This is a genomic window from Candidatus Zixiibacteriota bacterium (assembly GCA_034003725.1).
In the GTDB taxonomy this organism is placed as follows: Bacteria; Zixibacteria; MSB-5A5; order GN15; family FEB-12; genus WJMS01.
In genome coordinates this window covers 57,402-115,072 of sequence record JAVEYB010000008.1, presented here as the reverse complement: position 1 = coordinate 115,072, position 57,671 = coordinate 57,402, and the positions used below count along the sequence as shown (strand labels likewise).

Sequence of the window (57,671 nt, the reverse complement as noted above, 5' to 3'; positions counted from 1 at the left end):
AAAAATGATCTCCATCCCGACATCCTGTTCGGACGGCCGCGAGACCATGCGCATGCGCGACACCGACGCTATCGACGGCAGCGCCTCCCCGCGAAATCCGTAAGTCGTCACCCGGTCCAGATCGTGAAATTCGGATATCTTGGACGTCGCGTGACGGGAGAACGCAATCTCCATCTGGTCGGCCGCGATACCGCAGCCGTTGTCGATAATCCTGATCAGCTTCAGACCGGAATGCTCGATGACGATGTCGATCCGGTCCGCGCCGGCATCGAGCGCATTCTCCACCAGTTCCTTCACGACGGCGGCCGGGCGCTCGACCACTTCACCGGCGGCGATCTTGTTGATCAGTCGCTCCGGAAGCGGACGAATGAACGGTCGCGGCGTCGAGGAGGCCATCTCAGGTCAAATCCTTCTTGAGATCGTGGAGAAACCGCAGGGCATCCATCGGCGTCATGTTCTCGAGATCGGCCTCCTTCAGGCGCGACTCGGTTTCCGATACGGGCGGATCAAACAGGCTCGGCTGCATCCGCTGCTTGTACACCCCCTGGCCCAACTCGCTCTGGTTGAACTTCCCCGACTCGAGCAATTTCAGAATCTGCCGGGCGCGCGTGATGGTCGGCCGCGGAACGCCGGCCAGCCTCGCCACCTCGATACCGTACGAGTCGTCGCAGCCGCCCGGGATGATCTTGTGCATGAAAATGACCTTGTTCTCCCACTTCTTGACGGCCACCTGAAAGTTGGCAATGTGGTCGTAGATCGCCGCCATTCCCGTCAGTTCATGGTAGTGTGTGGCGAAAACCGTCCGCGCGCTTTTCTCTTCGTTGATGAACTCGACCACCGACCACGCCACCGACAAACCGTCAAACGTCGATGTCCCCCGGCCGACTTCGTCCAGCAGCACCAGCGACCGGTCCGTGGCGTTGTGCAGAATGTTCGCCGTTTCGATCATCTCCACGAGAAACGTCGATTGTCCCCGCGCCAGATTGTCCAGCGCACCCACGCGGGTGAAGACACGATCGACCAACCCGATTTCGGCAGCATCCGCCGGTACCCACGAACCGATCTGGGCGAGTATAACGATCAATCCGATCTGGCGAAGGTACGTCGACTTGCCGGACATATTCGGCCCGGTCAGAATCACGATCCGACCGGCCTCATCCAGTTCGACATCGTTGGCCACGAACGAGCCCGGCGGCAGCACGGACTCGATTACCGGGTGCCGCCCGTTCTTGATGATCAGCCGCCGATCCTCGAAAATCCCGGGACGGCAATATCCGCGCGCGACCGCCAGCTCCGCGAGCCCCGAGACCAGATCGATTTCGCCGAGCAGGTCGGCCGTCGATACGATGTCGGCAATCCGCCGGTTGAGCGTCTCAACCAGTTCCTGGTACAGCTGAAGTTCGAGTCGAACGATCTTCTCCTCGGCGGCGAGAATCAGTTCCTCTTTCTCTTTCAGTTCCGGCGTTATGTAGCGCTCGGCGTTGACCAGGGTCTGCTTGCGGATATACTCCGCCGGGACCGCCCCGCTGTTGGCGCGGGTGACTTCGATATAGTACCCGAACACTTTGTTGAAGCCGACTTTCAGCGTCGCAATCCCCGTACGCTCGCGCTCCACCTTCTGCAGCGACGCGATATACGTGCGCGCGTCCCGAATGGAGTCGTTGAGCGTATCCAGCTTGTCCGAAAAGCCGCGCCGCAGCATTCCGCCTTTTGCCGCCACGATCGGCGGCTCATCCACCAGCGCCTTCTCTATCACCTCCACCAGATCACCACACTCCGGCAGCGCACGGAACAGCTGGGACAAATGCTCGGACCGGCAGTCGGCAAGAATCCGTTTCAGCCGGAGCGCGCCGGCCAGACCGTCCTTGATGCCCGCCATCTGTCGGGGCGACAGCTTGCCGATCCCCAGCCTGCCCGCAAACCGCTCGATATCCGGCAACTGCCGCGTCTCCTCCCGAATCCGGTAGCACAGGTCGCGCTCCTTGACCAGTTCGCTGACCCCGGTCAATCGCCGCTCGATTGGAATGCGCGTTTTGAACGGATGCAGCAAGGCGCGCTGAAGACGGCGCGCACCAAACGGCGTGTGACACCTGTTCACGACCGAAAACAGCGAATTCTCTTCGGTGTTGTCCGCGATGTTGCGAATCAGCTCGAGATTGCGTACGCTCGAGTAGTCCAGCGTCATCACTTCGGCGTCGTCGAATCTGCTGATCCGCGTGATATGCGACAGCCGCTCCCGGTAGTTCTCCTGCAGGTAACGGAAAATAGCGCCCGCGGCGATTATCGCGTGCCGCGACTGCCCCACACCGAACCCGTCCAGCGTGCTCACCTCGAAATGCTTCGTGAGATCGCGCACGGCCGCGCGGTAATCGAAATTGAAATCTTCGTATTTGGTGATGCGACGGTCCGACGGCGCCAGGCCGTACTGCTGTTCGAACTCGGCGGAATCAACCAGCGTCACGGGACACAGAATCTCCGACGGTTCCAAAAGGCGCATGCGTTCCACTACTCGCTCGGACAGTCCTTCGTCGACCAGGAACAGCCCCGACGACAAATCAAGCGCAGCCATCCCCGCCGTTCGGCCGTTCCCGGCTACCAGAGCCGTGAGATACGTGGCCCGCGTCTGTTCCTCCACACCGTCGACCGTCGCCGTCCCCGGGGTGAGGATCTCCACGATATCACGCTTGACCAGGCCCTTGGCCGTTTTGGGATCTTCGACCTGCTCGACCACCACCACCTTGAATCCCCGGGACAACAGCCGGGCGAGGTAGCGGTCGGCGGAATGATACGGAACGCCCGCGAGCGGGATCTTTTCGGTGGCTCCGTGCGAACGCGAAGTCAGCGCGATACCCAGCACCGGGGCGGCGCGAACCGCATCGTCGCCGAACATCTCGTAGAAGTCCCCCATGCGAAAGAAAAGGATCTTGTCGGGATGCTGTGTTTTGATGGCGTGATACTGACGCATCAGCGGCGTCATCGCCGAACCGTCGGACTTACTGCTCATCGAGCGACAACCTGGTACACTTCGCCGTGATTCTGCTCCAGTGTCGTTTTGAACTGAAGGGCGTCGTTGTAGTCCGTGAACCGCCCTACGTAGACAACGTGGTAGGAACGACCCGAAACCGTCTTGCTCGCGATGTCCACCTTTTTGCCGTAGCTCCGGAATTGATCGCGCTGACGGTCGGCGTTGGCCTTCTCGGAGAAAACCCCGACCTGAACCGAGTAGTACGTCCCGGTGATTTTCTCGGCGGTGTTGTCGGACTTGACCTTGTCCGGAATCGCGCCGAGTCGCTCGATGAGAGCGTCGAGCCCCACCGAGCCGGGATACGCCTCGCGCAGGATGTTGTAGTAGAAGACCGCGTCGTCATACTGCCTGCGATTGTAAGCGTCAAAAGCCAGCAGATACAGCGCCTGCGGCACACCCGGGCCGCGCGGCTCCCGTGAGAGAGCGCGAAGCATTTCGACCGCGCCGATACGCTTCTGCTGCGCCAGCATCAGGCGCGCCTTGTCGATACTCCCCCACTGCGCGACCTCGCTGCCCTTGTAGCGGACGAGATAGCGGTCCGCCTGACGAAGCGCGCTTTCGTATCGGCCCGCTTTCTCATCGAGCAGTATCGACAGCCGAAGCATCTCGCGGTCAAACTCCCCTTCCTCGAAATACGTCCGGTACTCATTGACGATTCGGGCAAGGTCCTGAAACTGGTTCGTCACGAGGTAGTACTGCGCGAGACGATAGAACAGCTCCTGCCGGTGACGGTGAGAGACCGACGCCTGCAGCGCTGCCTCCATCAGGCGGGCCGACTCCGCGGCGTTCGACTCGATCAGCGCCCGGTAAAAGAGGATGTTGCCGTCGCGGGTGGCCGCCGTGGCATAATGAGACAATGAATCAGCAGCCTCGGCAAGCCGGCCCGATGCAATCAACTCGTAGATTCCGGCCGACGCAGGCTGCGCCAGCAGCAAGCCGATCACCAGAAATGTCATGACGCGAGTCATGTTCCAACAGCGCTCCATCGCCAATCAGATTCGTTCGCGGGAATAATCAGGTGCGCACGGGAGTTGTATCCGGAGCGGCCGGCGACATACCGGTCGACGCGGCGTTGCGCTTCTCGCGGTTCCGCTCCAGTGTCTGCAGCAGGTCCTGCAGTTTGCGTCGCTCCCCGCGATCGAGATACAGCCGGATTATCTCGATCAGCACCGTCAAATCTTCCGGGTAGTCCTCGACCAGCCCCTCCAGCACTTCGCACGCCAAATCACCGTCGCCTTTCTTCTCGTGAAACTCCGCGAGCGTCAGGCGGGCCTGGAGGTTTTTCGGGTCGTGTTCGAGAATGTTTTCGCAGATTTCCACCATGTCGCCGTAGCGGCCCAGATCAAACAGGGTCTTCTTGAGCCGGTCGATGACCAGGTGCCCCTTCTGCGGAACCGCCGAAATGAGCTTGCGCCAGAAATTCACGGCGTCCTCGAGCCGATTCTCGAGCTGGTACGAGTCGCCGATCGCGAGGTACGCGTCCACCAGCGTCGGGTCGAGCCCGATCGCTTCCTTGTACACGATACGGGCCTTGTGGTACTCGCGCTTGCGGTACAACTGCGACGCCATGTGAACCTTGAACCGGGCCAGCGGTTTTTTCGATTTGTTCCCCTCGAGCTTGAGCAGCTCGACCGCCGTGTCGTAGGCCGCTTCCCACTGCTGGCGCTTCTCCCGGACCGACAGCTGCGTGCGATGTGCCCAGCGGCTGCGCGGATCGAGCGATATCAGTTCATTCAGCGCCTTTTCCGCCGTCTCGAAATCGTTCAGCGCAAGGTAATCCTCCACCAGTTGCGTCAGGATTGCGGCTTTTTGGTCCCGTTCGAGTCCGGAGCGGAGGGTGAGATCCTTGTGCACCTGCAGCGCGCGTTCGGGCTTGTTATGCTCGCGGAGTATCCGGCCCAGCCGAAGGTAGGCGTCGATATTGTTGGTATTTTCCGCGACGACCTGGCGGAGCTTGGTAAACGCGGACTCGGTACGGCCGTCCAGCAAATCGCCAAGCGCCCGGACGTACAACTCGGGCTCCGTTTCCCGCGTGCGCCGGAAGAACCGCTCGTAGCCGAGGTACAGCGACGTGGCCCCGAGAAGAATGACAAGAACGATCAGGACGTTTTGAAACATGCGTACTAACTTTCGCTAAAGGCCGAACGCTGGTCCGCGGATTCGCCGTCGGCCCCCTTGAGCAGGTCGGCCGACTCTTCGATCGGCCGATTGCGAAGGATGGCCACCTCCGTCTCCAGCGCCTTGATGCGCTTGCGCGCAGCCCGGACCTGCATGGACAGCTTGATGTACGTACTGATGAACAACAACAGGGACAAAAACAGGCCGATTCCGAGCGACCAGCCAACCACCGTTATCAACGGGACAGCGGTAAGATCGCTGTACACCGGCTGCAGGTTGACGTCAACGACGATGCCGACGTTGCTGTATGCGAAGGCGACCGCGGCCACGAACACCAGCGCGATCAGAAGCGCCCGCAATGCCCACATATACCATTCCCTTCAGGATATGAACCGTGCCCCCGGGGCCCGGTCCGTTCTATCGCGTCTGTCGCGACCCACCCTCATCCGAGAGCATGCGAACTCAGCTCTCGGCTTCGTCATCGCCGCCCGCTTCCGGCTCCGGCGCCTCGTCAGTCGCACCGGCCTCACCCCACTTCAGCGACTTGATCATCCCCATCGCCTCGGCCAGCACGCTGTCATAATATTCCTTCTCCGCCATCACCTGGAACACGAGCATCTTATCGCCGTTCTTGACAGCCACGATCGTGCCGCCGTACGAGCTGTTGACTCGTTTGCCGCCGAGGGCCGATGCCGAGGTCTGCACGTTTTTGGCGTACTTGGCCTCGCCTTCCCAGATGTCCGCCAGATTCTTGCCGATCTCCAGCCGGTTGCGACCCTTGGGGACGATATCCTGTTCGTTCAGGAAATCAAACTCCTTGCGGATCTCGCTGCGCAGGTCCGAATCCCACGTCCGGCTGAACATGGAGTCGACAAATTCGCCGGGGCGCATATTCGTCTCCGCCATGTACACCACCACACGCGGCACCAGCGTATACACTTCGGCGTTTTGATAATGCGGCGGTATGCCGTAGTTCTTCTGCACCAGAACGATACGGTAGTTCTCTTTATTCTTGCGAATCCGGTCGGACCAGTTGCTGTTGACCGTAAACGAGTAATCGTACTTCACGTCGTAAAACACGCCGTCTTTGACGTACCCGGCGCCGGGCGACTTGCGACGGGCCTCGGCTGTCGCCGCAGCGAGCAGCGCGACACATGCAAAAATCAAAACCTTCTTCATTGTGACGTTTCTCCTCCAGCTGGTGGCAATAGCATAACATGTATTTTCATTCTTATACACCCAAAAGTCAACCATTTTCGAAGAAATCACACCCCGATCGCCGCAGTATCCGACTATCGGTCAGTTAGTTAACGGTGGCGATGGAGAATCAGGCGCCCGCTGTGCCCACGGCGCGGCCCGCCCGCTCGTCGATGTAGTCGCTGATTGTGGTGAAACGGAAATCGGTCAGCAGGCGGTTTATCTTGTACGAAAAAATCTCTGTCGATCCGTACGTCCTGAACCACTGCACGGCCGACAACCCGTCGATCTGCGGCGGCTTCGGATCAAGCTCCCAGGGATGCACGTACATCATCGCCGGGCGCCCCTCCGCGTTCAGCTTCCGAATCATCTGGCGGCTGTACCAGTAGGGCGAGTGGCGAAGGTACCCGCCGCCTGACACCGGCACGTTGCGCCCCAGAAGACGGTACGTGGAGTTCGGGAACTCATACAGAAGCTTTCCCGATGACGTCTCCATCCGGAACAGCTCCCGAGGGCCGGTCGGCATGCCATACAAATCGTGTTTGATGGGAAATATCGAGCTGTCGTAATCAAAGCCCATATCGGCCAGAACATCGAATGCCCACGCCACCTTGTTATGGATCGACCAGCTCGGCGCGCGGTATCCACGCGGCATCACGCCGGTGGCGTTGATGATCGCGTCTATTGCCCGCCGCGTGTCCTCGCGGAACTCCTCCGGCGTCATGGAATCGACCCGGCGATGCCAGTACGAGTGACAGGCAATCTCATGACCCAGCGCGGCGATCTCTTCGATTATTCCCGGATGATGCTCCGCGCACCACCCGAGGATGAACCAGGTGGCTTTTACGTTCTTCTCGTGAAACAGCGCCAGAAGCCGCCGAACGTTCGCCGTCAGAGTCGACGGCAGCGACGCCCAGGTCGGCTGGGGGTATCGGTCGCGCAATACCTCGACGACAAACCATTCCTCGAGATCGACCGTGAGGAGATTGACCGAAGCCTGCATGTTCACCCTGACCGCGGGTTAACCGCTGATCGAGTTGCCCTCGACCTTGGGATTGCGTGCCACCTTCGACAGGCGGTCCGACTCTTTGTCGGGCGGCGCCTCGCCGTTTTCGCCCTTGTCGCGGCGGGCTCGATGCGCGGCGCGCTGATCCGGGCGTGATGGCGTGTAGTCGTACCCGTAGTACTTGTAATCGTAGTAATAAGGAAGCGAATTGTCGGCGTTGTTGAGAATGACGCCCAGTATCTCCGTCTTGTTCGCCCGCATGATTTCGACCGCCCGCACCGCCACGTCACGAGCCGTCTGCCCGGCGCGAACCACCATCAGCACGGCGTCCACTTCCGGCGCCAATAGCATCGGGTCCGACACCGGAATGATGGGCGGACAGTCGACAAGGATCAGATCGTAGTAAAACTTCATCTCCGTGAGCAGCCGTCCGATCGCAGGCGCATCAAACACCTCCGCGGGTTCCGCCGTCACGCGACCGGCCGTAATCAGGTCGAGATTCTCCAGCGGCGTTTTGCGGATCACGTTCTTTCCGGGCAGCCCCTGCTCGAGCACGCCCGTCAATCCCGGTTCGCGATCTAGATTGAACAACTTGTGAATCGCCGGCCGACGAACGTCCGTATCCACCAGAAGCGTCTTCACGCCCTTCTTGGCGGCCGTGATCGCCAGCAGCGAACAGACGGTCGACTTGCCCTCAGAAAGGTTCGCCGACGTGATCATCAGCACTTTCAACTCGCGCCCCGCCTCGTGCCGTTTCAATCGCTGGAGCAGGCGACGGAACTCCGTGGCAAATGGACTTTCAAGACTGTAGTAGTCGATTATCGACAGGGAGCCCTGTTTCATCCGGCGTCTCAGCCTTTCTCCGTGATCCGACCCAGCGCCGTACACATCTTCTCGTACACGGCTTCGGTCTCGTCCAGCGCGATCTGCGCCCGCCGCAGCGACGGGTTTATTTCGGTGGTCTTGCGATAGTTGTCGATCGCCTTCTGCCACGCCATCTTGGACTGCTCCAGGTAACACTGCGACAGCTCGGCGTACAAATCGACGTAGGTGGGGTTCTTCTGCAGCTCCGCCTTGAGAAACGCAATCCGGTCGGCCACCACCTTCTCCGACATCCACCCCGGCACCAGCAGAAACCGGGTGTGAAACGCGGCATACTCCCGGCGTCCCGCTTCGCGCTTGGCCTCACGAACCGCCTTCAATGCGGTCAGCGCCTCGCGCAGCTCGCCGCGCTGAAGCAGCGCGACCGCCTGCTCCGTCCGGGGGTTTCGATAAATCTCATAAATCAGCCCCGCCTTCTTGAGGCAGTCGCCGATCCTCCCCAGCCGCGCTCCCCATCGCTCCCGGTCGGGCTGGCGAACGGCTTCCACGATATGCGCAATCGCCAGATTGAAGTAGGCGTCGCCGTAATACATGTTTATCTCGGTCGCCTGCTCGAACTGCTCGATCGCCCCCTTGTAGTCGTCCACCGCCAGCAGCGCCTCGCCGTAGTTGTTCCGGTAGTCGGCGAATCGCGGCCGCATGGCCACCGCCCGCGCGCCGTTCTGCACCGCCTCCTGCGCGTTGTTGAGCGCCAGCTCGGTTACGGCGAGGAAATTGTAGGCCTGGTGATACTCGGTCCCCGAAGCCGCCGTCTGGTAAAACAGCTCGCGCGCCTCCGCATAAAAACCCTTGAAATAAAACGCGGTCCCCAGATGGTACATCGTGTCCGGCTCCGCCTGGGAGATCGCCTGGCGGTACGCGCTCAGCAGCGACTCGATTTCCTTCTTCTTCTCCCCGTGACTCGACTTCACCAGCGCCAGCACGTCCTGCGGATCAACTTGCTCCGGATGCGCCTGGGTCGTCCGCTCCGCCAGTATGCCGTTGATAAAAATCGACGTCGACACGGCCCCGACAGTGGAGTCGTTGGAAGTCTGGATCAGGTACTCGCTGTCTTTTTCGCGAAGCTTGCTGCTCAGTCGGTACGTTTCCATGACGTCTATGCCCTGTTATCGCCAACGCCCCGAATCACCCGGAACGTCATCACCGTGTCCCCTCGTCGCCGTTGATCTGGTTATACACGAGGATAAAGGTCGTCACAAGACCCGCCACACCACCCACGATCGGCAGCGTCGTGGTCAGGAAACTCGAGCCCCGTTCCGGGATGTATATCGCATCTTCCTTACGCATGATATACCGGTTCGGAAACCCGGAAGTTGTATATTTTTCGAGATTGAAATGAAGCGACTGCCCGTAGTAGCTGTCCTTCGTGATCACTTTCGTCTTTTTGATGTCGGCGGTTGCCGTCGGCCCTCCGGCCAGCGCGATGGCCTCGAGAATGTCCAGGTCCTCTTCGAACTGGATCGGACCCGGCGTGTTCACCGACCCCATCACGTAGATGATATTGCGCTGCTCCGTCGTGCGCCCGAGTTCCCGCGTGGGCAGCCCCAGTATCGTCTGCGGAACCTCGATCCGGTCCTGGCGCTGCAATTCCGGCAGCCTGCTCAAATCGCCTGATGCGATCGCCTGAGCCACATTCACCACTTCGACCTTGCCCGCGTCCGAACCGCCGCCGCGAATGATCGTTACCTGTGTCAGGTCGGCGCTCGGACCCGGCCCCCCGGCCTCGTTGATGACCGACCACAGGTCCGGTATCGTCTCAAACGAATACTTGCCCGGAGTCCCAACCTGCCCCGTGACATACACGAACTGGTAGTTGTATGCCGTCACCCGCACCACAACCTGCGAGATATTGCGGTTGAGACTGGACATCCGACGCACGATATCCGACTGCGCTTCCTCGGTCGTCTTGCCGCCTACATGAACCTGCCCGATAATATCGAGCGTGATCGTCCCGTCCAGCGCCACCCGAACCTCCGCATTCAGGTTGGGATCCTGCCAGAACCGGATTTCAAGAACGTCGGTCGGACCAATTCGGTACTGGTCCTGAGCCTGGCAGACTCCGGCCAACACCAGCCAGACCACCGACAACATCACCGTCCGGACCAGTGCCCGGTAAGAGCTTTTCGTACTGCTTTTCATGGCTAAGACCATCTGTAATAAGAGAATCGGCAATTTCATGGGCTTCCTTAAACTGATCAATATAGACGCACCCCTAGTCAGTGTAAACAAAAAACACCGTTGCAGTACGGGGAGTTCTGCCTATTTGGCGGCCATTTCGGAGTTGTACACCAAAAAGCCGTTTCGGCCCGCATCCTTGGCCCGCAACAGGGCCATGTCAGCGGCAAAAAGGAGGGAGTTCTGGTCGTCGGCGTGATCCGGAAACACCGCGGCGCCCTGGGAGATCGTACACACGATTTCTTCCTCCCCATCAGGTAACCGGAATGTCGACTCGGCAATCTTCTCCCGCAGACGCGACATGAACCGGACCGCGGTCGCCTGATCCGCCTCCGGCATCACAACACAAAATTCGTCGCCGCCGTAGCGGGCCACGACATCGATCGCGCGGATCGAATTTCGCAGAATCTGACCCAGCCGGCGAAGCACCTGGTCGCCCGCCAGATGTCCGTGCTGATCGTTTATCCCCTTCAAATCGTCCATGTCAAACATGATCAGCGCCAGCGACCGCCGGTATCGCTGCGCCCGGTTGATTTCCTCCTGCATCCGCTTCATCAAATACCGCTGATTGGCGACGCCCGTCAGGTTATCCGTGTACGACATCGCCTGCATCCGCTCGTACGACTCGGCATTGCTGACCAGCTCCATCGCCGTCGGCGCCAGCTCCTCGATCCGGCGCGCCAGTGTTTCCTGAGTGAGATTCCCCTGCAGCAACAGCAGCCCGTTCCTTCCGGCCGCGACCGGAAACGACGCCACATAGTTGACTCCCGCCGAACGCAGATCGCCGGCCCAGCCCGAAAGCGGTTCGCCTCCGCCGACAAGATCGGCGACCGAACGAACGCCCGCGTCGGCCAGCCGGGATACCGCCGATGCAAACACGTCGCGCGACGGCGGTCCGGACAATGCGGCCCCATCGGGATCGTAATGACGGATCGGCTCACCCTTCTCGCGCGGCTCGTAGAGGTAAGTCACTCTGCTCAGTCCCAGCTCGGAACGCAGACCGTCGATTATCCGGGGAACGAGCGTGGCGGTGTTGCGGTGCCGCACCAGGCGGAGAATCCCGAGGTCGACCCGGCCCGTTGACTCCCGCCGTCCCGCCGTCGGCTCCTCGCGCAGCGAATCAAGCTTCTTGGCGATCCGCTCGTACCGCGTCTCATGCCACTTGATGTGATACGCGGCCGAGAGACTGTGGGCAATCGCGGCACAGAAGTCGGCCATGACCGGCTCGATCAGCGCCGCCTTCCCCGCCACAAAATACACGCCGTACAGATTGGCCCGCCAGTACACGGGGAAACAAAGATCGATTCCTTCCTCGACCAGCCGCTGATACATCCGCTCCGGCAAAAGCGTCCGCAAATCGGCCGCCGGACGCGGTTCAAACCGCTGGCGCAATACATCGCTCAACTCGTCGGAATATCGCAGACGGAATTCCGTGCGCTGAAACCGTCGGATTCCGTGATAGTAGTTCAACTCGAGAAATCCGCGCTGCTTGCGCAGAAAAAGGATCTTCTCGCAGCCGCACGGGCCCTTCAGCAGGTTTGACACCCGTCCTGCGACCGTCTGTATGCTGCCGTCAGCCGCATTCTCGGCCAGTAACGCCTGGAACCCGGCCCGGTCTGTTTTTTGAGCATCAGCCGCCGACGCTGCATGCCTCAGCGACATTCGAACTACTATGACTGTGAGGACGATGACGAGCGCCGACAACAGGATGATGACGGCGGTAGTTATCTCCATGCGACGCATTCTCCCGCGGAGAAGGTTTCACACATAAGGTACGAAACCGTCGCACAGTGTCAATAAAAACAATGACTTACGGTCGGTGACGGGCAAACCGAAAGCGCGCGCGCCGCGATACCAGCGAGTTCCGCCGAAGAATACGATACACCTGCCACCACCCGACCGTCACACGCGACGAACGACTGTTGATCTCCCGCTTCATTTCGCCGATCGACGCAAACGGATCGTAGCGCACCATCTGGAGCACGAGCACTTCGGGATCATCACTGGAGAAATCGTCGTCGCGTGCGGGAGTGCTGATGTGGTGCCCGGACGTACCGGCGGAGGACGGTGAGACTCTATTGATGACCGTTACCGTTTCCGCGACCCGGCCTTTTTTTTTCCACCGTCCGCGGATGCGGAGACTCGAAAGGTATCGCGCGCGTCGTCAACCGTACGATATGCCTTCAAGACGTTGTCGAACTCGAGCAGCTCATATATCTCGTAGACATTCGGAATCATGCCGGCCAGTTTGATATCGCCGTGGTTGGCGCGAACGTCGCGGATATGCGAGATAAATATCCCCCAGCCCGCGGACGAGATATAGTCGACTCCGGCGAGGTCGATGACGATTTTGTAGCGCTGACGCTTGATAAGCGAGTCGATGACCTCTTCCAGTTCCGAGGCGGTCAGCGTATCGATCACGCCGTCGATCCGAACCTCGGATACGGACTTGTCCTGCCCCGCTTCCGACAACGATATGCTGATATTATCCATGACGCGTCTACGAGTTACCGGCTTCGAAGTACGGTTCCATTTAACAGTATCGGTCGGAATCTGGCAAGAACTTTATTTCTCGGTTCCCTGCCGGGGGGCCGACTGGTCGCCATCCCCTGCCGTCCACGTCCGAGTATCGACACGTTCCGGCACGGCCCCCGAACCGGCCCTGCCGTTTCGGGCGCTGGCGGTAACCACACGAGCCATAATGAAGGTGATGTCGTCGTTTTGCTTGGCAAAACCGGCAAACGCGTCAATCTCTTCGACAATGCCACCCACCAGCTTCGGCAAATCGGCACGATCGTCGGCTTCCAGGCGTTTCTGAAGGTACTCCACCAGACGGGCTAACCCGTATTGTTTGCCCTCGCGGTCGGTCGCCTCGGTTATCCCGTCGGTGTATACGAAAAACAGGTCGTTCTCGTCGAGATCCAGCGTCACCTCTTCGAGTCCGTCGCCAAACCCGCGCTCGAGCGTCACCGGGACTCCCAGCGGCATGCCCATCGGATTCAGTGTCTGAAGCTGCGAGCTTTTGGCGCGGTAGTATATCATCGGGTTGTGTCCGGCCGATACGAAATTGATCCGATGCGACGCCGAGTCGTATATCGCCAGCAGAACGGTAATGAACATGCCGGGTGGGATGTTGGCCCGAAGGTACTCATTCACCGCCATCAGCGTCTCCTTGGACGAGCACGATCCCACCGCGTGAATCTGGATCACGGTACGCAGCATGGACATCACCAGCGACGCCGGTACGCCCTTGCCCGATACGTCCGCCACCACCAGGCAGAACCGGCCCGGACCGATCTCAAAGACGTCGTACAGATCGCCGCCGACAACCGAGGCCGCCCGGTAGTACGCGTCGAGCTGCAGGCCCGCGATTGACGGCAACTCCGCCGGCAGCAGCGTCTTCTGAATCTGCGACGCAACCTCGATCTCCTTGGCCATCTTCTCGCGTTCGATGATATTGCGGCGGTCCTTGCTGAGTCGCGTCATCATGTCGTTCAGGGCGCGCGATATCTCGAAAAACTCATCCGCGCCCTCGAGCGGAAGCTCCGTCTCCAGATCACCGGAGGTGAACCGCCTCACACGCTGCGTGATCCGGGCGATCGGCTTTACGAAATAATTGGAAAGCAGGTAGATCCCCAGGATACCAACCAGCAGCAACAAGCCCGTGAAAAGCAGGATGCGCAGACGAATGGCCGCCAGTTTCGCCTCTACCGGCCCGGCCGTATATACCGCGTACACGCGCCCGAAGTACCGGGGACCGGCACGAATCTCCAGCGGCAGGTAGTACAGCCGCGTATCGCCCGTCTTGAATGCCTGGTGCACGCCGATTCGATCCGGATTGACTCCTGAGGGCGGAACATACGGCTTGCGGATGTTGCTGATATCGCCCGAGTGCGCCCGGATAAGACCCGTGCTGTCGGTGAGCACCACCAGGCGAAGAGTCGGGTTCGCCCGCGTATAGCTCACGATCAGCTCGTCGAACTCTACGTCGGAACGGGAATTGATGTAGTACCCCGCAGCCTGGTCGGCAATCGTCGAACCCAGCGCCAGGACCATGTCTTCGAGATGCCCCCGTACTTCGACCTTGGTCCGACGATCGACAAAGTAAAACGCCGCGGCAATGATCACGCTGACAATCAGAAACGTGAAGAAGGAGAACTTCGCGCGAAGCGTAAACAGCCGCCGCAGCAGCGGCGGCGTATCCGCGATATCGACTCCGCGAATGCGCTTGATCATGCGCAATTCGTTGAACCCGGCCGCCGAGATGTACTCCACCGAATCCATGATCTTGCTGATCATGTAAAAGCCCAGCCCGCCCTTCCGACCGGATTCCACCAGCTTCTCGAGATCGATCTTGCCGGACTCTTCCGGATGGAATGAACGCCCGCTGTCTATCAGGGAAAACGCGACGAGCTTTTTGTAGATGACGATCCGCAGACGGAGCGTGCCCTTTTCGTACAGGTAGGCGTGCCTGATGATGTTGGTGGCCCCCTCTTCGATCGCCAGCAGCACCGCGGTTACGTCGCGCCGTGACAGGCCGGCGGCCGCGCACGCTTCCTTCACGATTCGCTGGATCGAATCGAGATAGCGCTCCTCGGCCACGAATTCGGCATTGATCTCTTTGATGGGACGACGAAACATAACGCGGGCCGTACTTCTGCTCGGGGCGCCGCCGGCCGGGCGCCGCTCTGGTGGTGGACTACTCGGTTCGCTGGGACTTCAATCGCAGGCGGGCCTGCTCGATGTTGTTCTTCGTATCCTCGTTGTTCGGGAACACCTCGAGCACTTTCTCCCACGCATCGATCGCCTTCTGGTACTCCTGGTTGCGCATGTGCCGGATACCTTCGAGGTACAACGGCCAGATGTCCGGATTGGCCTGAAGGTCTTCCAGCGTCGACGGTTTCGAAAGGGCCGTGGCAATTCGATTGAGGTAATCCTGCGCGACCGTGTTGGTGCTGTCGCTGCGAAGCACGCTGCGGAACCGCTGCCGTGCCTGCTGATAACGGCCCCGCTGGAAGAGGTCGACCCCGAGCTGAAGCTGCGCGGCCGCATCCAGTCCGCTCTGCGCCTGCTGCCGCGCCGCGACCGCCTCCGCGTTGCCCGGCTGAAGCTCCAGCACGCGGTTGTACGCGTTGATCGCGTCCACCGTACGGCCGTCGCGCTCGGCCGCGCGCGCCTCGCTCATCTTCGCCGCGACCTCGTTCCGCACGATATCCCGTATCTCGCGCCGCATCGCCAGCGCCTCGGCATTCTCCGGATCGATATCGAGCACCAGCTGTACCATGTCCTCGGCGGCGGCGTAGTACTTCTTCTCCTTGAACGAACGCGCCTGCGCCAGGTACCGCTGCGCGAACTGCTCGATTTCCTTCTCCGCCATCTGCAGCTGCCGCGCCTGCTGTTCCTTGTTCTTCAACTCCTGTTCGATCGAGGCAATGGTCCGAGCGATCTCCCGGTTCTCCGGATCGACCACGAGCATCTCACGATAATAGTGCAGCGCGGAATCAAGCTCGAGCACGTGGAAGAACTCGCTGGCCTTCTCGCGCAACGCCATGAGCTTCAATTCCTTTTCGGTCGGAGGAGGTGGCGGCAGGGGCAACGGCTTTTCGGCGAACCGCTCCGCACTGGGCGCTCCGAGCAGAAACGTCAGTGAAAACCGGTGCGAGTCGTCAACGTAATCCATCAGCTTGTACGCGTAATCGATTTTGATCGGTCCGGCGCGCAGTCCAGCCCCGAACGACAGATTGTCCCGGTCATACCCCGCCCGAAGCGCGTAGCGATCGGATACCACCACTTCGCCCCCGCCGTGAATCTTCATGTCGCGATCGGCGTACTTCTCCAGATCGATACCGGCGCTCACCGCAACGTCGCCCACCACCGTCACGTCATGGAGCGCCATGCCCCCGACATACGCCCGCGGGATCTCCTCGGCGGCCGCCTCGAGCTTCGGCCCGGGCCGAATGAAGTTGCGCGTGATGAACCCGATCGACAGATGGCGATGCATGTCGAACGCCACACCCACGTCGGCGCCGATCGCCCAGTCCGACAAATTGTCGAGCGACTGATTGACCGCCTTGAAACTCAAGCCGACCGCAATCCCGTTCGTCAGCCGTCGACCATATGAAAACATCGCCTGGGACGTCGAATAACCGAATTCACCGACCGTCGCCCCGTCCACCCGTTTGACGATATCGTCGGTCCCCACCCGCATAAAGGCGAAACCGATCCCGTCATTCCGGGAAATCGGATACGCCCACACGGCGGAGTTATACAGCGTACCCTCGAACAACGTCGTGTGCAACAGGCTGATCTCGTGAAAATCCAGCCGGGCCAGCCCTGCCGGATTGTAGTAGACGGTCGACGCATCATCGGCAAATCCCGTGAACGTTCCTCCCATGCCGAGCCCCCGGGCGCCCGTCCCGAGTGAGAACAACTCCTCCCGCCCCGCGTCGTCCTCCGCCGCGACCGCTCCCGCCAGCAGCGCCACCAGCATCCATGTCAACAGGCGTGCCGTCATTTGACCACCGCCACTTTCAACAGCTTCCGCCCGCCGTCCGACCGGGTTTCGAGTATCGCCACATAGACGCCGTTCAATACCATCTCTCCGCTGCCGTTGCGGCCGTCCCACTCCAGCACGTGCGTACCGGTCTCGGTCCCGGGATCACCCGGCGACAATATGCGACTGTACACCGATTCCCCGGTCAACGTCAAAATTCGAAATTCAATTCCACCCGGCTCCGCCAACTCATATGAGAACTCCGCCGGCCCGAGCATGGGATTGAACGGATTGTCGCGAATCGTCAAAGACTGCGCCCCGGCGGTAACCGCCGTCACCCCATCGGAGACAATCAACGAATCGCCGCCCGGCGTCGATACCCCGGTCGGCTCGCCGGCGAACGGCCCCGACGTGTAAATCGACGTGATATCGGACTGGGCGAGCCTGATACGGAAATCCTCGGGCGCATCGGTCCGCACGAACGCGCGGAAAACCAGATACCGCTGCACTCCCGGCTCGATCACGTAATCGGCGAAATTGAGCAGCAGGCGTTCGCCGCCGGCCGTCGCACCCGTCACCAGCAAACCACCGTCGTAAAAGCCGGTAGTCGGCGTCTCGACGATCGCGCGAACATTCAGCGGTGCGCCCAGCCGATCCAGAAACGACATACCGATCTGTTCAATCCTGATCGGCGATCGCGCCGACAGGCCGCGATTGGTCAGATACAACGTAAATACGGCGGCATCAATCCCCCTGGGAACGATATGCCCCGGCTCAAAAACGGCCTCGACCACCAGATCAGGCTGCATCGACGACACCACCACCTGCAGCGTGCACGTCGAAACGTTGATCGCCGCCGGCACACCGGTATTACGCTCGATCGGGACCTCGTCCAGCGAAAAAACCATCGTGGCGACCGTATCGAAATCGGGCGCGGTCAGCACGAAACTCACCGTGCTGTCCGCCCTGATCGTGCCGGTAGCCGGGTCGGGGATTCCGAGATTCAATCCGTAACTTGTCATGGAATAGCTGGTCGGCTCGACCAGCGCCTGCCCGCTGTTGGCCAGTGCCACTACCAGCGCGAACCGCTCCCCGACCCCCACATACCCGTCCGTCACGCCAACGAATTCGCACGTCAATTCGAGCTGCGCAGGACGCTGCACGGTCACCACCACCTCGTTATCGAGCGGCGGAAGAACCTCCGCCCCCGTCGCCGATACCGTCAACGTGAACGTCTCGGCGAAGTTGGACTCCGCGGCAGCCGTCACGTCGAATCGGACCTCAGCCGTATCAAACGCCGGAACCGTCGCCAATATCTCGGTCGTATCCAGCAGCGCGGACTGGCCGTTCGTCGCGATTCGAACCGTCACGTTGGTCGCATCGCGCTCCGACGGGTTGACTACCTGCCCCACTATCTCGAATGACTGCCCCGTGTTCACATACGGTGCGTTTGGCGCACCCGCAATGTCCGTCGACACTAACAGAATCGTGATCGGTGTCAGAACCGCGATCTCGCGCCCGCCGAACGATGTCTCCACGCGAACCGAATTCCCGATCCCCGTCTCCCGATAGGCTACTGCGGCGTCGGCCGTCAACGTGCCCGGCGCAAGGCTGAGCGGAACCGTGATCGGGTCGGCCGTCAGATGATTGACTCCGGGCTGCAACGGACCGTTGGTTGATCGAAGACTGACCGTGGTCGAAAACTCGCCGCCCGACACGCTGAATGTCGTCCGCGATCCCACCAAATCGACCGGCTGCGTGCCCTCCAGAAACACGTCAAAACCGAACGAGACCGTGGCCCCGCCGATAATCTCTATCGGAGCGATCGTAGAATCCAGAGCGCGCATCACCGGCGGCCGCTTCAACAGCATCGAATCCGCCACCACGTTCCGGATGATCGTGGGTGGCGCGCCGGAATACACGGCATAGTCGAATTCCACGCGATAAATGCCCGAATCGACCGCCACCGCCGCGCCCGGAATGCTGATGTTGCGATACTGCAGCAGGTCCGGCTGCGGCTGCGTGTAACTCGGCGACCCCGTGAAAAGCGTCGTCACCACCGTCCCGGCAGGATCGCGGACCAGCCGTATCGTCACGGGCGTGCTGTCGATATCGGTCACGACCGACTCGGCCCGCACATCAAACCCCAGAAGGAAATCCTGGCCGGTGTAAATGCTGTCCGGCGTGACGCTGCCCGACACGATCGTCAGCGACGGCGTCGGCAGGATCTGCACCGGGATCAAGAGCGTGTCGGCCGTATAGTAAACGGTGGTGTCCAGTCCGTAGCCTGCCATCAGCTCGACCAGCAGCGTATCGTTGCGCGGCGAACCGACCACATCAGGCAGCAGCACGGATACCGTGTCGATCGTCCCGTTATTGGCTCCGTCGAAAAACACCTTCACCGATCCTCCGCCCGACATGAAATACGTCCGCACCCACGGATCCTCCGCTGGAAGCAGCGAACCGTTATTGCGCACCGGGACCGAAATCGACGTCGGTACCCCCTCAAAAATCTGCGTGATCGGACTGCCGTCGGTAAACGACGCCCCGAGGATATCGTACCCGTTGAACGATACGACGACCGTGTTCGACGCAATCAGCCCCGCAAACGCGGTGATATCGATAACCGCCGACGGTCCCTCGTAACGAATGCCGAGCGGGAGCAGGCTGATCAGTCCGTTGTTGAACAGCGACTGGTCGTTCACCGTGTCCGGCGTCAGCGTACCCGATTCGGGCACCAGCACCAACGGCGAATCAACGAGACTGTACGATGTGACCGGATTGTTGTTTTCGTCGAAAAGACGGATACGGGCGTCCCCCCGCAATGGATGACCGACCACCTGGTTGGAATTGATAATCAAATCCACGGTGGTCAGATCTTCGGCGCCCAGCGGAAGCGTCGAGTCAGCCTGCGCCAACACGCTCCCATATCCGAAGATTATCAGCAGTATACAGAACGTAACGTTACGTTTAAATCGCACGAGGTATCTCAATCTCAACGATAGCCAATCCCAAATTGCCGCAATACCTCTAGATCAAGCAAACCCTATGCCCTGTATCCTAATGAGCCCCAAACAAATACGGAAAAAATTTCCGCTCCGGCCGTTCTGCCGGCCGGCTGTCTAAGTAGTTTAAACAAAAAGCCTTATTGACAAAAGTGAAAGTAAAAAAAAGATCAATGTCTGCCGACCTCCCCCTTTCACCGGTATCGGTGCGACAGATTTCGTCTGAAAATGTGTAAGGCCTTGCAGATATGCGGCAGGAACCTTGCTACCGGCCCGATCGATTGCCCTCAGTCAACTTAACGCCTGCCGACCGGCAATCATCCTGGCAGCTTCGACCGTGTTGGACATCAGCATCGCGATCGTCATCGGCCCGACCCCTCCCGGTACCGGAGTGATGGCCGATGTTTTCGGCGCGACGGCGTCGTAATCAACATCTCCGACCAGACGGTAACCTTTTTCTTCTGACGGATCGTCAACCCGGTTTACGCCGACATCGATCACCACCGCCCCCGGCTTCACCATGTCGGCCAGAATCGTCCTGGGGCGACCGATAGCGGCAATCAGGATATCCGCTCGCCGGGTGATCTCCGCCAGGTTCGGTGTCCGTGAATGAGCCACCGTCACGGTCGCGTTTGCCATCGGCGCTTTTTGCATCAGGATCGCTGCCACCGGCTTGCCCACGATGTTCGAGCGCCCGACCACCACGACCTCACGTCCCGCCGGGTCAATCTTGTAGTACTCGAGCAGCTTGATAATACCGTGCGGCGTGCACGGCAGCAGACCAGGGCGGCCAAGCAACATCATCCCGACATTGTGCGGATGAAACCCGTCTACGTCCTTCGCCGGGTCGATCGTCAGAGTCACGCCCAGTTCATCCATGTGCTTCGGCAACGGCGATTGGACCAGGATGCCGTGGATTCTCGAATTCCCGTTCAGCCCCCGCACGATCTCCAGAAGTTCCTCCTGCGCGATAGTGGCCGGTCGACGGATCACCTCGGAGTACAACCCGAGCTTCTCGCATGCCTTCGCCTTCGAGGAAACGTACGTCTGGGAAGCGGGATCGTCTCCGACCAGGACGGCCGCGAGACCCGGCGTCACACCCGCCGTCTTCAACGCTTCGATCTTCCCCTTCAGTTCTCCCCGCACCGCCTTGGCGACTTCTTTGCCGTCGATTATCACCGTCTCCACTGCTCCGGTCTCCCTCAGTCCCCGACTTCAATCTGCTTGCTGTGCTGATACTCGTCGATATTGAACGGCAGGACAAACCGCTCCATCTCCACCGCCCGGCCCGTGGCCGCCTCGATCCGCACCACGACCCCCGCCAGCCGCACGTCGTCCGTCGCGGTCGTGAAACGCTTCGGCATCCCGGTCAGAAACCTGCCGAGCGACGGTCCTTTTTCCATGCCGATGATCGAGTCGTAGGGCCCGGTCATGCCGGCGTCCGTGATATATGCCGTCCCGCGTGCGCTGACCTGCTCGTCGGCGGTCTGCACGTGCGTATGCGTACCGACCACCGCCGACACGCGGCCGTCCAGATAAAACGCCATCGCCTGCTTTTCGCTGGTCGCCTCGGCATGGAAATCGACAAAAATGATCTCCGTCTGGGCCTGGATCCGCTTGACCTCCCTCATGGCAACCTGGAACGGGCAGTCCAGATTCGGCATGTACACCCTGCCCATGAGGTTGATCACCCCCACCTTGACCGATCCGACGGTGTCGATATAGGACCCGGCGCCGGGCGCGCTCGACGGATAGTTGGCCGGCCGAATCAACCGGGGGCTGTCGTTGAAATAATCGAGGATGTCGACCCGGTCCCAGATGTGGTTGCCGGATGTCTGCAGGTTGATGCCGTAGCTGAACATCTTCCGCGACATCTCCGGCGTCACGCCAAACCCGCCCGCGGCGTTTTCGACATTCGCCACGACATAATCGATTTGGTATTTCTCCCGCAACGGCTTGATCATGTGCGCCGCCGCCTGACGACCCGGCTTGCCGCAGATATCGGCGACAAATAACAAGTTGAACGTGGACATGATGACTACTTTCTACGACGGATCAAAAAGCAAAAGGCCGGAGCTGGTCCGTCGTCACCCCGGCTTCCCGTCCGAAAACAGATGTGACGGGAGACTACCACATCTCCCGTCACATAGCAACCGATATCTGTCGGCCAGGTTCCCGCGCGCCGGGAACTACCACTTACTTCGCGAACTCGGTGTACCGGCTCTCCCGGATCACCGTCACCTTCACCTGCCCCGGGTACTGCATCTCCGCTTCGATCCGCGACGCGATATCGCCCGCGAGCACCGAGGTCGCCAAATCGTCGATAGACTCGTTTTCCACGATCACCCGCACCTCGCGACCGGCCTGGATCGCGTACGCCTTCGATACGCCTTTAAAACTGTCGGCCAGCTCCTCGAGCTGCTGCAAACGCTTGACGTACGCCTCCAGCGGCTCGCGCCGGGCGCCCGGACGAGCGCCCGATACCGCGTCGGCCGTCTGCACCAGCACCGGATACGGCGAGAGCATCGGCACATCGCCATGGTGCGACTCTATCGCGTTGACGACCGCATCGTGCTCGCGGAACCGCCGCATGAAGTCTGCGCCGATCTGTGTATGCGTCCCTTCCGTCTCCCGATCGATCGCCTTGCCGATATCGTGCAGCAGGCCGCAGCGCTTCGCCAGCGCCGCGTCGAGTTCCAGCTCGGCGGCCATCAAACCGCACAGCATCGCCACTTCTTTGGAGTGAGCCAGCACGTTCTGGCCATAGGACGTCCTATAATTGAGCTTGCCCAACAGCCTGATGATTTCCGGATGCAGCCCGTGAATGCCCAGCTCAAAACAGGCCTGCTCGCCGGCCTCCCGGACAATCACCTCCATCTCGGTCTGGCACTTCGCCACTACCTCTTCGATCCGCGTCGGATGAATCCGACCGTCGGAGATCAGCCGCTCTAACGCCATGCGGGCAATCTCCCGCCGCACCGGGTCATAGCCGGACAAGATCACCGCCTCGGGCGTGTCGTCGACAATCACGTCGATCCCCGTGCAGGTCTCAAACGCCCGAATATTGCGCCCCTCGCGCCCGATAATGCGACCCTTCATTTCATCCGACGGCAGGTTGACGACCGAAACCGTCGTCTCCACCGTGTGGTCGGCGGCGCAGCGGTAGATGGCGGACAAAATGATCTCCCGCGACTCCTTCTCGGCGTCTCGTTCCGCCTTCTCGCGAATCTCCTTGATATGGGCCGCGGCTTCCATCTTGGCCTCGTTGATCATGTTGTCCATCAACTGGCGTTTGGCCTCTTCCGGCGTCATCTGCGCGATTTTCTGGAGCCGCTCGTTCTGCGAGGCGATTATCGTTTCAATCTCGACTTCCCGGATCTCTATGCCCTTCTGACGCTGGGCCAGATTTTTCTCCCGGGAGGCGAGTTCCCTGTCTCGGTTTTCAAAACTCTCGATTCTTTTATCGAGAGCATTCTGGCGATCCTCCTGCGCGCGCTCGGCTTTCTCAACCTCCCGGCGCCGCTGCTCCATCTCCTTGTCGAACCCCGACTTCTCCTTCAGCCAGGTTTCGCGGGCCTCCAGGATCGCCTCTTTTTTGACTATCTCCGCTTCCTTGTGCGCCTCATTGAGGATGCGCCGCGACTCGTTGCCGGCCGAATCAAGTTTCTTCTTGTCGGCCCGACGCGCCAGCACTGTCGCCAGCACGAATCCGAGTATCCCGACGCCTAGCGCGATGAGCAAGGCGGTCAGCACGTTCATCGTGTCCTCCCGTCCGGTCAACGACCGAACGAACATGGTCTATATGGAAAAGGGTGCGTAGGAAGAAGAGGCTTTGGAATGGACGGTGACAGTGTCCTCAGCCGACCGCTGAGTCCTGCTGCAGGGCCTCATCCAGTCTGCCGAGTAGGGTATCAAGACGAGTCTGAAAGCCCGCCTCCATCACCTGGAGGGCGCTGCCTTTCTCGTGAAGTTCCGACGCGATCGACATGGCCGCGAGAATCGCTACCTTGTCCCGTGCGTGTGAACGGGAGAGTTTTGATACCTCTTTCATCCTGGAATCAACCAGATCAGCGATCCGGGAAATATATTTGGGATCATTTTCCCCGGTTATTGGATAATCTTCGCCAAATATCCTGACGACTACTCGATTCTCAACCGTCAGATCAGACATACTGTCCCGATTATATACCAATTCCGTATATTCTTCGTCCTATCCCACTATCTAACAAAATCTTATACCGGATTATAAGAATCTTGTCAAGAAAAAACTTAAAGCCCTATGGCTTCCAGCTCTTCTAATCGATTAAGAACCGACGTCAGCCTGGTCTTCACCGCCCCCGCCTGATCATTGTACGTCAGCTCGAGAGCGTCGAACTCGCGACGGAGCTCCGCCATCTCCGACTTCAGCGACCGGTTCTGGTCGCGCAAAGCGCGGTTTTCCCCCCGAAGCCGTTCAACCAGCTGCAGGACTCTCTCGACCCGGTCCTCGATCTGAGCAAGTTTGTCACTCATGATTACTTATCCCTGATCTCGGCATTAAACTTCTGCTTCAGGGCCGCTATCACAGCTTGTTGCCGGGATTCGACTTCCTCACTCGAGAGGCTCCGGTCACGCAATCGATACACCAGCGCAATCGCGATCGACTTCTTCCCCGCCGGAATCTGCTTGCCGGTATACAGATCGAACAACTCGACCGACTCCGCCAAATCCCCGGCCACCGCCTTGATTTCTCCCACGATCCGCCCGACCTGCACCCCCTCGTCCACAATCATTGCGATATCGCGAGGTGCCGCCGGAAATGTCGGCAGCGGCTCAAATGTGGCCTGTCCGCCACTAACCGAAAGTAATGCCGCAAGGTCCAGCTCGGCAAGAAAGACTCGCTGCTTGACGTCAAAATACCGGGTAACCGCGTCGCTCAAAGCGCCCACTTCCCCCGCCTCGACCTTCCCGACTGTCACCGCAAAACCATGCCCGGTCTCAAAGTAAGACTTCTCCACGGGACGGTAACTGATTGCCGGCCAACGGAAATGACGCCCCAACGTTTCCAGGGCGCCGGTCAGATCATAAAAATCGTACGGCCGCGCCTTCGCCCGCCAGTTGCCGGGCGTCTGCCCTGTCACCATCAAACACAAACGCTCCGCCTCTACCCACCGACCGCTGCCGTCGGGAGGGAAATAGGCCTTACCGATCTCAAACATCTGCAAATCGACATTCCGGTGCGCGATATTATGCGCCGCCACCGGCAACGCCGACAACATCAGCGAGTTTCGCATGATGTCCAGATCTTCTGACACCGGATTGATAATGCGAAGCTGCGGAATGTCCGGATGCAGCCGCGCCGCGGCCTTGCTGTCCGCCAAACCGTGACCGATCATCTCGTCGAACCCCGCCCCCGTCATCAGCCCCCGAATTTCCTCCACGAACCGGTCACCCGCATGCGTCGGCGTAAACAACGGACCGATATTCGTCACGGCATCCGGTATCGCGTTATACCCCTCGATCCGGGCGATCTCCTCTATAAGGTCAATCTCCCGAGTGATGTCATGACGAAACGTCGGAACGGTTGCCGTAATGGGCTCATCCCCGGTCACTTCTATCTCGAGATGGGTCAGTATCTCCTTCATACGCTTGGTCGAGAAGTCCGCCCCGGTGATCTGACGACACCTCGACGGACGCAGCGTCACCTCGACCGGAGCCACCGGCCGCGGGTAACTGTCCACCACACCGCCCAGGACCTTCCCGCCGCACAACTCCTGAAACAGGTAAGCGGCACGATTGCCCGCATAGATCACGTTGTTGGGATCAACACCCTTCTCGAACCGCTGCGAGGCTTCCGTCACCAGACCGAGATGGCGGCGGCTGCGGCGGATGATCGAGGGTTCGAAATAGGCCACTTCCAGCATAATCGTCGACGTGTCGTCGCTGACCTCGGAATTCAGTCCGCCCATCACGCCGCCCACGCCCGTGCTCTCCGAGCCGTTCGTGATCATCAGGTTGTCCGATATCAGCTCGTGCTTCTTTCCGTCAAGCGTCACGAACGACTCGCCGTCGCGGGCCCGGCGCACCACCACCGTCTTTGATCCGAACCGGTCGTAGTCAAACGCATGCATCGGATTGCCGGTCTCGAGCATGACGAAATTGGTGATATCGACGATGTTGGAGATCGGACGCATCCCGGCCGCAATCAGTCGCTTCTGCATCCACCACGGCGAGGGTCCCACCGTCACCCCTTGAATAATTCGAGCGGTGAACCGACCGCACGCATCCGGCGCGTCAATTTGAACGCCGATATAATCCGACGATTTCCCGCCGCCCTCACGGATTTCAAAGGTCGGATATTTGATCTTCACCCCGGCCAGCGCGGCAAGATCACGCGCAATACCGATTGCCGACATCGAATCGGCGCGATTGGGGGTCAGTTCGAAATCCAGAGTGTAGTCGTCGAAATCCAGCGCCTCGGCCAGCGGCCGACCAACCGCCAGATCGGGCTCCAGCACCCAGATACCGGAATGATCGTCGGATATTCCCAGTTCGGCCTGCGAACAGATCATGGCCGATGATTCGATTCCGCGAATGGTCGCTTTCTTGATTACCAGGCCGCCGGATAACTCCGCCCCCAGCGTCGCCACCGGTACCTTCTGCCCGACCGCCACGTTGGGCGCCCCGCAGACGAGACTTAACGTCTCTTTCCCGGTAGTGACCGTAGCCCGGCGAATCTTGTCCGCCCCCGGCACCGCCTGCACGTCGAGCACCTCGCCCACCACCACCCCTTTCATGAAGCGCGCGGTCGGGGTGATGTCCTCGCAGGCCGTTCCGCACAGCGTGAGCCGGTCGGCAACCTGTTCCACCGGCCAGTCCAGACCGGTGAGCTCCAGCAACCATCGATACGATATCTTCATGATTTATAAAAACTGCCTGAGAAAACGAACGTTGTTGTTGAACACGAGTCGAATGTCGTTGATGCGATACTTCAGCATCGCGATACGTTCCACCCCCATCCCGAACGCATAGCCCGTGTACTTCTCCGAATCGTAGCCTGCCGTCTCGAGTACGTTCGGGTGAATCATGCCGCAGCCCAGTATCTCCAGCCAGCCTGTATACTTGCACAACTGGCAGCCCGCACCGCGACACAAAAAACACTGCACGTCGACTTCCGCCGACGGCTCCGTGAAGGGGAAAAACGATGGACGGAACTTGAGTTTCAATTCTTCGCCGAAAAACGCCCTGCAGAAAGCGACCAGCGCCCCCTTGAGATCCGCCATCGACACGCCCTCGTCGACCAAAAATCCGTCGACCTGGTGAAACGATACGTGCGACCGCGTCGTAATCACCTCGTTGCGGAACGTCTTGCCGGGAGTGATTATCTTGATCGGCGGCGTCCGTTTCTCCAGCTCGCGCGCCTGCACCGGCGTCGTGTGCGTCCGCAGCAGGCGATCACCCTCGACAAAAAACGTGTCCTGCATGTCGCGCGCGGGATGATCCGGCGGAAAATTCAACGCCTCGAAATTGTAATGGTCGGTCTCCACGTGCGGGCCGTGAGCGATCTCGAAACCCATGCCGTAAAACGTCCGACAGATCTCGCTCATCACCCGGTTGACGATATGGACCGCGCCGATCCGCTGCCCGGTCCCCGGAAGGGTCGGATCCAGCGCGGCCGCGCCGGCCGTCGATTCAAACGCCGCCGCCGCCCGCTCGAGCCGCTCCTCCAGCCGCTGCTTCAACGCGTTCGCTTTCGCCCCGATCACCTTGCGCTGCTCGGCATCCAGCGAGCCCAGCGACTTGAGAATCGCCAGCACCGGCCCTTTTCGCCCGAGATAACGGACACGAAGTTCCGTAAGCGAATCGAGCGAATCGGCCTGGCCGATTCGCTCGAGTGCTTCGCGTTCTAATTGAGCTATCTCTTCGGTAAGAGACATGATCGACGTCTACCGCGTTACTTCCCGGTCGCCATGCCGGCGAGCGTGCTGAACGTGGCCATGTCGCGGGCGGCGATATCGGCAAGCATCTTGCGATCCATCTCAACCCCCGCTTTCTTCAAACCGCTCATCAGGGTCGAGTAGTTCGTCCCGCACAGCTTGGCCGCCGCCGATATCCGTGCGATCCAGAGGGCGCGGAACTCGCGCTTGCGGTTGCGACGGTCCCGGTAAGCGTATTTCAGACCCTTGTTGACCGTCTCCAGCGCGGACCGGTAAAGCTTCCGCCGACCCTGAAAATTGCCCTTGGCCTTCTCCAGCACCTTGCGGTGGCGCTGATGGGCGGCAACACTATTTTTTGCGCGTGGCATTCTTCTCTCCTGTCAATTCACCCTGCAGCTAGTACGGCAGCAGCTTGTTTATGCGCTTGGCGTCGGACTCGCTGATCAGCCCGGACTTCCGCAGCTGACGGCGACGTTTCGGGCTCATCTTCGTCAAGATGTGCGTCTTGTACGCTTTGTGCCTTTTCAGCTTGCCCGTTCCGGTCCGCTTGAACCGTTTGGCCGCCGACTTGTTGGTCTTCATCTTCGGCATCGTTTCCTCGTCAATCTATGGATACTCGCTCTTTTCTTCTATTCGCGGCCGCCCTGAATGCGCCGTTACTCCTGCACGCTGTCGGCGTCGGCTTCGTCGCCGTCACCGCCGGCCTCGACAACCACCTCTTCCTCTTCCCCGGCCGACGCTTTCGACTGGTCTTTCGACGGTCCTTTCGCCTGCGCCTTCTTCAAAACCTCCGGCCGAGGAGACAAAATCATGCTCATCCGGTTGCCTTCCAGGCTCGGCGCCACATCGACGGTCGCGACATCCGCAATGTCTTCCGACAGACGACTCAGTATCTGCCGGCCAAACTCCACGTGGGCCATTTCCCGGCCGCGAAACATGACAAAGGCCTTCACCTTGTTGCCGGCCTCGAGAAACGAGCGGACATGCTTCGTCTTGAACGAATAGTCGTGCTCGTCGATTTTCGGCCGGTACCGCATCTCCTTCAGCTGCGTCGACTGCTGCTTCTTTTTCGCGGCCCGATCTTTCTTGGAAAGCTCGTACTTATACTTTCCGAAATCCATTATCCGGCACACCGGCGGACGACTGTTGGGAGATACCTCCACCAGGTCCAGTTCCAACTCGCGGGCGCGCTGCAACGCCTCGCTGGTCGGCACTATCCCGACCTGCTCACCGTCGACCCCGATCAACCGAACCGGTGAAATCCGAATGCGATCGTTCACGCGGACGTCTTGTTTAGCTATTGAACCCTCCTGAGTCCTTGAAATCCTATTGCTCGCGTTCCAATGCCTTGCTGTCGATCTCACGATGTACCAAAGCCATCGCATCTTCGAGCGACATCGCCCCCCGGTCGCCGACTCCGTGCCGACGCACCGACACGGTGCCCTGGTCCGCTTCCTTGCCGCCAACAATAAACATATATGGCACTTTTAGCAACTCTGCATCGCGAATCTTCGCCCCGATTTTCTCCGACCGATCGTCCAGCGAGGCCCGAAGCCCCCCGGCAATCAGCTCCTTACGAACCGACTCGGCGTACGGATTCTGGCTGTCCGTAATCGGCAGCACCTTCACCTGCTCCGGAGCGAGCCAGACCGGGAAATTGCCCGCGTGATGCTCGATTAAAACGCCGAAAAAGCGCTCCACCGACCCCAGCAGGGCGCGATGAATCATATACGGCCGCTTCTGCTGGCCGTCGCTGTCGATATATGTCAGGTCAAATCGCTCCGGCAGCGAAAAGTCGAACTGGATCGTCGAACACTGCCAGGCACGACCGATTGCGTCCTTGATCTGGATATCGATCTTCGGACCGTAAAATGCCCCGCCGCCTTCATCGACCCCCCACGCCAAACCGGCCTTCTCCAGCGCGCGGCGAAGACCGTTCTCCGCCTTCTCCCAGTCGCTCACGTCGCCGATCGCCTTCTCGGGACGGGTCGACAACATGATCGCGTAGTTCGAAAACCCGAACGACCGGAGCATGTGGATGCAGAAATCGAGCAGCCACACCAGCTCCTCTTCCATCCGCTCCTGCGTGACGAAATGATGCGCGTCGTCTTGCGTAAACCCGCGCACCCGCATCAGCCCGTGCAGCACACCCGGCTTCTCATACCGGTACACCGTCCCGAGCTCCGCCCAGCGAAGCGGCAGGTCGCGATACGACCACCGACGCGACTTGTACATCATGATATGGAACGGGCAGTTCATCGGCTTGAGCTGGTACGACTTCTGGTCCAGCTCCATCGGCCGGAACATGTTCTCGGCATAAAAACCCGTGTGCCCCGAGAGCTCCCACAACTTCAGGTCCGCGACATGGGGCGAATAAATCAGCTCGTACCCGTTCTCTAAATGTTCTTCACGCCAGAAATTCTCGATCTCGTTGCGCACGCGCGCTCCGCGCGGCAGCCACAACACCAGACCGGGACCAACCTCGTCCGAAATCGTAAACAGCTCCTGCTGCTTTCCGATCAGACGGTGATCGCGCTTTTTGGCCTCTTCGATCCGCGTCAGGTATTCATCGAGCATCGCCTTCTTCGGATACGACACACCGTATATCCGCTGAAGCATGGTCCGACGCTCGTCGCCGCGCCAGTAGGCGCCCGAACTGGCCGTCAACTTGAAGGCCTTGACGATCCCGGTGCTCGGGATGTGCGGCCCCCGACACAAGTCCTCGAAAGTCGAGTGCTTGTAGACGGTGACCGTGTCGTCCTGAATATCTTCCTCGAGAATCTCGACTTTGTACTGCTCGCCCATCGTGCGGTAGTGCGCAATCAAATCCGCCCGCGTCACGACCTCACACCGAAACGGCGCGTCCTGCGCGATAATCTCCGCCATGCGCTTCTCGATCCGATCGAGATCCTCGGGCAAAAACGGCCTGTCCACTTCGAAATCGTAATACCACCCCTCGTCGATCGGCGGACCGATCGCCAGCTTCACGCCGGGGAACAATTCCTGCACGGCCTGCGCCATGATATGGGAACTGGAATGCCAGAACACCTTCCGGCCGTCCGGATCATCAAACGTCAGAATCGCCACCGGCGCGTCGGCCGGTATTGGGGCGCGAAGATCGCGTACCTCACCGTTGACCTTCACCGCGATCGCCTCTTTGGCGAGGCGCGGCGAGATCGACTGGGCCACCTCGTATCCGGTCGTACCGGCATGATAACTGCGAATTGACCCGTCCGGTAATGTGATCTGTAACTCGGCCATGTTCGTTCGCTCGTAATATACAAAGGCGGGGTGCCGGTTTTCGGTTCCGCCCGACATCCCGCATATTTACAATGGTGGGCGATACTGGAATCGAACCAGTGACCCCTTGCATGTCAAGCAAGTACTCTAACCATCTGAGCTAATCGCCCATCACAGGGACTGACCGGCGGAAATCGCCGCCGGGCAAGGAATCGAATATATAGGCAATAAATCGAACTTGTCAATACCTAATTTAACCCCTCGACCACAAAAACCTCCTGTCGGCCAAAGGGTTAGTCCCCCCTTCGTTCGACCGATCTCATCGGCCCCACAACCCTCCGGCTCACGCCCCGGTCGGGAAACGAACGCCCCGCGACCGGCCGACAAAACGTGAGCGCGGGCCCCGTCACTTTACCGATGCCAGCGAACCGTCTCCGTCACCAGACTTCTGCTGAGCCGCCAGCAACTGCGCCACCTGCGCTTTGAGTTCCGCAAGCTCGGCTGAGACCGTCTTCAGCTCGGACTTCAGCAACTGGACCTCTTCCACCTTCTTGTTCAGCTCCTTCACGGCCGCCAGCGCGACTCCCGAAGGATCGAGCGTCGAGATCGTCTTGTTGTTGTCACCGAGGCCAAAGGCCGCATGGAAATCCTCGGCCATCGGGCCGATGTGTCGAATCCCGTCTTCCTGGCTGTTGTACGACCAGAAGTAGATCGGCAGCGAGGCCACTTTGTCGAGCACCTGTCGCGAGTCAACCTCTTCGATGTTCTTTTTCATAGTCCGCGATGACAGCGACGACCACATCGACCCGCCCGGCGAAATAAATACACCCGGAAGTCCCGTGCCCGGCGCCGCTACCGAGTCACACCCGGTCAGGAAATAAAACCCGTTGGTCGCACGGACATTAAAACTCCGGGGAAGCATCGAATGAAACGGCAGCGACACGCCGGTGGCCGGGTCAAAACAGCAGTCCGACCACACGAATGAACAACTGTCGTCGGCCGTCGCCCCTGTTCCTGCCGCGAACGTATATGGCTCCATCGCGGCATTCATGAATCCGCCGGGGACCGTGGCGTGGTCACCGGGACCGACACGGTTGTACCGGCCTCCGCCTACGACGCCGCCCGGACTGAACGCGCCGTTAAACTCTCCGCCCAGTATCGATGCCATCCGCGCGGAAACCACGTTCAATCGCCCGCCGCCGATCGTCGCACCCACCGAACCGGCCGAGTTCTCCGTCCCGCCCCCGATAAATGTCGTGTCGGCCTGCGCCACGTTGCCCAGTCCGCCGCCGACCGTCGCCACCCTGCCGAGAGCGTTGTTGTTCTGCCCGCCGCCCACGAAAGTCGCATAATTGGTGCTGAAATTCTGGCTGCCACCGCCCACCACCGCGGCATACGCGTTTGCCACATTGCTCAACCCGCCGCCGATAAACGTGTACTCGTTCACCGACTGGTTGTTAACCCCTCCGCCAACCGTCGCCCACGTCGACGCCACGTTTTCCTGCCCGCCACCGATCGTCGCCAGCGGATCGGTCGCCTGGTTGTTCAGACCACCGCCAATAAACTGATACGGGTGCAGCAGCGCCTGATTCCCCTCGCCGCCACCGATTGTCGATGACTGCCCCTCGGCGCGGTTGCGGCTTCCCCCTCCGATCGCAGACTGTAGCCCCAGCGCGTGATTACCGAATCCCCCCGCGACCGTGGCGTACTGCGCGGTCGCCGAATCGGACCGCCCGCCGCCGATCGTCGCATAGTTGGCCAGCGCAAGATTGACCTCACCGCCGCCGATCGTCGCCGCAAATCCGTCCGCCCCGTTGCCACGACCACCGCCGATCGTCGAAACATGATTGTTCGCCCGGTTGGCGAACCCACCGCCGATCGTACGTCCCGTATACCCTAGCATTGCGCCGTTATAGGCGCCGCCGCCGATCGTGGTCATCTGGCCCGCCGCATAATTGTGAATGCCGCCGCCGACCACCTGGTACCTCCCCGGCAACAGCGTCTGATTGCAATAGCCCCCGCCGATAAATGAAAACGGCATCTCCGCATAGTTCGCCCCGCCGCCGGCAATGGCCGAAAACCCGCCCGCGGCGGTGTTGTTGCCTCCCCAGCCTACTCCCGACCCGTTGCCGATCGCCGTATTGCCGAATCCGCCCCCGACAAACAGCGGCGTCCACCACGGAGGGTAAACGCACGGAAAGACCATCACGTCGCTCGCAAAACCGTGGACGTCGAAATGCCCGAGCTCCTTAGAATCGAAAATACCGACCGTATCGAACGTACTGTCCGCAATATTGGTCAGCTCCGCGAAATTGCCGTAGCCACCTGCAATCGAGCTGTAGTCCGTCAAAACAGTGTTACTGTCGCCGGCCGCAAATCCGTTGAGCCCCGCGATGACATTATTGCTGCCCGGCGCGAATCCGTCCACCGTCGCGGCCCTCGCCGCGTAGGGCGATGCTGCCAGCGGCGTACGTGGCGACAACTCCGGATCGCTGCCGATCTTTATCCCCAGATACCTCGTTGAGCCGTCGAACAGCGACGGATCAATCGACACCATCGACCCCAGCATCGCCGTCAAAAACCCGTCGTCCACCACCACCCCGGCGTGCGTTTCGGTCCACAGCGCCGTCCCCCCGCTGCTGACATCGTACAGTGAGAACTGAATGGTATAACTGCCGGAAAGCGCCTCTCCGGCGGCATCGGTCAGCCGTGCCTGATACGGAAACTGCACGGATGTCGCGTGCGACCACGCCGCCGTAACACCCAGCAGCACGACCATTGAAAAAACTCGGCGAATGGACCTGGACATGGTACCTCCTCCGGGGATCCGATAGTTTCGCCAACCCGATTCGAGCTGGACGGATTTGGTTTGATCGATGACCGAGATTGAAAGGTACCTAAAATCTACAATTTCGATCCGCATTGTCAACAACGATCTGCACCGCCGCACACCGCGTCTCCGATCCGTGCCTGTCCTCCGTTATCGCCGTGTGCGCATCTCCTGATCCTTGTGCGCAATTCATCGTGGCCTGAGTACGTCCCCGCGCGTAGTGTACGTCCCCGTGCACCACGCACCCTTGCCCGCGGGCACCCACCCCCGGAGGTAAGTGAAAACGGGCCGCCCGAAATATCGGGCAGCCCGTCTGTTTACCGTCTTATGTTCGGCAGCGGATCAAGGACAGGGAGTCAGCTCTCCCCCGCCCAAAAAGAGCGATTCGGCCAGCCGGATCAGATCGGACAGATCGACCGTATGACCGGCGTCGCAGTTCACGTTCGCCGAACTGACCGCCACGGGAGCCGGCCCGCCCAAGAACAGGTGATTGACAAGATGAATGAGATCGGACAGATCAACCAACCGGTCGCCGTTGATATCGCCGATTACCAGTCCGATCAGCTGGAATGTCCCGGTCGCGACGAACTCCTGGAAATCGCTCGCCCTGAACGAGACCTCGATCATCCGTGTGACCTCGCCGTCCTGGGACGGGTAGTCGTCGAGCACTTCGAGCGCGCGCGTAGAGAGCAGCAGGACCGCCGATGCAGGATCCGGCTTCGGCGCCACTATCTCGATATCACCGTCGAACGCCTCCCCGTTCACCTCGAGCGTGGACTGGTCGATATCGTGAACCGTGTACCCCCCGTCGAGATCACTCACCGAAATCGTGATCGGCAATCGTGGAAGGGGTGGCACTGGACTCGGCTCCACCGTCGCAGACGCCGACAGCGGAGGATTCGCCGCCGTTCCCACCAGAACAACCTCATCGAGCACCGCGCCGGAAACGGAGTCGGTCACCGTCAGCACGGCGGTGTGAGGACCGGCGTCGTCGGGTTGAAATGCGACTGGAACCACCATTTCCAGTGCATACGTGAACGTCTGGCCCTGGACTGCCACCGCAAAAGCATCGTCTCCCGCAACATCAAGTAGCACGGTGGACAGCCCCTGCGTAAGCCCGAAAAGCGTCACCGCTTGCCAGGTGGCATCGCCGGGCACGACCTCACGGAAAAACACCGTATCCGGCTCCCCGTCAGGGTTGAACGTCTGCGCCTGCAGCGTGAGCATCTGTCCCTCGGCAAGTTCCGACATCGAGTGCCCGGCCTCTATCGACAGCCTCGCCACATAGAGCAGATCGAAATCATTTTCGACAAGATTCATAGACGTGTAGTCGAGTGGTGTATTTGTCGGGTCCTCGCCTGCGTAATCCGATGCGGCAATGAACAGATAATCGCGCCCCTCGAGGCTGGGATACTCCGCGGGCGACCACGCTTCATCATAAAACGCCGGATCTACGGAATACTCGTACAGGAACACATTCAGCTGGCGGTTATTCTCGGTGTCCCAGGCGGTAAACGGTACGTCAACATACCCGCAGTACTCGTAGAACAACTCGGGAATGACGTCGAAATCCACACAGTAGCGATATGCCTTCTGCGTAGTGGTAGTCGAGAAGCGAAGCTCGACGCTGGTGAAAAGGTCCGGGTCAGTGTCTGGCTGCACGATACTTCCGTATGAGCTTTGGTATGCCATCTGAACGTTTTCCGCGGCATACATCGGGAGCCCGTACCGACCCGTCAGCCATCGCTCGGATGACGGAGAGAACCAGACGTCCTGCAGCTCCCGATAGTTCTCGATCGCGATAGTGCATTCGTCGGCCGCAACAATCTCGGGTTCATCTCCACCCGAGCCGCTTTCGAGGATGTTTCTGACTTCGATAAGCGATGCGATACGATCCGGCCCCTGGCCTACCGCCATCGTAAACAGCACCTGCTGACTGTCGCCCGCGTTGAACGTGAAGGGACCGTACGATGCCATCATGCGCCGGTCCGACGGACTGCTGTCAATCCACCCCGTACCGGTCACCGGATCGCCGCGCAACACGAAGCGGGTCACCTCACCCGTAGTGGGATCAACCTGCGGCGAGCCGTCTCGCGAGAGACCGCGCATGTAGTTATATGTCTGGAAGTGATTGTCGGGGTCAGTACCGTTGATGTACCTATTGAACGAAAAAAGAGTCAGGTTGCGATGATCGATCACCGGCGCCCCGTTGTACCACGCCGTGTCGCCCGGTGAAGGCACCATTGGACCGCGCTCGAATTTGACCCCAAGCGCGGGCGGAGCGCTGGAATAATGCTGGTCGTCGTTGTCGGCGTTGTAGCAGTATATGATCTGGTTGGCGCTGTCGCAGCCGACATAGTCGTCGCCTGCTCCCCCGAGATCCGGATCGAGCCAGATAGCGATAAAGAAGCTGTCGATCGTGGCGCCCCCCTCGTTGAACAAGTCGTACTGAATGTGAAGGGTGCTTTGTTGATCGCTTTCATTTGACGCCCACACCGATTGCCTGACCTCGATTCCCAGAGGATCCGTGTTGCCGGCGTCCACCCAGTGCTCGTCCGGATCCGCATCATTGTATACTGCCCACAGATGTTGGTCGCCCCGCATCAGCGGGTTGCCCGAACCGTCGAGCGGCGCCCCCTGATCAACCGGCCAGGTCAGGTAATCCTCGTTCGGGTTGCCGGCCAGGCTGTCGGCAGAGAGCTTGTAGACGCGGAATTCCGGATTGTCCGGTTCGTACGTCCCCCCCGACATCGGTCCGGGCACGTACTCATCACTGTATTCCGAAACGGCAACGCGAATTTCGCCGTCCACTTTGCCGCCCAGCCATAATCCCCCCGCGTACAGCGGCGATTTGATGTTTGCTCCGGACATGATATCGGCGATTGAACTGAACGGATAGTACGTACCGTAATCGTTTCCAAATACGTCCGCAATATCACGGCCGAAACTACCGTGATTGGTGATGAACATCAGGATACGATTTGCATCGATGTACGTGTTGTTGTCGACAAGAGCTACGTCGTGAAGCGCATTCGACAGGGCATCGAGGTCCGTCGATGGCGGCAACGCGTTCGCTGCGCCAAAGATAAAACTCAGCACGAATAGTACTACACAAATGCGGGTCATGTGTGGCCCCTCCCTGAGTGTGGAGTAAACGATGGGATCCGATCTCTTAATAAACGAATCTGCCGCCCCACCGTCAAGCGCCAATATGGATTACCCGCAACACGATACATCTCGCGAGCCCCCCTTCACCCGCCCGCCTTTGCGATGAATGTGGACAGATCGAAGACCTGTCTTTCCCGCGCAAGCGCGTATCCATTCATGTGAGCTGTAGGTCAGCTCCGTTTGCACCTCCACCAACTCGACAAACCAAATCCGCCCTGTCCCGCAAACGGTGCTGACATCCACTCCTGTGTCCCCACGAACCCCGCTCCCGCCTGTGGCCCACCCAGAGTTCGCCTGCGGCGAACGTCGGGTGGGATTAAAAATCAGAGCCCCAGGGCGGTTCCGTCCTCGAAACCGCCATGTGAGCTGTAGGTCAGCTCCGTTTGCACCTCCACCGACTCGACAATCCAAGTCCGCCCTGTCCTGCGAACGGTGCTGACATCAACTCCTGTGTCCCCACGAACCCCGCCTCCACCTGTGGCCCACCCAAAAAATGACAAAACGAACCCCGCCGCGGCGGGCCGTAACGCTCACGCACCCAACAAAAAAGCCCCGCCTAGGCGGGGCTTGAAAGCTTTCGTATCTGTCGCTTAACCGATACCGGCCATCTGCATGAACGTCTCGGCTTTCACGTACTCTTCTTTGAGCAGTTCGCAGAAACTGTCGATCTGAGCGTCATCGACCTGCATATACTCGCGCACCGTGGCGTCCAATCCGCCCACCCGGCCCTCATCGTCGCCGAAGTAGAAAGCCTTTTTCGCGACGAAGTCGGCGATATGCACGAGGTAGCAGATTGCATCCCCCGACGGCGCCGCTTTGGGATCGTGATGGTACGTGATTGCATCGTTGAGCTTCTGCGGGAGCTTCCACTGTACGGCCAGCAGCGACCCTACCTGGTTGTGCGTAAAACCGATCGTCCGCTCCTCGAGTTCGTAGTCGGGCGTCTGCGGATCGGCGGCGCGGGCCGCTTTGTACAGCTTGTACTGCTCCGGCAGATAACAGGCGACAATGATCTTGCCGATATCGTGGAGCAACCCCCCGGAAAATCCGGCGTCGGGATCGATCATCCCGCGCGTCTTGAGACGGCGTGCGATAATGCGGCTGCCGAACGCCGTGGCCAGCGAGTGCCGCCAAAACTGCTCCTGGAACTCCTGGTCGTAGTCCTTGCCCTTGAACATGTCGATCACCGAGGCCGACAGCACGAGGTTCTTTATCGCCTCCATGCCGACCACGACTACCGCCTGCTTGACCGACTCGACCTCACGGGAAAGACCGTAAAACGCCGAATTCGTCAGCTTGAGCACCTTGACCGACATGGCGGGATCCTCCGAGAGAATCGCCGCGATCTGACCGGCCGAGACTTTGGGATCGTTGATGACTTTCTGGATCTGGTGAAAGACAATCGGCGGCGTCGGCAGGTTCCGGATGTTGGATACCGCCTGCTTGACTCTGCTGTCGACTGTCGGCTCGCTCGGCGTCAGTGTGTCTGCCATGGATGTTCCACTCGATACCGTCAGGCGTCGATGTCGTCGGACAACCGATCGGCGATCGTATCGATCACGGTCGGGCTGTTGTAAAAGCCCGACAGGATCTTCAACCGGATCTGCTCCAACTTCCCGTTGGCCAGCGCTGATTCTTCGCTCGCGGTCGTCACGTCCGCCTCGGCTTGCCCGCCGTTCATGGTTTGTTGCTCCCGACGCGCCCGGTCGGCCAGTTCGGCCAGCAGTTCGCGCCCGTTCTCGGATATCTCGACCCGGTCGGTCGTCGGTTTCGGCGCGCTACTATCGTCCTGTTGCTTCGTCATCGACGGCACCACGGCGGCCGGGTCCAGCGGCCGGTGATGTGGCAGAGGTCCGATCTTCATCTTCTCACCGTTTTGTTGCAGGGTTCCTTCCTATGTGCCCTATCTAGCATATCGTCCGCCGCAGGCCGGTCCTTTAGGCCCTCCTGCACCCTCACTTCCGGCCGTCCACGAACTGCGCCGGCGCCGGCTCCGCGTCCCGAAGATACTGCAGGATCTTCCGGCTGTTCTTCAGCTCCGCCAGCTCCTGCCGAATCCGCTGGTGCCGATCCTTCAAATACGCCTCGTTGCTCTCCACCAGCGCTACGTTCTTCTGCACGAGCGTGATAATACTGGTCACCAGCCGCTTCACCTCCGGGCTGATGGCCGCGATCTTGAACATCCGGGGATCGCGGTTCTTGATCGACTCGATCTTCTCTTCCGAGGCGTTGATTCGCTGCTTGCAGCGCTCGATCTCCGCATAGAGATCCAGCAGGTTCTCATCCTTGTCGTACTTCAACAGGTCCCGCTGCTTGTCCAACAGGATGTACAGCGACTGGTAGAACGAGTACTCCTGCTTCAATACCGCGATCAACTCGCGTTCGAGGCGTGTCAGTGCGTTTTCGGTCATACTACCCCGAAATGGTGAACCCGCCTGCCGCCGGAGCCGCCGCTGCGCTCGGCGCCGGCTTTCCCTCGGCTTTCTGGTCCTTCAGACCCTTCCAGCCGCTTTTCAAATTCTCGAGAATCTTGATGTTGCTGGCAATGATATCCTGGTCTTTCGTGGCCTGCGCCACGTCGATCTGGCAAATCAAGTACGTGTACAGCTTCTCCAGCGACCGCGCGATATCCTGCCCCTTTTCCTTATCCAGCGTCGTATACAGATGAACGAGAAACTTGCGCGCCCGCTGCATCGCCTCGTGCCCCTTCTCATAGCTGTTTTCACGGTACGAGTCGGCCGCGGCGCGAAAGGCGGTGATGGCGCCGTCGTATACCTGTAGTACAAGATCGAGCGGAGACTTGCCGAGCGTGTCGATCGTCCGATAGGTGTTCAGCCTGCCGTCCATGGTCCTCCCGGTGCGGTTTTCAAACAGATGTCAGTCTTTTTGATTGAACTTCCACTGCGTATTGAGATTGGAGAGATTCGTGGTCAGGTAGGTACTGATCGCGTTCATCTGACCCAGCGCCTGCTCCATGGCGTAGTATTGCAGTACCAGCCGCTCGCGGCGCTGCGCCAGCCGCGCATCAAAAGCCGTGATCTGATCGTTGATATCCTCTATCTGGGTCTCCACCGCTTTGATCCGGCGATCCAGCATGCCCGTCCCCGCCTGCGAGAGCCCGTCCACCGTATTCAGCAGGCGCGAGGCAATCCCGCTGGCGATCGTGACCGTCCCATCGGCGCCCTCGACAAGATCCTCTTCGGCCAGCGTGACTCGTAGCTGCAACCCGTCGGTGGTTGCATTGCCCGCTTTTCCCTTCAGAAGCTGGCCCTGCCCGATCGCTTCTTCGCCGTTGATCGTGCCCGCTACATCCTTTCCCGCTTCGCCGACTGCCGCGGCCAATCCCAGCGCCGAAACCGCGCTGTTGGAAACGGACGTATTGACGTTGACGTTTGACGAGGAGCCATAAGTCGAACTGCGAAACCGAAGATGCCCGGAGTCGTCGCCCGACTCTACCCATTCGACCGTCAAACCGCGGGTGCCGATCCGGGCGTCGTTGTCGATCTGGCGCTGAAGTTCGGCTATCAGTTCGTCGACCGAGTTGTAGGTGCGCTCCGAAAGCACGATGTCATCGGATTGTATACCGTCGACCGTAAACTTCAGCCTGTTATTGGTAGCATCAAGCGTTAGTGGCGTGACATACGGGTCGGCGATGCTTATCGCCCGAAGCTCTCCGCGGGTCGCCGCCTGCGTGATATCAACGTCGAATTCCACGCCGGCCAGCGTCTTGGCGGTCGATGACACGAACGTTATCGCTCGGTTCGAACTGCCGCCCGAGTTAATGAACATATTGACGACGTCATCGAGATTGCTTCGAATCGCGTTTTCGAGCGCCGCCGAGTCTTTTATGGATAGCTGGCCCGATGCGTTCGTACGTATGCCGATCGTGGCGAGCTGATTGAACTTGCTCTCCATGCCCGAAATCACCGACGTCATGGACCGCCGGAGTGATTCCTGCATCGTCTGGACGGAATAGTCGCCGAGCAGTACCCCGCTCTCCCCCGTGTCGGCGTTGTAGTCGTTCTGATCGTCGACAAACTTCATCACGTCGTTGAACTTGTCGAGCAAACCCTTGATGGTCGCTTGAATCGCGGCCGCGTCGATATCAGTCTGGACCGAAACCGTCTCGCCGAGGGCGGTTTCCTTCTTCACCGTCAGCGACAGCCCCGATATGATGTTCTTGAACTCGTTCGTCTCGGAAGTAACGGTTATTGGGGAGCCGGTCCCTGAAGATGATCCGATAGCGATACGCGCGTCGGATGCCGCCTGAAGCAACGGCGCGAACGTGCTCACCTGGAACGTATCCCCGGCCTGCAATTGCCCCGCCGAGAAACTCAGCGTGAGGCCGTCGGCTCCCGGTCCCACCAGGGCAACCTCGCTGTCGGCCTGCGTTACCAGAATCGACCCGGAATTGCTGCCGTCGGTCCAGTTGACCACGATATTGTCACTGCCGATCGTCTGGTTTCCCGTGCCGGCCACCGTGAACGTGTAATTCTTGTTCGCCGCGCCCGTGAAGGCGGCCGTCATACCCAGCGAGACGGCGGCGTCTGAAGTCGCCGCCATGTCGATCCGTTCCGGGCTGTCAAACGACGCCGACGTGAAATTCAGCGAACTGCCGCCGGCGAAACTCCCGTCGAACACGATCTTGTTCTTCACCCCGGTCTTCTCTGAAGTCAAAACGAGTCGATAGGGATTTGACGATGACCCGTCGTTGATAATACTGGCGCGAACGCCGGTATCAGCCGCGTTGATCGCGTCGCGAATACCGGTCAGCGAATTATTGCCGGCGTCGATGGTGATCGTTTTGGTAACGCCATCGCCGACGCCGATAGTAATCGACCCGGTTCCGAACAAAGCGAGCGATTCGTCTTCGAATCCCTGGCTGGCCAGCTGGTGATTGCGCGCCAGAGACAACACCTGGAAATCATACGAACCGGCGCCCACGCGACCGGACGCTGTGGCGGACAGATGCCCATCATCGGAGACCGTAACGCCGGTCGCCTCGAACGTCGCGGCGCGGGACAGCTTGCGCGCCTCCGTGGCCAGCGCCAGCAGCTTCGCCTGAAAGGCCTTGTAGGTGCTGACCAGATTCGTCTTGGCCGCCACCTGCTGCTCCATGTATACGGCAGGCTGGCGCTCGACAGCGAGGATAGACTCAATGATCTCGGTCGTGTTCAGACCGGAAGAGATTCCGTCTATCGAAGTAATCGGCATCAGGACTTCCCATTCGAATTACGACGTCACTGTCGTCTCATTCGTTATCGCGTCTTGGCAGGTCCGGAGGAGGTCGCCCTCCTCCGGACTGCACTCGTTCTATCAGTCGACTAGAAGAGCGACAGAACCGTCTGCGGAACCTGGTTGGCCTGAGCCAGCATGGCGGTGCCGGCCTGGACCAGAATCTGGTTCTTCGTGAATTCTGACATCTCTTCTGCCATGTCGGTGTCACGAATCATCGACTCGGAAGCCGTCAGGTTCTGAGCCGCGATCCGGAGGTTACGCAGGTTGGATTCCAGCGTGTTCTTCTGGAAGCTACCGAGCGTACCACGCGTGGTGGAAACCTCGTTGATGGCCGCATCGATGATCGTCTGGGCATCCTGAGCGCCCTCAACCGTGGTCACGTCGATCTCGGAGAGCGACCGGAACAGGTTGCTGACGATGTTCTTGCCCAGCGACGAGGCGGACATGTCGCGCAGGCCGATCGAAGCGGTCTGGCCGACGTTGGCGCCGATCTGGAAGACCAGCGACTGGTCGGTGTTGTTGATCGTCTCGGTGCCGCCCGTCGACGTCAGACCGACGCTCAACAGCAGCGACTCGGTGCGGTCGGCGTTGTATACGGTGGCGTTGAAGCCGGCCGTCACGGACTGGGCCGGACCGCCGTCGAGACGCACGTCGAACCTCGCCGCATCGACATCGAGCAGCAGGTTACCGACGTTGATACCGGTCGTCGCCTTGGCAACGATCATGTCGATGCTGCCGCGGCTCGGATCCGCATCCGCCGCATTGTACAGGGTCACGTTCTGCGTCGTGGCATAGGCGACCTTGTCGATTTCGTTCGTGTAGTTGTCGAACCGGATGATCGCGTTCGTGCCGCGAACGGCCAGCGTGTCGTTCGTCATGTTCAGCGCGAAGCGCAGGTTGCCGGTGGTGGTGTCACCATCGTCGCTGAGGATCTGGATCGAGTAGCTCGAACCCTCGTCCTTCGTCCGGAATTCGATCTTGTTGGTGTCAACGAGGTAGGCTTCGATGTCGTTGACGCCGCCCGAGATCGTCGCAAACGCGGTGCTGGAAGCCAGCGCGGCGTTGATATCATCGACCAGCTGCGAGTACGACGTAAACGTCGTCGCGGACAACTGAATCTGGGCGTTCGTGTTGCCGTTCTGCTCGGTGTTGACGGTGATGTTCAGACCATCGTCGGAGACACCACGAGCGGTACCGGACGTGAAGGTCAGGTAGTTGACGCCGGCCGTGCCGCCCGACACCTTCGTCGAGGCGCCGGTCTGGATCGAGTACTGCGCGCCGCGGTTGGTGGTCTGCAGCGAGATCTCGTCGCCGTCGGCCGCGAAAACGACCTTGCCGGACAGGCCGGCGTTCAGCGCGACCTCTGTGTTCAACTTGCTGACAACGTCAGCCTGCGTGTCGCCGTCGGCCAGCGTCACGGTCAACGTCTGGTTGCCCGTCGGGGACTCGCCGTTCTCCTGGTAGTTGACCACGACGTTGTACACGCCGGCGGTCGAGGCCTGGACAGCGCCCGAGGTCGCGGTGGCGTTGATCGTGGCAATCGCGGACGCGGTATTGACCTGCAAACCGTTGCCGAACGCATCGGTCAGCGTGATCGAACCGGAACGCTTCTTGGCAACGTCGGAAGCCTGCACGACGTCCACGTTGTGGATGCGCTCGTCGAGGTTGTACGGATCGCCGTCGGTGTTCCGCAGCGACAGACCCAGCGACGCCGTGTTCAGCGACGCAGACGATTCGGCCGTCTTGGTGATCGTGACCGAATGGGTACCGTCGGTCAGGTCTGAGCGGCGAATCCGCAGCTCGGACGAGTTGGACGACGTGATCGTCGCGATGTTGTCCTTGGAGCCATCGAGCAGCTTCTTCGTACCGAACTGCGTGTTGGCGGCGATACGGTCGATCGTCGAGATGGCATTCTCGATTTCGGCCTGGTCGGCTGCCAGCTGGTCGGCGTCGTTGAAGCCTTCGTTGGCGGCGTGGATGGCCAGTTCGCGCATCGAAACCAGCAGGCTGTTGATCTCAGTCAGCGCGCCTTCCGCGGTCTGGATCATCGAAATCGATCCTTCCGAGTTCTCGATCGCGCGGTTGAGACCCGCAATCTGCGAGCGGAACTGCTCGGAAATCACCAATCCTGCCGGATCATCGGCGGCCTGGTTAATGCGAAAACCTGACGACAGCTTCTCCATCGACTTGTTCAGAGCCGTGGTCGTCAGCTTCAGGTTGCGGTTCGCATTGATGGCCGCAATGTTGTGATTGATGCGAAGTGACATGTGGTCCTTCCTCCTTGAGTATTACAGTAAGGTTTCCTTACCCATCGTGTTCGTACTCGGTTTCACTGTCATGTCACTTCCTATGTCGCGTAGTCCATCGGTCGTGATGGTCCTATTCACACCGTTTCTCTTCGTCTGTACCTCCTTGAGACCCTCCTCTGCTTCAGTCCCGTGCCGTAATTCACCCTTCGTATTTTTATATCATCATTTTCGGCATCCGGGGTCTTAACTTAATAGACAGCCCGGCCTTTTTTTCCGCTCTGGTACCAGCGACTTACCGGCCCGCGTCGACGCCCGCAAAAGCGCCGCTCAGAGCCGCTATACGGTCCTGAGCCGGGCGAAAACCCGGATCGATCTGCAAGATGCGCCGATATCCCATTCTTGCCGAATCCGTATGTCCCAGAGCAAGATAGCACTCGGAAAGATGAAACAGAGCCAGCGTGTCCCCCGGATTGGTCGCCAAATGCCGCTCATAAAATGAGAGCGCCCGACCGGCCTGACCCAGCCGCCGATATAAATCTCCCACCACCGGAACCAGATCGGCGGACTCATCCGTACTGCCCGCAACGGCTTCCAGGAATTCTATGGCCTCTTCATAGCGCTCCTGACGAGCCAGCGCCAGACCCAGATTCCGGGCAGCCGAATAGTCGCCCGGCCGGATCGAAAGTGCCTCCCGATAGAACAATTCCGCCTGATCGAGCTCTTCGAGCTTGAAATAGCAGTTGGCCAGGTCGTTGTAGGTCTCCGCGCCGGCATCCCCCCGTTCGATTATCCTGCGGTAGTGATCCGCCGCTTCACGAAATCTGCCCAACTCGAAGTACGACTGCGCGATACTGGTCTCTCTGGCCGTATCGCCGCCCGGTCCGCCGCTCGCCCGCCCAAGCAACTCAACTGCCTGGTCGTAGCGGCCGCTGTCGCGACAGATTTCGACCAGCCTCGTAAGCGCCGTCGTGTTGGCAGGTTCTATTGCCAGCACGTCGTGGAGATACCGTTCGGCCGCCCCGGCATCCTGCCGCCGATTCGCCACCGACGCCAAACCGAGCAATGCCTCCACCCCCTCCCGGTTTGTCTCCCTCTGGATACGAAACTGCGTCTCCGCCCCGGCGAGGTCTCCCTCGGCCAGCAAAATCTGGCCCAGCCGAAGTGCCGACTTCATGTAACCGGGAGTAAGCGCGCCGACCTTCTGCAGGTGCTTTTTCTCCTCGTCCGTTCTCCCCTCGTCATGTGCGAGCAGCGCCAGCCCGTAATGAGCCGTCGTGCGGCTGTCGACATGTTGCAGGATCAACGGATCATGCTCTTTGCTTGGCTCGTAGATTGCCTGCTCCCGCAAATACGCCACGTAAGACTGACGGGCCTCCTCATACCGCTGCAGGGTACTGAGAATGTGTCCGCGCAAAAGCAATGCGTCCAGGTAGTCAGGCCGGATTTCCAGCGCCTGGTCGCACGCCGTCAGCGCCTCGTCATATCGCTGCAACTTGAAATTGCACCAGGCCAGCTGGTCCAGCGCCATCAGATGCAGGTGGCGGCGCCCCCGCTTCGACGGGTCGGTCAGTTCCACCACTCGCGTCGCGGCGTGAAGAATCCTCTCGGCGTCATCCCGATCGAAATCATCTTTCCCCCGGAGCAGTTGCGCGTAGTTGAACAGCGCGAACGGATCGTTGGGATTGTCGGCCAGTTGCTTCTCCAGCAGCGCCCTGGACCTCTCCACCTTTCGCCGCATTTTCTCCTGCGACAGGCCATATCCATAGTGCTTGATGCGCACGCCGATCCGGGCCGTACGGGCGTCCGAAGGTACCCGCAGCTGGTTGTGAACGATTCCTTCATACCGAAGGTTCAGCCGGCGGCGGAACAGACGCATCGACGGTAAAAACGTCACCTGATCGGGCTTGTTGGCGTACACGTTGAAGACGTCAAGGCACACGATATCGTAGCGCTCGTCGGACAACAGCGGTTTCAACTTCGAAACATCTTCGGTAACGAATTCCTCGTCTGCGTCGATAATCAGCACCCAGTCGCATGTCGCGTGCTCAATCGAGAAATTGCGGTGCTTGGAGAAGTCGCCCTCCCACGGCTGGTGGTACACGCGGGCGCCGTAGGACTCGGCTATCGCGACCGTCCGGTCGCTCGATCCGGTATCCACGACGACAATCTCGTCCACCCAGTCGCGAATCGACGCAAGACATCCGGGCAGCAGCTCTTCCTCGTTTTTCACGATCATGCACGCCGACACCGTCGGTCTGTCCTGCAGGGCGGCGGCGAGCATGCGAAGTTCCTGCACCTGCCGGCACGCTTCCATCCCCCGCTGCACGGTATCCCGTGCTCGCTGACGTTCCCCGAGGCGGTACCAGGCGCGGGCAAGATTCAGATACGGCAGGTAGTTGCCGCCGTCCAGGCGGATAGACTGCTCGAACGGGGCGATCGAATCGCGCAGACTGCCCGAATCCATATGCGCCGAGCCGATTATGTTCAGCAACTGGGAACGGTGCGCCGGTGTCACCGCGAAATCACCCTCGACCCGTTCCCCCCGGTCGTGACGCTCCATCGATGCGAGGCACGCGGCCCCGGCGTCAACCGCACGGCGATATTCCCCGAGCGAAATGGCCACGTAAGCTTCGATGAAACGAAAATCCACCGCGTCAGGACAGGCGCTTACCCCGCGGCGAACGGCCTCTTCCGCCCGGGTGAATTGATGGGTGGTGGCATACCCGAACGCGAGTAGGCGGTCGAACTGGATGCGCCGACGTACGTCGCGTGACATGTACTGGCTCTGCACCGGCTCCAGGACCTCCGGAATCTTGTCGTGCAGATTGTGCGTCAGGTAAAACGTCGCCACCGCAAGCCGGGCCGCGAAGTCCTGGGGATCGCGTCGGACGTCGGCAAGCAGTTCGTCGAACGCCTGCTGAGGAGCACGCTCGGCGCGAGTGCGCCCGTTCGCTCGCGATGTTTTCCGGGATCGCTTGTGATTCTTGCGCGACGATCCGGCCATGGACACCATCCTTTCCTATGGGGCAGTCCAAGCTCCGCTGCCGACACGGCGCCGTCGCAGGCGCCGGTCCGCGGCCGTTATAACTCGACCAGCTCTTCCTGCGGATGCAGTTCGGCGGCGTGATCGGCTCGCTCCAGCGCATCGAGCAGGTAATGCTGCACCCGGTACGGTGAGTTGACCAGAACCAGCTGTTTGGCCAGTCTCGTCTCCGGGTTCACCAGGATCGGCCCCTGCAGGTTTGCCGATATCTCGCGCGGATTGTCCGGCACGGTCACGATACAGTACGTCTCGACCGAAGACACCTCGCGCACCTCGAGTTCGGCGATTTCCTGAGGGTTCACCTCGATTCGGTAGCCCCGGTGAAACAGCAACGGGTTGGCAACCAAAAACGCTACCGACTCGTCCTCGAGCGACTGGAACCACAAAAAGGGCCGCAGCTGCTCGATATCCACCAGGCAAAACGTCGCCAGGTGCTCGAAACCGAGAATGGGTCGCGCCATGGTGATGACCTTGTCATCGGGCACATCCAATTGTCCAAAGCGAAGACTCTGTACGAACATATTCTGTCCTCGTCTCCCACCTACCCGTTCAGAAAGTCCAGCAGGCTGGGCTGTATGATTTTGGCGCCCGCTATCAGCGCCGATTGATAATTCGCCTCATACGTCGAGAGCTTCGTCAGCACGTCGGTCAGATCGGCATCTTCTACTTCCGAAAGCAGCCGGGTGAAACTCAAATGCATGTCCACCAGCCGCGTGTTCGTCGTCTCGAGCCTGACTGTCCTCGTGCCTACCGTGCCGCGCGCGTCAAGCATCGCTTCGATACTGGCGTCGAGCGGCGCCAGAAGCCGCCCCGCACCGTCGCGGTCATTGTTGTCCAGCGCGTTGGCCAGCATTATCATCGTGCCGACCATGTCCGTCGACCCGTAGATCCCGAGATCTTTCGCCGCCCGGCTTTCCCGACCGTCTTCCACGGTCAGCGAGCGCGTCGGGTCGTTGTTCTCGATCTGAATCCCCGTACCGGCCTCGTTGATCGTTGCCGTGATGTCGAGCGCCGATCCGTTTAAACGATCCAGCACGTCCTGAATCGTCACGATTGTCGGATCCTCCAGATCGATCACCAGGTTGCGTTCGCCCTGCCAGATGACGATTTCCCCCCGATCAAAACCGTTGCCCGCTGAAATTGAGTCGATCAGACTGTCCACCGTAAGCAACGCATCGAGATCCGAGCCGGGATGATCGACCAGGAACTCGGCCCGCAATCCCAGGTCCGCCGCCGTCGTCCCGCCGTTTTCCGAGACGGCGAACGATGAACCGGGGTTGAGATCGTCGCCGATTCGCTGCGCGCCGATTGTGCCGGCGATGCCTAGCTGCTGCGCGATGCTGTTGCCGTCGAGGGCGTCCTCGATCTGAAGTCCGACCGGCGGTACGTTTGTGTCGTCTATCTGCAGGCCCGTGCCTGCAGCGTTGAGGGTCATCGAAACGTTGGCCAGCTCCGGGTACGAGCCCGATGCCGCATTCATGGCGTCGTTGAACATGGTGATGACGTCGTCGAGCGTCTCCGCATCGGACACGTTCACCGTGATATCTATGATCCCGCCGTCGAACACACGAAACACGCCCGGCTCGGTCACCACTCCGGCGCCGCCATGCAGCCGGTCGAGTTCGGTGGCTCCGGATACCAGCCCGCTCGGCGTCGTATTCCAGAGGATATTGTTGCCGTCGGGGCCGATCTCGGCCGTGAGATCGGTAATGCCCGCCGCCGCAAGATCGGCGTTTATCTTGGCGAGCGCCTGGTCGATCGTCGTGATCGCCGGATCGCTCAAATCGATGGTCGCCGTGATATTCAGATTCCGGTCGGTTACGGTGAATCCCGACGCCTGATCGACGCCGTCGCCGCGGCGCAGCGTGTTCAACAGAGTGGCGCCGGTGACGCCGATATTCAGGTCGCTGTCCTCCCCGAGCCGCCCCAGCCGCTTCAGAAATACGTCGTCTCCCGGAAGGTTGACACTCAGGCGCTGCCCGTTATCGACTTCAAACTCGATTTGTCCGTTGTTGCCGCCGTAGACCGCCCCGGTCGCGTTCACGTTGAACGGCGTGATTCGCGTTCGATGACCGGCGAATATCGCACGGTCTTCCAGCCGCGTATTGGCCAGCGATGTTATCTGGTCGATCAGGGAACGGATCTGTCCGGCCGAGGCTTCACGCGCGATGTCATCGTACGTATCGTTGGACATCGCAACCGCGATTTCCTTCGCCTCGGATACGAAATTCTTCGTATCCGCGAGAACCTGGTCGTAGGTCGCCGTCCAGTTCAGCGCCTGGCTGATGTTCTTCTGGTACTGCTCGATTTTCGCCAGTTCCGTCCGGTAATTCAGGTCGCGAAGCGTACCACTTGGATCATCGGAGGGCTTGTTGATCCGGCGACCGGACGACATCTGCGTCTCGAGGTCGAAAAACCGACCCAGCGACCGCTGCATGTTGAACACCACGCGGTTCGAGATCATGTTGTTGGTGACGCGCATCCTGATCGCCTCTTACGCCGACTTGTTATCGTTGAGCGGGTCCGGACGCGAACCGTCCTTCCGGTTCGGTCCCTTGCCCTTGTTGTCCTTGTAATCCACCATGCCGGCGTCGTCCGGTTCGCTGGTCCCCTTGATCTTGTCCTTCAGGACGTTGACCATGTTGATCAGGTCCCCTTTGATCGTCTTGAGCGCCTTACGATTCTCTTCCTGAATCTTCACGTATATCTCCTCGCGGTGGACGACGACGTTGGACGGAGCCTCGATCCCGAGACGCACCTGCCGCCCGCGAATCCCCAGGACCGAGACGCGAATCTCGTCCCCGATCGTAATGCACTCACCTAACTTCCTTGTAAGAATCAGCACAGAAAGACCCTCCTTGGTGCCGTCCTGTTTGTCACGCCGGTCTCAAGCTATCGTCCCACGATTCCCATCGAGCCGATCACCGTATCGAGCGCCTGGTCCATCGTCGTTATCACCCGCGCCGCGGCGTCGTACGCATGCTGGTACTTGACCAGGTTGGCCAACTCCTCGTCCAGCGATACGCCCTGCACCGACTGCCGGCTGTTATCGATCTGCTGGGCCAGCAGCTCGTAGTTGCTCGTGAACGAACTCGCCTCGTGGGTTTCCACGCCCAACGTCCCTATCAGGCTGCTGTAAAAATCATTCATCGACTGGGTGCTGTTGCTCATGACGGCGCTGTTGCGCAGTTCCGAGAGCCGCAGCGCGACTTCGTTGTCGCCGTCGATCGTCAGTCCCGCCGCCATCTTGTTGATGTCCTCGGTTATGGCGGGGCTGATCCGGATTGTCAGCGCGTCCGTGAAATTCGGATCGAAAAAATTGTATCCGGTCGTGCCGTCCAGGCCGTAACCGAGCGCGTGGATCGCGTTGACCTCCGTCACCAGCGTCCGGGCCAGCTCATCCAGCTGGGCCTGGTACTGCGGTATCAACTCGTCCCGTGACTGTATCAGCCCGGCCAGCTGGCCGTTCTTGTTGCGAAGCTGGACCGCCGTCCCCTGCCAGACCAGCTGACTGATCGGCTGGCCGTTGCGGTTCTGCAGGTCCGCACCGATATCAAAACTGTCGCCCCCGTCCACCAGCGCCATCCCTCCCATTTGCACGATCGTGGCGCCGTTGTCCTTCTCGATCACGCGCACGTCAATCAACTCGGCGAGCTGATCGGTCAACAGGTCGCGCTGGTCCCGAAGGTCGTTCGCGGTCTGCCCGCCCAGTTCCTGGGACTTGATCTGCTGGTTGATGCCGGCGATCTCCCGCGTCAGCTGATTGATCTCCTTGGTCATCGTCACCATATCGCGGTCGACCGAGGTGCGCAGTTCGTCCAGCTTCTGCGCCAGCTGCCGGATCCCGTTGATCAGTTGGTTGGCGGTCGCGAGGACGAGCTTGCGGTTGTTTGATGAATCGGAGTTGGTCGCCAGCTGCGACCACGAATCGAAAAAGCCGTTGAGAAGATCGTTTAACGAACTCTCGTTGGGCTCGTTGAACAGCGACTCGATCTGTGAAAGCGTCTTGCTTTTATATCCCCACTGCCCTTCGGATTTCTTGGCCTCGCGGTACTGCGTCCCCAGAAACAGGTCCCGAATCTGGCGCACGCCGGTGGCCGTCACCCCGGATCCGATCTGCCCGAACGTGGCGTCTTCCGGATAAGTCGAGGTCACCGTCACCCGCTGGCGCGTGAAGCCCGGCGTGTTGACGTTGGCGATATTGTGACCGATTGTCTGAAGCGATATCTGGTGCGTCAGCAGCGCGCGTTTCCCGACTTCCAGTCCCTGCATCAATCCCGGCATCATGCCCTCCTGTCGACCGCCATCGCGGCGTCGCTCTGCCGCCCGGTCCCGGCGCGGCTGTATGTGTTCTCGGGATGCTGGATGCGCGCCAGCAGGTTCATCAGGCTGGCGATCGACTCCCGCGACTTGTTCAGCAATAACGCATTAGTGTTACGCACGTCGTTGATCTGCTCGTTGAGAGAAAGGATGAGCTCCTGAAGCCGCGTCAACTGGGACGCCTGCGCGGCGTCGACCAGATCCAGCAGACGCGATAACGTCAAATCGCCGTCGATTGCGCGCGACGACCGGATATCCTCGATCAGCTTCTCGCGCTCGGCGCCGAGCAGCCGCGTTTGTACGATCACTTCACGCTGCCGCGCCGTTATCGCGTTCAAACGCTCGAGGTCATTGGAGACCAGCGCGTCTTTTTGCTGCTCGAGAAGCGTCAGGTACGTGTCAAAAACCGCAGCTTCCTTGCTGATGACTGTGATCAGACGGTCAACCATATCCCATGTGTCTCTATGTTTTTGTCCATCATCTGTATCGACAGATCACCCCAACCTCTTAACCGGTTACCGGGCCGTGCTTCGGTCTGTCGACCGGGTTTGATCCAGCAGCCGTGTGACTTTCTCGACGTACTCGCGAGTCTCCCTGAACGGGGGCACTCCGTCGAATCTCTCCACCGCCCCGGGGCCGGCATTGTAGGCGGCCAGCGCCAGCCGAACGTCGCCGAACCGCTTGAGCATGGCCGCCAGATAGCGGCTCCCACCCTCTATATTCTGCGCCGGATCGAGACTATCCACTACCCCCAGCTCCGCCGCCGTGCCGTCCATCAACTGCATGAGCCCCTTGGCGCCGGCAGGCGACACCGCCGCCGGATCACCCTCCGATTCGACTCGGATCACCGATGCGATCAGCGCCGAGTCCAGATTGTGCTCCTCAGCCGCCCGGTCGATCAGATCCCCGAATCGACTCCTGATGACATCCGTAGACGATTGCTTCGCCGGTGACTCCACCGGCATCGGTTCCTTTTTGGATGGAAGCTCGATCGGCTGCCGGACCGGCTTCGCGATCGGGACCGGCTCGGGCTTGATCGGCACCGCCGTCTCCCGCTCGAGAGGAATAGGCCCGCCTCGCGCTGCCGTGTCGGCGGCGCGGAACCGCGCCTCTATCGCGTCCTCCAGCGATCGGTACAGCATATCCGAAATCGATCCCGCCCCGCCCGTGGCGATCCGCCGACCGATCTCCATATCGAACATCTGCGTGAATGTCTCCTTGCCCATCGAACCGGTCAGCGGCGCCCCCTCCGTCATCGTGCCGTCGGGGATCGTCTTGCGCATCGTCTTCAGCAGCTCGTACATGAAAAAGGCCTCGAACTCGCGCGTCGCCTTTTTCAAACGCGCCTTTTCCTGCTCGGCCGTCTGACCCGTCTGGCCGCGGAGTCGCTCCAGGTCGGTCTGGACCGGCGGGGCTGTTATCGCTGGAGCTTTCATCACATGATGACGAGGTCGGCCTGTAATGCACCGGCCTGCTTGAGCGCCTGGAAAATCGCGACAATATCACGTGGCGTCGCGCCGATTCTGTTCAGGGCGTTGGCGACATCGGACAGGTAGACGGCCGCGTCGAGCTGCACCACCCGCGCAACATCCTGCTGAACCGAGATACTCGGCTCCGACGTCACCACCGTCTCACCGTCGCTGAACGGCGATGGCTGCGATATGATCGGCCGTGACTGGATGCTCACCGTGATCGTCCCGTGCGCGATCGCCACCGGCTCTATTTTCACGAATTGCCCGGCCACGATCGTGCCGGTCTTCTCGTTGATTACCACCTTCGCGGCCTGGTCCGGCACCACCTCCAGATGACCTATGTCGGAGATGAAGCGCATCCGAAGCGTCGGATACGTCAGCGTATCGGGCACGACAACACGAATCGTCCCGCCGTCCACCGGATACGCCACCAGCCCGTACTTGATGTTAATGCGTTCGGCCACCCGGTGCGATGTCGTCGCATCCGGATAATGAAGCGACAGGTGAAGCTCTTTTTCGCTGCCCGGAGTCGCCGTGATCGGATTTACGATACGACCCCCGTTGGGTACCCGCCCCACCAGCGTGTAGTTGTTCACGATCTTGTTGCCGTCGTCGACCTGCACGTTGAAACCGCCGATCGACACCGGCCCCTGCGCCGTTGCTCGTACCGTCCCGCCCGGGTCGGACAATTGCGTCAAAAGCAGCGTACCGCCCTGCAGCGACGAGGCGTCGCCGAGCGACGACACCGTTACGTCGACATATGAGCCGGTCGTGTACTGACTGCTGAGACGGGCGGTAACCATGACGGCGGCGATGTTTTTGACTTTGACCTTGTTCCGGTCGACCGTCAGACCCATCCGCTCCATCATGTTGACCAGCGACTGTGTCGTGAACTGGGTCCCGTTCCCGTCCCCGGTTCCATCGAGTCCGATCACCAGACCGTAGCCGATCAGGTCGGCCTCCTGGTTGTCCTGAAACGTGCAGATGTCCTTGATGCGGACTTTGGATCCGTCCACCGAGGGCGCCAGCAACAGGACGATTGCGATTACAAGCGGAATTCCGATCGGAATCACCAGCCGGCTGTAGAGTGCGGCAAACATGCGAGCCTCCTAAAACAGCCAGTTGAACAGGCGGGTGAAAAATCCGGGACGAGCCGCCGTGCTGGCGTTGCCCTTACCGGTATAATGAATCTCGGCGTCTGCGATCAGGTGCGACAGGACGGTATTCTCCGACGTTACGTCGCGCTCCCGGACCACTCCGGTAATCGTGATGGTCTCGCGGTCGCCGGAAATCCCCAGCACCCGTGTCCCTTCTATTACCAGGTCGCCGTTCGGTTTTTTGTCGATGACGGTGCAGGTAATTTTGGCCTGGATCGTTCCCTGCCTCAGATTTTCACCTTTGCCGTCAAATTTGGCGTCGTCGCTCGCGCTCACACCGAACAGCGGGATACGACCCAGAATCGGTCCTACACCCGGTCCGCCCGACGTGTTTACGTCGCTCGACTTCTCTGTCTTGGATTCTACCTGCGATGATGCGCGGTTCTGCTCTTCGATCAGGATGGTGACGATATCACCGACATTGTGAGCCTTGATATCGGAGAACAATGACTGGCCGCGACCGAAATCCTGTCCCTGCACGCGCAGGGCGAACGGCAGCAGCAGCAATATCGCGACGAATATCAGTATCTTTCTAACGCTCATGAGTCTACCCTCGAATCCTATTCGTTTAGGGTGTCACGGTAACGGAACTGTTATCGATTATCTCGGCGGTGATCACCTTGCCGGACGACACGTTGCGAACTCGCACCGTCTCTCCCCGGCAGCCGCGCTCCAGCGCTTTTCCCATCGCGGTGATCGTACAGGGTCCGTCCTGATACACGATCGTCACGTCACGGCCCGCCTCTATGTCCGGAATCGGTTCCACCGACCCGGTCGTCAGGATGTCGCCGCGACGAATATTCCGCGCGGCTCGCAGACCGGCGACGCTTTCCGTCGACGTGAGTGGCTGTTCGCGAAGGGTCGTGATGTCAGTTCGCTCGACTCGCAGTCTCTCCGGACTCAGCACGTCGAACCGGCTCATGCGGTCGTCGGCGACCACCACGTCGGCAAACTTTCGAATGCGAAGCCGTACCTGGACCGTCTCCGTCGTGCCGTTCTGATACGTCACCGTCGCGAGCACCGAAAACAGTCCGATCGGCTCTTTCTGCGTCAGCGGCTTGTCGACTGCAATGGAGTAGTCGCGCTCGATATAGTCGAGCCGCCCTTCCAGCACCTCCACCTCGTACCACTGCGGATCGAGTTGGTAACTGTCGATCACCCACTCGACCACGTCTTCCTTGGGACCTGCCGCGGTTGTGCCGTAGGTCGCACTCAGGATGAGCAGCCAGAACAGAATCTTCTTAAGTCGTTCCATGACTCGTTATCTCTTCAATTGGTTGGCTATCTGTGCCATGTCGTCAGATGTTTGAATGGCCTTGGAATTGAGCTCGTACGCCCGCTGCGCCACGATCATGTTCACCATCTCATCGACCACGCTGACGTTGGACCCTTCGAGATAGCCCTGATCCAGCGTCCCGAGCCCCTGCTGACCGGGCACGTCGGTGATCGGGTCCCCCGATGCCACCGTCTGTACCATGAGATTGCGGCCGATGGCCGCCAGACCGGCCGGGTTGACAAAACGCGCCAGCTCGATCTGCCCGATCTGCACCGGCTGGGTCTGTCCGAACTGCAGCACCTCCACCGTACCGTCGGCGCCGATCGAAATCGATGTCGCGTCTTCCGGTACCGTTATCTCCGGCTCGAGGAAATACCCGTCCGAGGTAACCAGCTGCCCGTCTGCGGTGAGTTTGAACGCACCGTCGCGCGTGTAGGCGATCGTGCCGTCGAGCTGCGTTATCTGGAAAAACCCGTCGCCTCGGATCGCCACGTCGAGCGGGTTGCCCGACTGCTGCATGTCGCCGGTGGTGAACTGCCGAACGGTCGCTGCGGGTCGCGTGCCGTAGCCGATCGCCAGCCCCGTGGGCACGCGCGATCCGACCGCCGACGCCGCGCCGGCGCGCCGGTAGTTCTGATACAAAACGTCCTGAAACTCGAGATTCGTCTTCTTGAATCCGGTGGTGTTGACGTTGGCCAGATTGTTGGCGATGTTGTCAACGTTCATCTGCTGCGCCGCCATACCGGTCGCGGCTGTGCGAAGTGCTTTTATCATCGCGTCACTCCTATGTTCGCGAACATGTCTGCTATTCGTTTCCGGCGACCCGTCGGAACAAATGGTCCAGCGACTCGTCCTGCGTCTGCAGCGACTTGGCGTTGGCCTCGTACTCCCGGAACGTGATGATCATGTCCACCATCTCGTGGACGACATCGACGTTGGCCGCCTCCAGATACCCCTGCTGGATCTCCCCCCGCAACGCCGGCAGCAACTCCTCGCCCTCGGGAACTCCGTACAGCGAACTGCCCAGCTTCTCCAGGACTGAATGATCCGCGACGTCAACCGCCCGGATTCTATCAGTCGCCAGTCCGTCGACATCGATTTCGCCGTCGGCTCCCACCGTCACCTGACCCTGGCCGAGTTGCACCGGCCCACCCTCCCCGATCAGCCGATAGCCGCCGGGAAATGTGACGTAACCTTCATTGTCGATGGAAAAATTGCCGGAGCGCGTCAGGTATACGTTCCCCTCGGTATCCTGCAACTGGAAGAACCCGTCGCCGTCGATCGCCAGATCGAGCGGATTACCCGTGTGGTTGAAGCTGCCCGCCTGGAAGTCCGTGTAGGTCCTGTTCACCATCGGCTTCTCCCAGTCGGATTTCGAAACCTTTCGGGCCTGCTTCACCTGAGCCCGACTGAGCTCCTTGGTGAACAACCGGTCTTTCTTGAAACCGGGTGTCGCCGCGTTGGCGATATTGTTGGCAATCATCTCCTGCTTTCTGGCCCGGGGAATCATGCCCGACGCGGATGTACGAATACCTTTAAGCATAGTATCCTCCTCCCGACGCGAAAGCACCACCTGTGCCAAGCGCCCCTGCGTTCTCGCAACTGATTGTGATCGTGCTGGTTACAGCGGTACGCCAGACGTGGCGTCGGGCCGGTCCAGTCGCGGCAACGGAATTGGTTTCCGGGGAAAAGAGAAAAAGTTTCCGGCTGAAGAATATTACTCGGGCAGGTTCTCGTACTTCGCTTTTGTCTTGTCGATCAGCTTGTCCATCGCCTCGTGGAAACGATCCTCACTGAGATACTCACCATTTGATTTCTGGTACAGGACACAGTCTGTCCGGTATCCGAAACAACGCAACTC

Annotated in this window: 47 protein-coding genes, 1 tRNA gene and 1 pseudogene (2 of these 49 cut by a window edge); all 49 read right to left on the bottom strand. The window is 60.0% G+C overall.

What is annotated here, in order from left to right:
- On the bottom strand, positions 1-396 hold the 5' end (the start) of the coding sequence (mutL, locus tag RBT76_10490) for a DNA mismatch repair endonuclease MutL (protein MDX9858209.1). Its footprint begins 1,443 nt before the window's first position; 396 of the gene's 1,839 nt are visible here — the first part of the coding sequence; it begins with the start codon at positions 394-396; the stop codon falls past the left edge of the window.
- Position 397: 1 nt separating this feature from the next.
- Positions 398-3,004, bottom strand: coding sequence for a DNA mismatch repair protein MutS (mutS, locus tag RBT76_10485; GenBank protein MDX9858208.1), 2,607 nt, complete (start codon positions 3,002-3,004; stop codon positions 398-400).
- Positions 3,001-3,981 carry an SPOR domain-containing protein gene (locus RBT76_10480; GenBank protein ID MDX9858207.1) on the bottom strand — a complete coding sequence of 327 codons (981 nt, stop codon included), beginning with the start codon at positions 3,979-3,981 and terminating at the stop codon, positions 3,001-3,003. The genes mutS and RBT76_10480 overlap by 4 nt, the downstream gene beginning before the upstream one ends.
- A 58-nt stretch (positions 3,982-4,039) precedes the next feature.
- Positions 4,040-5,143, bottom strand: a complete 1,104-nt coding sequence (locus tag RBT76_10475; protein ID MDX9858206.1) for a tetratricopeptide repeat protein — start codon at positions 5,141-5,143, stop codon at positions 4,040-4,042.
- A 5-nt stretch (positions 5,144-5,148) separates the two neighbouring features.
- The gene (locus tag RBT76_10470; GenBank protein ID MDX9858205.1) at positions 5,149-5,511 is read right to left on the bottom strand and encodes a lipopolysaccharide assembly protein LapA domain-containing protein; all 363 of its coding nucleotides are present in this window, start codon (positions 5,509-5,511) and stop codon (positions 5,149-5,151) included.
- 94 nt (positions 5,512-5,605) lie between these two features.
- Entirely contained in the window at positions 5,606-6,322 is a 717-nt protein-coding gene (locus RBT76_10465; GenBank protein ID MDX9858204.1) for a hypothetical protein, read from the bottom strand.
- A 148-nt stretch (positions 6,323-6,470) separates the two neighbouring features.
- Positions 6,471-7,343 carry a DUF3473 domain-containing protein gene (locus RBT76_10460; GenBank protein ID MDX9858203.1) on the bottom strand — a complete coding sequence of 291 codons (873 nt, stop codon included), beginning with the start codon at positions 7,341-7,343 and terminating at the stop codon, positions 6,471-6,473.
- Positions 7,344-7,361: 18 nt separating this feature from the next.
- Complete coding sequence (locus RBT76_10455; protein MDX9858202.1) at positions 7,362-8,189, bottom strand: CpsD/CapB family tyrosine-protein kinase; 828 nt, start codon at positions 8,187-8,189, stop codon at positions 7,362-7,364.
- An 8-nt stretch (positions 8,190-8,197) separates the two neighbouring features.
- Positions 8,198-9,319: a tetratricopeptide repeat protein gene (locus RBT76_10450; protein MDX9858201.1), complete on the bottom strand. Its 1,122-nt coding sequence runs from the start codon at positions 9,317-9,319 to the stop codon at positions 8,198-8,200.
- Positions 9,320-9,368: 49 nt separating this feature from the next.
- On the bottom strand, positions 9,369-10,367 hold the full coding sequence (locus tag RBT76_10445; protein ID MDX9858200.1) for a polysaccharide biosynthesis/export family protein: 999 nt from the start codon (positions 10,365-10,367) through the stop codon (positions 9,369-9,371).
- 120 nt (positions 10,368-10,487) lie between these two features.
- Positions 10,488-12,137 (bottom strand): GGDEF domain-containing protein, encoded by a 1,650-nt coding sequence (locus tag RBT76_10440; protein MDX9858199.1) that lies wholly within the window; start codon positions 12,135-12,137, stop codon positions 10,488-10,490.
- A gap of 76 nt (positions 12,138-12,213) precedes the next feature.
- On the bottom strand, positions 12,214-12,393 hold the full coding sequence (locus tag RBT76_10435; GenBank protein MDX9858198.1) for a hypothetical protein: 180 nt from the start codon (positions 12,391-12,393) through the stop codon (positions 12,214-12,216).
- Between the two features lie 98 nt (positions 12,394-12,491).
- Positions 12,492-12,896, bottom strand: a complete 405-nt coding sequence (locus RBT76_10430; GenBank protein ID MDX9858197.1) for an STAS domain-containing protein — start codon at positions 12,894-12,896, stop codon at positions 12,492-12,494.
- 72 nt (positions 12,897-12,968) lie between these two features.
- Entirely contained in the window at positions 12,969-15,044 is a 2,076-nt protein-coding gene (locus tag RBT76_10425) for a SpoIIE family protein phosphatase (GenBank protein ID MDX9858196.1), read from the bottom strand.
- Positions 15,045-15,102: 58 nt separating this feature from the next.
- Entirely contained in the window at positions 15,103-16,917 is a 1,815-nt protein-coding gene (locus RBT76_10420) for a PorV/PorQ family protein (protein ID MDX9858195.1), read from the bottom strand.
- Complete coding sequence (locus RBT76_10415; protein ID MDX9858194.1) at positions 16,914-19,877, bottom strand: hypothetical protein; 2,964 nt, start codon at positions 19,875-19,877, stop codon at positions 16,914-16,916. The genes RBT76_10420 and RBT76_10415 overlap by 4 nt, the downstream gene beginning before the upstream one ends.
- A 315-nt stretch (positions 19,878-20,192) precedes the next feature.
- Complete coding sequence (folD, locus tag RBT76_10410) at positions 20,193-21,089, bottom strand: bifunctional methylenetetrahydrofolate dehydrogenase/methenyltetrahydrofolate cyclohydrolase FolD (protein ID MDX9858193.1); 897 nt, start codon at positions 21,087-21,089, stop codon at positions 20,193-20,195.
- Between the two features lie 14 nt (positions 21,090-21,103).
- Positions 21,104-21,934: a TIGR00282 family metallophosphoesterase gene (locus tag RBT76_10405; GenBank protein ID MDX9858192.1), complete on the bottom strand. Its 831-nt coding sequence runs from the start codon at positions 21,932-21,934 to the stop codon at positions 21,104-21,106.
- A gap of 163 nt (positions 21,935-22,097) precedes the next feature.
- Entirely contained in the window at positions 22,098-23,660 is a 1,563-nt protein-coding gene (gene rny / locus RBT76_10400; GenBank protein ID MDX9858191.1) for a ribonuclease Y, read from the bottom strand.
- Positions 23,661-23,757: 97 nt separating this feature from the next.
- Positions 23,758-24,072, bottom strand: coding sequence for a cell division protein ZapA (locus RBT76_10395; protein MDX9858190.1), 315 nt, complete (start codon positions 24,070-24,072; stop codon positions 23,758-23,760).
- Between the two features lie 98 nt (positions 24,073-24,170).
- Positions 24,171-24,413, bottom strand: a complete 243-nt coding sequence (gene zapB, locus RBT76_10390) for a cell division protein ZapB (GenBank protein ID MDX9858189.1) — start codon at positions 24,411-24,413, stop codon at positions 24,171-24,173.
- 2 nt (positions 24,414-24,415) lie between these two features.
- Positions 24,416-26,800 carry a phenylalanine--tRNA ligase subunit beta gene (gene pheT, locus RBT76_10385; GenBank protein ID MDX9858188.1) on the bottom strand — a complete coding sequence of 795 codons (2,385 nt, stop codon included), beginning with the start codon at positions 26,798-26,800 and terminating at the stop codon, positions 24,416-24,418.
- Between the two features lie 3 nt (positions 26,801-26,803).
- Positions 26,804-27,817, bottom strand: coding sequence for a phenylalanine--tRNA ligase subunit alpha (gene pheS, locus RBT76_10380; protein MDX9858187.1), 1,014 nt, complete (start codon positions 27,815-27,817; stop codon positions 26,804-26,806).
- A gap of 17 nt (positions 27,818-27,834) precedes the next feature.
- Positions 27,835-28,185: a 50S ribosomal protein L20 gene (gene rplT / locus RBT76_10375; GenBank protein MDX9858186.1), complete on the bottom strand. Its 351-nt coding sequence runs from the start codon at positions 28,183-28,185 to the stop codon at positions 27,835-27,837.
- A 28-nt stretch (positions 28,186-28,213) separates the two neighbouring features.
- Entirely contained in the window at positions 28,214-28,408 is a 195-nt protein-coding gene (gene rpmI, locus RBT76_10370) for a 50S ribosomal protein L35 (protein ID MDX9858185.1), read from the bottom strand.
- A 65-nt stretch (positions 28,409-28,473) separates the two neighbouring features.
- Positions 28,474-29,118, bottom strand: a complete 645-nt coding sequence (gene infC, locus RBT76_10365) for a translation initiation factor IF-3 (GenBank protein ID MDX9858184.1) — start codon at positions 29,116-29,118, stop codon at positions 28,474-28,476.
- A gap of 25 nt (positions 29,119-29,143) precedes the next feature.
- Positions 29,144-31,078: a threonine--tRNA ligase gene (gene thrS / locus RBT76_10360; protein MDX9858183.1), complete on the bottom strand. Its 1,935-nt coding sequence runs from the start codon at positions 31,076-31,078 to the stop codon at positions 29,144-29,146.
- A 72-nt stretch (positions 31,079-31,150) separates the two neighbouring features.
- Positions 31,151-31,227: transfer RNA gene (locus RBT76_10355), tRNA-Val, on the bottom strand.
- A gap of 236 nt (positions 31,228-31,463) precedes the next feature.
- The gene (locus RBT76_10350) at positions 31,464-33,866 is read right to left on the bottom strand and encodes a tail fiber domain-containing protein (GenBank protein ID MDX9858182.1); all 2,403 of its coding nucleotides are present in this window, start codon (positions 33,864-33,866) and stop codon (positions 31,464-31,466) included.
- Positions 33,867-34,229: 363 nt separating this feature from the next.
- Entirely contained in the window at positions 34,230-37,013 is a 2,784-nt protein-coding gene (locus RBT76_10345) for a hypothetical protein (GenBank protein ID MDX9858181.1), read from the bottom strand.
- 632 nt (positions 37,014-37,645) lie between these two features.
- Positions 37,646-38,548, bottom strand: coding sequence for an HDOD domain-containing protein (locus tag RBT76_10340; GenBank protein ID MDX9858180.1), 903 nt, complete (start codon positions 38,546-38,548; stop codon positions 37,646-37,648).
- 20 nt (positions 38,549-38,568) lie between these two features.
- Positions 38,569-38,919 carry a hypothetical protein gene (locus tag RBT76_10335; GenBank protein MDX9858179.1) on the bottom strand — a complete coding sequence of 117 codons (351 nt, stop codon included), beginning with the start codon at positions 38,917-38,919 and terminating at the stop codon, positions 38,569-38,571.
- 91 nt (positions 38,920-39,010) lie between these two features.
- A complete protein-coding gene (locus RBT76_10330; protein ID MDX9858178.1) occupies positions 39,011-39,466 on the bottom strand; it encodes a hypothetical protein in 456 nt (151 codons plus the stop codon).
- A 1-nt stretch (position 39,467) separates the two neighbouring features.
- Complete coding sequence (locus RBT76_10325) at positions 39,468-39,902, bottom strand: flagellar export chaperone FliS (protein ID MDX9858177.1); 435 nt, start codon at positions 39,900-39,902, stop codon at positions 39,468-39,470.
- A gap of 30 nt (positions 39,903-39,932) precedes the next feature.
- Complete coding sequence (gene fliD, locus RBT76_10320; protein ID MDX9858176.1) at positions 39,933-42,269, bottom strand: flagellar filament capping protein FliD; 2,337 nt, start codon at positions 42,267-42,269, stop codon at positions 39,933-39,935.
- A gap of 110 nt (positions 42,270-42,379) precedes the next feature.
- Positions 42,380-44,560, bottom strand: coding sequence for a flagellin (locus RBT76_10315; GenBank protein ID MDX9858175.1), 2,181 nt, complete (start codon positions 44,558-44,560; stop codon positions 42,380-42,382).
- A 274-nt stretch (positions 44,561-44,834) separates the two neighbouring features.
- The gene (locus RBT76_10310; GenBank protein MDX9858174.1) at positions 44,835-47,546 is read right to left on the bottom strand and encodes a tetratricopeptide repeat protein; all 2,712 of its coding nucleotides are present in this window, start codon (positions 47,544-47,546) and stop codon (positions 44,835-44,837) included.
- Between the two features lie 77 nt (positions 47,547-47,623).
- Positions 47,624-48,106 carry a flagellar assembly protein FliW gene (locus RBT76_10305; GenBank protein MDX9858173.1) on the bottom strand — a complete coding sequence of 161 codons (483 nt, stop codon included), beginning with the start codon at positions 48,104-48,106 and terminating at the stop codon, positions 47,624-47,626.
- Between the two features lie 20 nt (positions 48,107-48,126).
- Complete coding sequence (gene flgL, locus RBT76_10300; GenBank protein MDX9858172.1) at positions 48,127-50,067, bottom strand: flagellar hook-associated protein FlgL; 1,941 nt, start codon at positions 50,065-50,067, stop codon at positions 48,127-48,129.
- Between the two features lie 189 nt (positions 50,068-50,256).
- Positions 50,257-50,430 (bottom strand): annotated as a pseudogene (csrA, locus tag RBT76_10295) (carbon storage regulator CsrA).
- 47 nt (positions 50,431-50,477) lie between these two features.
- Positions 50,478-51,869, bottom strand: a complete 1,392-nt coding sequence (gene flgK / locus RBT76_10290) for a flagellar hook-associated protein FlgK (protein ID MDX9858171.1) — start codon at positions 51,867-51,869, stop codon at positions 50,478-50,480.
- On the bottom strand, positions 51,869-52,354 hold the full coding sequence (locus RBT76_10285; protein ID MDX9858170.1) for a flagellar protein FlgN: 486 nt from the start codon (positions 52,352-52,354) through the stop codon (positions 51,869-51,871). Before RBT76_10285 ends, flgK begins: the two co-directional genes overlap by 1 nt.
- Before the next feature lie 66 nt (positions 52,355-52,420).
- Complete coding sequence (locus RBT76_10280) at positions 52,421-53,341, bottom strand: transglycosylase SLT domain-containing protein (GenBank protein ID MDX9858169.1); 921 nt, start codon at positions 53,339-53,341, stop codon at positions 52,421-52,423.
- Complete coding sequence (locus RBT76_10275; GenBank protein MDX9858168.1) at positions 53,341-54,477, bottom strand: flagellar basal body P-ring protein FlgI; 1,137 nt, start codon at positions 54,475-54,477, stop codon at positions 53,341-53,343. Before RBT76_10275 ends, RBT76_10280 begins: the two co-directional genes overlap by 1 nt.
- Positions 54,478-54,486: 9 nt before the next feature.
- Positions 54,487-55,077 (bottom strand): flagellar basal body L-ring protein FlgH, encoded by a 591-nt coding sequence (locus RBT76_10270; GenBank protein ID MDX9858167.1) that lies wholly within the window; start codon positions 55,075-55,077, stop codon positions 54,487-54,489.
- Between the two features lie 25 nt (positions 55,078-55,102).
- Entirely contained in the window at positions 55,103-55,789 is a 687-nt protein-coding gene (gene flgA, locus RBT76_10265) for a flagellar basal body P-ring formation chaperone FlgA (protein ID MDX9858166.1), read from the bottom strand.
- Between the two features lie 6 nt (positions 55,790-55,795).
- Entirely contained in the window at positions 55,796-56,584 is a 789-nt protein-coding gene (gene flgG, locus RBT76_10260) for a flagellar basal-body rod protein FlgG (protein ID MDX9858165.1), read from the bottom strand.
- A 31-nt stretch (positions 56,585-56,615) separates the two neighbouring features.
- A complete protein-coding gene (gene flgF, locus RBT76_10255; protein ID MDX9858164.1) occupies positions 56,616-57,353 on the bottom strand; it encodes a flagellar basal-body rod protein FlgF in 738 nt (245 codons plus the stop codon).
- Between the two features lie 174 nt (positions 57,354-57,527).
- Positions 57,528-57,671, bottom strand: partial view of a hypothetical protein gene (locus tag RBT76_10250; protein MDX9858163.1) — the 3' portion only. Its footprint extends 69 nt past the window's final position; only the last 144 of its 213 coding nucleotides appear in the window; its start codon lies off the right edge, out of view; the stop codon is at positions 57,528-57,530.

Coding starts and splice junctions, on each gene's coding strand:
- mutS (MDX9858208.1), bottom strand. CDS start 3,004: ATGAGCAGTAAGTCCGACGGTTCGGCGATGACGCCGCTGATGCGTCAG.
- RBT76_10480 (MDX9858207.1), bottom strand. CDS start 3,981: ATGACATTTCTGGTGATCGGCTTGCTGCTGGCGCAGCCTGCGTCGGCC.
- RBT76_10475 (MDX9858206.1), bottom strand. CDS start 5,143: ATGTTTCAAAACGTCCTGATCGTTCTTGTCATTCTTCTCGGGGCCACG.
- RBT76_10470 (MDX9858205.1), bottom strand. CDS start 5,511: ATGTGGGCATTGCGGGCGCTTCTGATCGCGCTGGTGTTCGTGGCCGCG.
- RBT76_10465 (MDX9858204.1), bottom strand. CDS start 6,322: ATGAAGAAGGTTTTGATTTTTGCATGTGTCGCGCTGCTCGCTGCGGCG.
- RBT76_10460 (MDX9858203.1), bottom strand. CDS start 7,343: ATGCAGGCTTCGGTCAATCTCCTCACGGTCGATCTCGAGGAATGGTTT.
- RBT76_10455 (MDX9858202.1), bottom strand. CDS start 8,189: ATGAAACAGGGCTCCCTGTCGATAATCGACTACTACAGTCTTGAAAGT.
- RBT76_10450 (MDX9858201.1), bottom strand. CDS start 9,319: ATGGAAACGTACCGACTGAGCAGCAAGCTTCGCGAAAAAGACAGCGAG.
- RBT76_10445 (MDX9858200.1), bottom strand. CDS start 10,367: ATGAAAAGCAGTACGAAAAGCTCTTACCGGGCACTGGTCCGGACGGTG.
- RBT76_10440 (MDX9858199.1), bottom strand. CDS start 12,137: ATGGAGATAACTACCGCCGTCATCATCCTGTTGTCGGCGCTCGTCATC.
- RBT76_10430 (MDX9858197.1), bottom strand. CDS start 12,896: ATGGATAATATCAGCATATCGTTGTCGGAAGCGGGGCAGGACAAGTCC.
- RBT76_10425 (MDX9858196.1), bottom strand. CDS start 15,044: ATGTTTCGTCGTCCCATCAAAGAGATCAATGCCGAATTCGTGGCCGAG.
- RBT76_10420 (MDX9858195.1), bottom strand. CDS start 16,917: ATGACGGCACGCCTGTTGACATGGATGCTGGTGGCGCTGCTGGCGGGA.
- RBT76_10405 (MDX9858192.1), bottom strand. CDS start 21,934: ATGTCCACGTTCAACTTGTTATTTGTCGCCGATATCTGCGGCAAGCCG.
- rny (MDX9858191.1), bottom strand. CDS start 23,660: ATGAACGTGCTGACCGCCTTGCTCATCGCGCTAGGCGTCGGGATACTC.
- RBT76_10395 (MDX9858190.1), bottom strand. CDS start 24,072: ATGTCTGATCTGACGGTTGAGAATCGAGTAGTCGTCAGGATATTTGGC.
- zapB (MDX9858189.1), bottom strand. CDS start 24,413: ATGAGTGACAAACTTGCTCAGATCGAGGACCGGGTCGAGAGAGTCCTG.
- pheT (MDX9858188.1), bottom strand. CDS start 26,800: ATGAAGATATCGTATCGATGGTTGCTGGAGCTCACCGGTCTGGACTGG.
- pheS (MDX9858187.1), bottom strand. CDS start 27,817: ATGTCTCTTACCGAAGAGATAGCTCAATTAGAACGCGAAGCACTCGAG.
- rplT (MDX9858186.1), bottom strand. CDS start 28,185: ATGCCACGCGCAAAAAATAGTGTTGCCGCCCATCAGCGCCACCGCAAG.
- rpmI (MDX9858185.1), bottom strand. CDS start 28,408: ATGCCGAAGATGAAGACCAACAAGTCGGCGGCCAAACGGTTCAAGCGG.
- thrS (MDX9858183.1), bottom strand. CDS start 31,078: ATGGCCGAGTTACAGATCACATTACCGGACGGGTCAATTCGCAGTTAT.
- RBT76_10350 (MDX9858182.1), bottom strand. CDS start 33,866: ATGTCCAGGTCCATTCGCCGAGTTTTTTCAATGGTCGTGCTGCTGGGT.
- RBT76_10345 (MDX9858181.1), bottom strand. CDS start 37,013: ATGACCCGCATTTGTGTAGTACTATTCGTGCTGAGTTTTATCTTTGGC.
- RBT76_10340 (MDX9858180.1), bottom strand. CDS start 38,548: ATGGCAGACACACTGACGCCGAGCGAGCCGACAGTCGACAGCAGAGTC.
- RBT76_10335 (MDX9858179.1), bottom strand. CDS start 38,919: ATGAAGATCGGACCTCTGCCACATCACCGGCCGCTGGACCCGGCCGCC.
- RBT76_10330 (MDX9858178.1), bottom strand. CDS start 39,466: ATGACCGAAAACGCACTGACACGCCTCGAACGCGAGTTGATCGCGGTA.
- RBT76_10325 (MDX9858177.1), bottom strand. CDS start 39,902: ATGGACGGCAGGCTGAACACCTATCGGACGATCGACACGCTCGGCAAG.
- fliD (MDX9858176.1), bottom strand. CDS start 42,269: ATGCCGATTACTTCGATAGACGGAATCTCTTCCGGTCTGAACACGACC.
- RBT76_10315 (MDX9858175.1), bottom strand. CDS start 44,560: ATGTCACTTCGCATCAATCACAACATTGCGGCCATCAATGCGAACCGC.
- RBT76_10310 (MDX9858174.1), bottom strand. CDS start 47,546: ATGGCCGGATCGTCGCGCAAGAATCACAAGCGATCCCGGAAAACATCG.
- RBT76_10305 (MDX9858173.1), bottom strand. CDS start 48,106: ATGTTCGTACAGAGTCTTCGCTTTGGACAATTGGATGTGCCCGATGAC.
- flgL (MDX9858172.1), bottom strand. CDS start 50,067: ATGCGCGTCACCAACAACATGATCTCGAACCGCGTGGTGTTCAACATG.
- flgK (MDX9858171.1), bottom strand. CDS start 51,869: ATGCCGGGATTGATGCAGGGACTGGAAGTCGGGAAACGCGCGCTGCTG.
- RBT76_10285 (MDX9858170.1), bottom strand. CDS start 52,354: ATGGTTGACCGTCTGATCACAGTCATCAGCAAGGAAGCTGCGGTTTTT.
- RBT76_10280 (MDX9858169.1), bottom strand. CDS start 53,341: ATGAAAGCTCCAGCGATAACAGCCCCGCCGGTCCAGACCGACCTGGAG.
- RBT76_10275 (MDX9858168.1), bottom strand. CDS start 54,477: ATGTTTGCCGCACTCTACAGCCGGCTGGTGATTCCGATCGGAATTCCG.
- RBT76_10270 (MDX9858167.1), bottom strand. CDS start 55,077: ATGAGCGTTAGAAAGATACTGATATTCGTCGCGATATTGCTGCTGCTG.
- flgA (MDX9858166.1), bottom strand. CDS start 55,789: ATGGAACGACTTAAGAAGATTCTGTTCTGGCTGCTCATCCTGAGTGCG.
- flgG (MDX9858165.1), bottom strand. CDS start 56,584: ATGATAAAAGCACTTCGCACAGCCGCGACCGGTATGGCGGCGCAGCAG.
- flgF (MDX9858164.1), bottom strand. CDS start 57,353: ATGCTTAAAGGTATTCGTACATCCGCGTCGGGCATGATTCCCCGGGCC.